This window comes from Thermococcus alcaliphilus (assembly GCF_024054535.1).
GTDB classification, from domain to species: Archaea; Methanobacteriota_B; Thermococci; order Thermococcales; family Thermococcaceae; genus Thermococcus_A; species Thermococcus_A alcaliphilus.
The window spans coordinates 111,811-166,190 of record NZ_JAMXLV010000023.1; the positions used below are offsets into that span (position 1 = coordinate 111,811).

General features: G+C 44.0%; 62 protein-coding genes, 1 tRNA gene and 1 pseudogene (2 of these 64 only partly in view). 40 read left to right on the plus strand and 24 right to left on the minus strand.

Going from position 1 to position 54,380, the window contains the following annotated elements:
• Positions 1-1,676 carry the 3' portion of a translation initiation factor IF-2 gene (infB, locus tag NF859_RS09240; RefSeq protein ID WP_252743980.1) on the plus strand. The gene continues 118 nt to the left of window position 1, outside the view, so the window shows 1,676 of its 1,794 coding nt (coding positions 119-1,794); its start codon lies off the left edge, out of view; the stop codon is at positions 1,674-1,676.
• A gap of 30 nt (positions 1,677-1,706) precedes the next feature.
• Complete coding sequence (locus tag NF859_RS09245) at positions 1,707-2,318, plus strand: DUF7411 family protein (protein WP_252743981.1); 612 nt, start codon at positions 1,707-1,709, stop codon at positions 2,316-2,318.
• Here NF859_RS09245 and NF859_RS09250 read toward each other — a convergent pair.
• Positions 2,309-4,030, minus strand: coding sequence for a glutamate--tRNA ligase (locus tag NF859_RS09250; RefSeq protein ID WP_252744049.1), 1,722 nt, complete (start codon positions 4,028-4,030; stop codon positions 2,309-2,311). The two genes, NF859_RS09245 and NF859_RS09250, sit on opposite strands and share 10 nt — an antisense overlap.
• A gap of 99 nt (positions 4,031-4,129) precedes the next feature.
• Here NF859_RS09250 and ndk point away from each other — a divergent pair, with 99 nt between their 5' ends.
• From ndk to NF859_RS09265, 3 genes are read left to right on the plus strand one after another with little or no spacing between them, the layout of a single operon-like run.
• Positions 4,130-4,651: a nucleoside-diphosphate kinase gene (gene ndk / locus NF859_RS09255; RefSeq protein ID WP_087036613.1), complete on the plus strand. Its 522-nt coding sequence runs from the start codon at positions 4,130-4,132 to the stop codon at positions 4,649-4,651.
• A gap of 54 nt (positions 4,652-4,705) precedes the next feature.
• Entirely contained in the window at positions 4,706-5,965 is a 1,260-nt protein-coding gene (locus NF859_RS09260) for a C69 family dipeptidase (RefSeq protein WP_252743982.1), read from the plus strand.
• Between the two features lie 40 nt (positions 5,966-6,005).
• Positions 6,006-6,473, plus strand: a complete 468-nt coding sequence (locus NF859_RS09265) for a COG2426 family protein (protein ID WP_252744050.1) — start codon at positions 6,006-6,008, stop codon at positions 6,471-6,473.
• Between the two features lie 24 nt (positions 6,474-6,497).
• Here NF859_RS09265 and NF859_RS09270 read toward each other — a convergent pair whose 3' ends face one another.
• Entirely contained in the window at positions 6,498-7,823 is a 1,326-nt protein-coding gene (locus NF859_RS09270; protein WP_252743983.1) for a TldD/PmbA family protein, read from the minus strand.
• 5 nt (positions 7,824-7,828) lie between these two features.
• Positions 7,829-9,247, minus strand: a complete 1,419-nt coding sequence (locus tag NF859_RS09275; protein WP_252743984.1) for a TldD/PmbA family protein — start codon at positions 9,245-9,247, stop codon at positions 7,829-7,831.
• Positions 9,248-9,372: 125 nt separating this feature from the next.
• Between NF859_RS09275 and NF859_RS09280 the strand changes: the two genes are divergently transcribed.
• Together NF859_RS09280 and cuyB are read left to right on the plus strand one after the other, a co-directional pair.
• Complete coding sequence (locus NF859_RS09280; RefSeq protein WP_252743985.1) at positions 9,373-9,888, plus strand: cob(I)yrinic acid a,c-diamide adenosyltransferase; 516 nt, start codon at positions 9,373-9,375, stop codon at positions 9,886-9,888.
• 5 nt (positions 9,889-9,893) lie between these two features.
• Positions 9,894-10,580 carry a cysteate racemase gene (gene cuyB, locus NF859_RS09285; protein ID WP_252743986.1) on the plus strand — a complete coding sequence of 229 codons (687 nt, stop codon included), beginning with the start codon at positions 9,894-9,896 and terminating at the stop codon, positions 10,578-10,580.
• Here the strand turns inward: cuyB and corA are convergent.
• Both corA and NF859_RS09295 read right to left on the minus strand, forming a co-directional pair.
• A complete protein-coding gene (gene corA, locus NF859_RS09290; RefSeq protein ID WP_252743987.1) occupies positions 10,575-11,561 on the minus strand; it encodes a magnesium/cobalt transporter CorA in 987 nt (328 codons plus the stop codon). The two genes, cuyB and corA, sit on opposite strands and share 6 nt — an antisense overlap.
• Positions 11,562-11,716: 155 nt before the next feature.
• Positions 11,717-12,100: a DUF302 domain-containing protein gene (locus NF859_RS09295; RefSeq protein WP_252743988.1), complete on the minus strand. Its 384-nt coding sequence runs from the start codon at positions 12,098-12,100 to the stop codon at positions 11,717-11,719.
• A 201-nt stretch (positions 12,101-12,301) separates the two neighbouring features.
• Here NF859_RS09295 and NF859_RS10730 point away from each other — a divergent pair.
• Positions 12,302-12,427, plus strand: a pseudogene (locus NF859_RS10730) (type II toxin-antitoxin system CcdA family antitoxin); the annotation flags it as partial.
• Between the two features lie 37 nt (positions 12,428-12,464).
• Here the strand turns inward: NF859_RS10730 and NF859_RS09300 are convergent.
• A tRNA-His gene (locus tag NF859_RS09300) sits at positions 12,465-12,541 on the minus strand.
• A gap of 142 nt (positions 12,542-12,683) precedes the next feature.
• Between NF859_RS09300 and taw3 the strand changes: the two genes are divergently transcribed.
• Positions 12,684-13,310: a tRNA(Phe) 7-((3-amino-3-carboxypropyl)-4-demethylwyosine(37)-N(4))-methyltransferase Taw3 gene (taw3, locus tag NF859_RS09305; RefSeq protein ID WP_252743989.1), complete on the plus strand. Its 627-nt coding sequence runs from the start codon at positions 12,684-12,686 to the stop codon at positions 13,308-13,310.
• Here the strand turns inward: taw3 and NF859_RS09310 are convergent.
• Positions 13,282-14,250 (minus strand): ribose 1,5-bisphosphate isomerase, encoded by a 969-nt coding sequence (locus tag NF859_RS09310; RefSeq protein ID WP_252743990.1) that lies wholly within the window; start codon positions 14,248-14,250, stop codon positions 13,282-13,284. The two genes, taw3 and NF859_RS09310, sit on opposite strands and share 29 nt — an antisense overlap.
• A 260-nt stretch (positions 14,251-14,510) precedes the next feature.
• Here NF859_RS09310 and NF859_RS09315 point away from each other — a divergent pair, with 260 nt between their 5' ends.
• Together NF859_RS09315 and NF859_RS09320 are read left to right on the plus strand one after the other, a co-directional pair.
• Positions 14,511-15,764, plus strand: a complete 1,254-nt coding sequence (locus NF859_RS09315) for an aminotransferase-like domain-containing protein (protein WP_252743991.1) — start codon at positions 14,511-14,513, stop codon at positions 15,762-15,764.
• A gap of 144 nt (positions 15,765-15,908) precedes the next feature.
• Positions 15,909-16,637 (plus strand): helix-turn-helix domain-containing protein, encoded by a 729-nt coding sequence (locus NF859_RS09320; RefSeq protein WP_252743992.1) that lies wholly within the window; start codon positions 15,909-15,911, stop codon positions 16,635-16,637.
• Here NF859_RS09320 and NF859_RS09325 read toward each other — a convergent pair.
• Both NF859_RS09325 and NF859_RS09330 read right to left on the minus strand, forming a co-directional pair.
• Positions 16,634-17,422: a 4-phosphopantoate--beta-alanine ligase gene (locus NF859_RS09325; RefSeq protein ID WP_252744051.1), complete on the minus strand. Its 789-nt coding sequence runs from the start codon at positions 17,420-17,422 to the stop codon at positions 16,634-16,636. The genes NF859_RS09320 and NF859_RS09325 overlap by 4 nt on opposite strands.
• A gap of 114 nt (positions 17,423-17,536) precedes the next feature.
• A complete protein-coding gene (locus NF859_RS09330) occupies positions 17,537-17,995 on the minus strand; it encodes a hypothetical protein (RefSeq protein ID WP_252743993.1) in 459 nt (152 codons plus the stop codon).
• Positions 17,996-18,175: 180 nt separating this feature from the next.
• Between NF859_RS09330 and NF859_RS09335 the strand changes: the two genes are divergently transcribed.
• From NF859_RS09335 to NF859_RS09380, 10 genes are read left to right on the plus strand one after another with little or no spacing between them, the layout of a single operon-like run.
• Positions 18,176-18,502 (plus strand): transcription factor S, encoded by a 327-nt coding sequence (locus NF859_RS09335; protein ID WP_004069058.1) that lies wholly within the window; start codon positions 18,176-18,178, stop codon positions 18,500-18,502.
• 11 nt (positions 18,503-18,513) lie between these two features.
• On the plus strand, positions 18,514-18,684 hold the full coding sequence (locus tag NF859_RS09340) for a hypothetical protein (protein ID WP_252743994.1): 171 nt from the start codon (positions 18,514-18,516) through the stop codon (positions 18,682-18,684).
• A gap of 2 nt (positions 18,685-18,686) precedes the next feature.
• Positions 18,687-19,436 (plus strand): DNA polymerase sliding clamp, encoded by a 750-nt coding sequence (locus NF859_RS09345; protein WP_252743995.1) that lies wholly within the window; start codon positions 18,687-18,689, stop codon positions 19,434-19,436.
• Positions 19,437-19,466: 30 nt separating this feature from the next.
• Entirely contained in the window at positions 19,467-20,027 is a 561-nt protein-coding gene (locus tag NF859_RS09350) for a DNA replication complex subunit Gins51 (RefSeq protein ID WP_004069065.1), read from the plus strand.
• Positions 20,028-20,036: 9 nt separating this feature from the next.
• The gene (locus NF859_RS09355) at positions 20,037-21,935 is read left to right on the plus strand and encodes a molybdopterin-dependent oxidoreductase (RefSeq protein ID WP_252743996.1); all 1,899 of its coding nucleotides are present in this window, start codon (positions 20,037-20,039) and stop codon (positions 21,933-21,935) included.
• A 59-nt stretch (positions 21,936-21,994) separates the two neighbouring features.
• The gene (locus tag NF859_RS09360) at positions 21,995-22,315 is read left to right on the plus strand and encodes an iron-sulfur cluster assembly protein (protein ID WP_004069070.1); all 321 of its coding nucleotides are present in this window, start codon (positions 21,995-21,997) and stop codon (positions 22,313-22,315) included.
• A gap of 5 nt (positions 22,316-22,320) precedes the next feature.
• Positions 22,321-22,680 (plus strand): iron-sulfur cluster assembly protein, encoded by a 360-nt coding sequence (locus NF859_RS09365; protein ID WP_087035665.1) that lies wholly within the window; start codon positions 22,321-22,323, stop codon positions 22,678-22,680.
• Positions 22,670-23,506, plus strand: a complete 837-nt coding sequence (locus tag NF859_RS09370) for an aldo/keto reductase (protein ID WP_252743997.1) — start codon at positions 22,670-22,672, stop codon at positions 23,504-23,506. Before NF859_RS09365 ends, NF859_RS09370 begins: the two co-directional genes overlap by 11 nt.
• 33 nt (positions 23,507-23,539) lie before the next feature.
• Positions 23,540-23,779, plus strand: coding sequence for a LysO family transporter (locus NF859_RS09375; protein ID WP_252743998.1), 240 nt, complete (start codon positions 23,540-23,542; stop codon positions 23,777-23,779).
• Positions 23,776-24,363, plus strand: a complete 588-nt coding sequence (locus NF859_RS09380) for a LysO family transporter (RefSeq protein ID WP_252743999.1) — start codon at positions 23,776-23,778, stop codon at positions 24,361-24,363. The genes NF859_RS09375 and NF859_RS09380 overlap by 4 nt, the downstream gene beginning before the upstream one ends.
• On the opposite strand, the gene NF859_RS09385 is transcribed toward NF859_RS09380, so the two are convergent.
• Positions 24,351-24,917 carry a hypothetical protein gene (locus NF859_RS09385; RefSeq protein WP_252744000.1) on the minus strand — a complete coding sequence of 189 codons (567 nt, stop codon included), beginning with the start codon at positions 24,915-24,917 and terminating at the stop codon, positions 24,351-24,353. The genes NF859_RS09380 and NF859_RS09385 overlap by 13 nt on opposite strands.
• A 164-nt stretch (positions 24,918-25,081) precedes the next feature.
• On the opposite strand from NF859_RS09385, the gene NF859_RS09390 reads away from it, so the two are divergent.
• From NF859_RS09390 to NF859_RS09415, 6 genes are all read left to right on the plus strand, one after another.
• On the plus strand, positions 25,082-25,360 hold the full coding sequence (locus NF859_RS09390) for a 50S ribosomal protein L44e (protein ID WP_004069081.1): 279 nt from the start codon (positions 25,082-25,084) through the stop codon (positions 25,358-25,360).
• Positions 25,361-25,377: 17 nt separating this feature from the next.
• Entirely contained in the window at positions 25,378-25,569 is a 192-nt protein-coding gene (locus tag NF859_RS09395) for a 30S ribosomal protein S27e (RefSeq protein WP_171814846.1), read from the plus strand.
• 80 nt (positions 25,570-25,649) lie between these two features.
• Complete coding sequence (locus tag NF859_RS09400) at positions 25,650-26,477, plus strand: translation initiation factor IF-2 subunit alpha (protein ID WP_252744001.1); 828 nt, start codon at positions 25,650-25,652, stop codon at positions 26,475-26,477.
• Complete coding sequence (locus NF859_RS09405) at positions 26,474-26,653, plus strand: RNA-protein complex protein Nop10 (protein WP_004069087.1); 180 nt, start codon at positions 26,474-26,476, stop codon at positions 26,651-26,653. The genes NF859_RS09400 and NF859_RS09405 overlap by 4 nt, the downstream gene beginning before the upstream one ends.
• Positions 26,650-27,435 (plus strand): proteasome assembly chaperone family protein, encoded by a 786-nt coding sequence (locus NF859_RS09410; protein WP_252744002.1) that lies wholly within the window; start codon positions 26,650-26,652, stop codon positions 27,433-27,435. Before NF859_RS09405 ends, NF859_RS09410 begins: the two co-directional genes overlap by 4 nt.
• A gap of 27 nt (positions 27,436-27,462) precedes the next feature.
• A complete protein-coding gene (locus tag NF859_RS09415) occupies positions 27,463-28,728 on the plus strand; it encodes a TIGR00375 family protein (protein ID WP_252744003.1) in 1,266 nt (421 codons plus the stop codon).
• Here NF859_RS09415 and galT read toward each other — a convergent pair.
• Positions 28,725-29,705 carry a galactose-1-phosphate uridylyltransferase gene (gene galT / locus NF859_RS09420; RefSeq protein ID WP_252744052.1) on the minus strand — a complete coding sequence of 327 codons (981 nt, stop codon included), beginning with the start codon at positions 29,703-29,705 and terminating at the stop codon, positions 28,725-28,727. The genes NF859_RS09415 and galT overlap by 4 nt on opposite strands.
• A 54-nt stretch (positions 29,706-29,759) precedes the next feature.
• On the opposite strand from galT, the gene NF859_RS09425 reads away from it, so the two are divergent.
• Entirely contained in the window at positions 29,760-31,022 is a 1,263-nt protein-coding gene (locus NF859_RS09425) for a glycoside hydrolase family 1 protein (protein ID WP_252744004.1), read from the plus strand.
• Here the strand turns inward: NF859_RS09425 and NF859_RS09430 are convergent.
• Genes NF859_RS09430 through NF859_RS09440 form a run of 3 tightly spaced genes read right to left on the minus strand, consistent with a single transcriptional unit; the run spans position 31,017 to position 34,485 of the window.
• The gene (locus NF859_RS09430; RefSeq protein ID WP_252744005.1) at positions 31,017-32,348 is read right to left on the minus strand and encodes an MFS transporter; all 1,332 of its coding nucleotides are present in this window, start codon (positions 32,346-32,348) and stop codon (positions 31,017-31,019) included. The two genes, NF859_RS09425 and NF859_RS09430, sit on opposite strands and share 6 nt — an antisense overlap.
• Positions 32,335-33,429 (minus strand): glycoside hydrolase family 57 protein, encoded by a 1,095-nt coding sequence (locus NF859_RS09435; protein WP_252744006.1) that lies wholly within the window; start codon positions 33,427-33,429, stop codon positions 32,335-32,337. Before NF859_RS09435 ends, NF859_RS09430 begins: the two co-directional genes overlap by 14 nt.
• The gene (locus NF859_RS09440; RefSeq protein WP_252744007.1) at positions 33,430-34,485 is read right to left on the minus strand and encodes a galactokinase; all 1,056 of its coding nucleotides are present in this window, start codon (positions 34,483-34,485) and stop codon (positions 33,430-33,432) included.
• A gap of 84 nt (positions 34,486-34,569) precedes the next feature.
• On the opposite strand from NF859_RS09440, the gene NF859_RS09445 reads away from it, so the two are divergent.
• A complete protein-coding gene (locus NF859_RS09445; protein WP_252744008.1) occupies positions 34,570-35,505 on the plus strand; it encodes a thiamine-phosphate kinase in 936 nt (311 codons plus the stop codon).
• Between the two features lie 155 nt (positions 35,506-35,660).
• On the opposite strand, the gene NF859_RS10755 is transcribed toward NF859_RS09445, so the two are convergent.
• Positions 35,661-35,873, minus strand: coding sequence for an SDR family NAD(P)-dependent oxidoreductase (locus NF859_RS10755; protein ID WP_435372002.1), 213 nt, complete (start codon positions 35,871-35,873; stop codon positions 35,661-35,663).
• 17 nt (positions 35,874-35,890) lie between these two features.
• The gene (locus NF859_RS10760; RefSeq protein ID WP_435372003.1) at positions 35,891-36,202 is read right to left on the minus strand and encodes an SDR family oxidoreductase; all 312 of its coding nucleotides are present in this window, start codon (positions 36,200-36,202) and stop codon (positions 35,891-35,893) included.
• 99 nt (positions 36,203-36,301) lie between these two features.
• Between NF859_RS10760 and NF859_RS09455 the strand changes: the two genes are divergently transcribed.
• Positions 36,302-36,967: a helix-turn-helix domain-containing protein gene (locus tag NF859_RS09455; protein ID WP_252744009.1), complete on the plus strand. Its 666-nt coding sequence runs from the start codon at positions 36,302-36,304 to the stop codon at positions 36,965-36,967.
• Between the two features lie 84 nt (positions 36,968-37,051).
• Here the strand turns inward: NF859_RS09455 and NF859_RS09460 are convergent, their stop codons facing one another.
• Both NF859_RS09460 and NF859_RS09465 read right to left on the minus strand, forming a co-directional pair.
• The gene (locus NF859_RS09460; RefSeq protein ID WP_252744010.1) at positions 37,052-38,371 is read right to left on the minus strand and encodes a potassium channel family protein; all 1,320 of its coding nucleotides are present in this window, start codon (positions 38,369-38,371) and stop codon (positions 37,052-37,054) included.
• A 7-nt stretch (positions 38,372-38,378) separates the two neighbouring features.
• On the minus strand, positions 38,379-39,950 hold the full coding sequence (locus NF859_RS09465; RefSeq protein ID WP_252744011.1) for an ion channel: 1,572 nt from the start codon (positions 39,948-39,950) through the stop codon (positions 38,379-38,381).
• A 101-nt stretch (positions 39,951-40,051) separates the two neighbouring features.
• Between NF859_RS09465 and NF859_RS09470 the strand changes: the two genes are divergently transcribed.
• The 7 genes from NF859_RS09470 to NF859_RS09500 all read left to right on the plus strand — a co-directional run bounded on the left by NF859_RS09470 (position 40,052) and on the right by NF859_RS09500 (position 47,196).
• Positions 40,052-40,903, plus strand: a complete 852-nt coding sequence (locus tag NF859_RS09470; RefSeq protein WP_252744012.1) for an ABC transporter ATP-binding protein — start codon at positions 40,052-40,054, stop codon at positions 40,901-40,903.
• Positions 40,900-41,601 carry an ABC transporter permease gene (locus tag NF859_RS09475; RefSeq protein ID WP_252744013.1) on the plus strand — a complete coding sequence of 234 codons (702 nt, stop codon included), beginning with the start codon at positions 40,900-40,902 and terminating at the stop codon, positions 41,599-41,601. The genes NF859_RS09470 and NF859_RS09475 overlap by 4 nt, the downstream gene beginning before the upstream one ends.
• Positions 41,598-42,302 (plus strand): Rv2686c family ABC transporter permease subunit, encoded by a 705-nt coding sequence (locus NF859_RS09480; protein WP_252744014.1) that lies wholly within the window; start codon positions 41,598-41,600, stop codon positions 42,300-42,302. The genes NF859_RS09475 and NF859_RS09480 overlap by 4 nt, the downstream gene beginning before the upstream one ends.
• Positions 42,303-42,430: 128 nt before the next feature.
• Positions 42,431-43,477 (plus strand): AmmeMemoRadiSam system radical SAM enzyme, encoded by a 1,047-nt coding sequence (gene amrS / locus NF859_RS09485; protein ID WP_252744015.1) that lies wholly within the window; start codon positions 42,431-42,433, stop codon positions 43,475-43,477.
• A 1-nt stretch (position 43,478) separates the two neighbouring features.
• Entirely contained in the window at positions 43,479-44,303 is an 825-nt protein-coding gene (locus NF859_RS09490) for a hypothetical protein (protein ID WP_252744016.1), read from the plus strand.
• Between the two features lie 285 nt (positions 44,304-44,588).
• Entirely contained in the window at positions 44,589-46,463 is a 1,875-nt protein-coding gene (locus NF859_RS09495; RefSeq protein WP_252744017.1) for an S-layer protein, read from the plus strand.
• Positions 46,464-46,509: 46 nt separating this feature from the next.
• The gene (locus NF859_RS09500) at positions 46,510-47,196 is read left to right on the plus strand and encodes a hypothetical protein (RefSeq protein ID WP_252744018.1); all 687 of its coding nucleotides are present in this window, start codon (positions 46,510-46,512) and stop codon (positions 47,194-47,196) included.
• On the opposite strand, the gene NF859_RS09505 is transcribed toward NF859_RS09500, so the two are convergent.
• Positions 47,193-48,938 (minus strand): radical SAM protein, encoded by a 1,746-nt coding sequence (locus NF859_RS09505; RefSeq protein WP_252744019.1) that lies wholly within the window; start codon positions 48,936-48,938, stop codon positions 47,193-47,195. The genes NF859_RS09500 and NF859_RS09505 overlap by 4 nt on opposite strands.
• An 83-nt stretch (positions 48,939-49,021) precedes the next feature.
• Between NF859_RS09505 and NF859_RS09510 the strand changes: the two genes are divergently transcribed.
• On the plus strand, positions 49,022-49,549 hold the full coding sequence (locus tag NF859_RS09510; RefSeq protein WP_252744020.1) for a ferritin-like domain-containing protein: 528 nt from the start codon (positions 49,022-49,024) through the stop codon (positions 49,547-49,549).
• Here the strand turns inward: NF859_RS09510 and rsmA are convergent.
• The 5 genes from rsmA to NF859_RS09535 all read right to left on the minus strand — a co-directional run bounded on the left by rsmA (position 49,541) and on the right by NF859_RS09535 (position 53,022).
• Entirely contained in the window at positions 49,541-50,359 is an 819-nt protein-coding gene (gene rsmA, locus NF859_RS09515; RefSeq protein WP_252744021.1) for a 16S rRNA (adenine(1518)-N(6)/adenine(1519)-N(6))-dimethyltransferase RsmA, read from the minus strand. The genes NF859_RS09510 and rsmA overlap by 9 nt on opposite strands.
• 2 nt (positions 50,360-50,361) lie before the next feature.
• Positions 50,362-50,988, minus strand: coding sequence for a DUF655 domain-containing protein (locus NF859_RS09520; RefSeq protein WP_004069136.1), 627 nt, complete (start codon positions 50,986-50,988; stop codon positions 50,362-50,364).
• Positions 50,989-51,064: 76 nt separating this feature from the next.
• Positions 51,065-51,427 (minus strand): RNA polymerase Rpb4 family protein, encoded by a 363-nt coding sequence (locus NF859_RS09525; RefSeq protein ID WP_252744022.1) that lies wholly within the window; start codon positions 51,425-51,427, stop codon positions 51,065-51,067.
• 5 nt (positions 51,428-51,432) lie between these two features.
• Positions 51,433-51,726: a 50S ribosomal protein L21e gene (locus tag NF859_RS09530; RefSeq protein WP_004069139.1), complete on the minus strand. Its 294-nt coding sequence runs from the start codon at positions 51,724-51,726 to the stop codon at positions 51,433-51,435.
• A gap of 123 nt (positions 51,727-51,849) precedes the next feature.
• Positions 51,850-53,022 carry a tRNA pseudouridine(54/55) synthase Pus10 gene (locus NF859_RS09535; RefSeq protein ID WP_252744023.1) on the minus strand — a complete coding sequence of 391 codons (1,173 nt, stop codon included), beginning with the start codon at positions 53,020-53,022 and terminating at the stop codon, positions 51,850-51,852.
• 45 nt (positions 53,023-53,067) lie between these two features.
• On the opposite strand from NF859_RS09535, the gene NF859_RS09540 reads away from it, so the two are divergent.
• Positions 53,068-53,361, plus strand: a complete 294-nt coding sequence (locus tag NF859_RS09540) for a transcriptional regulator (RefSeq protein ID WP_252744024.1) — start codon at positions 53,068-53,070, stop codon at positions 53,359-53,361.
• Positions 53,362-53,445: 84 nt separating this feature from the next.
• On the plus strand, positions 53,446-54,380 hold the 5' portion of the coding sequence (gene gatD / locus NF859_RS09545; protein WP_252744025.1) for a Glu-tRNA(Gln) amidotransferase subunit GatD. It continues 385 nt past the right edge of the window; only the first 935 of its 1,320 coding nucleotides appear in the window; its start codon is at positions 53,446-53,448; the stop codon falls past the right edge of the window.

Genomic DNA, 54,380 nt, shown 5'->3' on the forward strand with positions numbered 1-54,380 from the left:
CTCAGCACATTGGTGCGACCGAGGTTCCTATTGAAGTGGTTAAACAACTCGCTGGACCCCTTTTAAGTTTGTGGAAAGGCGAAATTAAACTTCCGGGATTGCTCTTTATAGACACTCCCGGCCACGAGGCTTTTACGAGCTTGAGAGCCAGAGGAGGCAGTTTAGCCGATTTGGCAATCCTTGTAGTTGATATAAACGAGGGCTTCCAGCCCCAGACTATTGAGAGCATAGAGATCTTGAGAAAATACAGAACTCCCTTTGTTGTCGCTGCAAATAAAATTGACCGTATTAAAGGATGGAAAATCGTTGAAAACGAGCCTTTCTTGGTAAACATCAAAAAACAGGATCAAAGGGCAGTTCAGGAGCTTGAGACAAAGCTTTGGGAACTAATAGGAAAATTTTATGAGCTTGGCTTCCAGGCCAATAGGTTCGATCGTGTTCAGGACTTCAGAAGGGAACTCGCCATAATTCCCGTTTCAGCCAAATATGGAATAGGCCTTCCAGAATTGCTTGTTCTTATAGCGGGTTTGGCTCAGAAATATCTCGAAGAGAAGCTGAAGATAGAGGTTGAAGGTCCCGCGAGAGGAACTATTTTGGAAGTTAGGGAGGAAGTAGGCTTTGGGACAACAATAGACGTGATAATTTATGATGGAACCCTCAGAAAAGACGATATAATAGTTGTGGGTGGCAAGGATAAGGCAATAGTCACAAAAATAAGGGCTCTCCTTAAGCCGAAGCCTCTTGACGAGATAAGAGATCCAAGATATCGCTTTGATCAGGTTGAGGAAGTTTCTGCAGCAGCTGGAATTAAGATAGCCGCCCCAAACTTAGAGGAAGCTCTCGCAGGTTCCCCGGTTATAGCGGCAAGAACTGAAGAGGAGATAAAGAGAGCAAAAAGAGAAATCCTTGAGCAGATAAAGAGCATAATTATAAGCACGGACAAAGTTGGCGTTATTGTAAAAGCCGACACAATAGGAAGTCTCGAAGCGCTAAGCAAAGAACTGCAGGAAAAGAATATTCCAATAAGAAAGGCAGACGTTGGAAACATAAGCAAAACGGATGTTATGGAGGCATTGAGCGTAAAGGAGGAGGAATCTCTCTACGGTGTTGTCATAGGTTTTAATGTGAAGGTCAATGAAGACGCAGAGGAAGTTGCAAAGGCCAAGAAGATCCCGATATTTGTCGGCAACGTTATCTATAAAATCATAGAAGACTACGAGGCATGGGTGAAGGCTGAGGAAGAAAAGAAGAAAAAAGAACTTTTAGCTCAAACAAAGTTCCCAGGAGTAATTAAGATATTCCCAGATGAACGCTACATCTTCAGGAGAAGCCACCCAGCAATAGTTGGAATAGAGGTTATTGAAGGTAGGATAAAGCCGGGATACCCACTGATGAAGCAAAATGGAGAGCGGGTTGGGGTTATAAAATCAATAAAATCCAAAGAAGACTTCCTGCAGGAAGCAAAGAAGGGAGATCAGGTTGCTATAGCCATTGAGGGTGCAATAGTCGGAAGGCACATCCATCCTGGGGAGATACTTTACGTCGATATAAGCAGGGATGATGCAATAAGACTCGTGAAGGAGCTCAGGGATATGTTGGATGAGACCGACATAAGGGCACTAAAGGAAACAGCAAAAGTGAAGGCCCAAAAGGATCCATTTTGGAGTGCCCTATGATTTTAACTTTTTTAACCGCTGGTGAACCCTATGGAGGTTTATCACCTCTACAGCGGAGGGAAAGATTCTTCGCTTGCGGCTTATATTTTGAGAAAGATTGGATACGAGGTAAAACTTATTACTATTAACTTTGGAGTCCTCGACAGCTGGAAATATGCTAAGGAAACAGCTGAGGCTCTTGGCTTTCCCCATGAGGTAATCTTCCTTGACAGGGAAATTCTTGTGGAAGCGGCTGAGATGTGCATAAGGGACTCTCATCCTAGCAATGCAATTCAGTTTATTCACGAAAAAGCTCTAGAAGAAGTTGCAAAGCTTAGGCATGTGGAGAGAATAAGCGACGGAACAAGAAGAGATGATAGAGTGCCCTTCCTTGATCAGAGAAAAACGAGAAGTCTTGAAGATAGATTTAACGTTCAGTACATAAGACCTCTTCTCGGTTTGGGTTATAGGACGATACGGGAACTTACGGAGAAGCTTTTCGTCGTGGAGCTTAAAGAGAGCGAAAAGCTCGAGAAATCCGACTATGAAGTAGAGCTGAGATATCTTTTAAGGGAAAAAGGGGTAGATCCTCTCACAATTTTTCCGAAAAAGCATCTGCAGTCGAGGGTATTGGGGTGGAAAAAAGAAAAGGGTCACTTGTGAGCAAATATCGCTATCACTTTGTCTCCCTCAACTTTGTCCACCCTTACGAAACCAAAGCGTTCAAACTGCACGATATCGTCGACCTTTAAGTCCGCATCCCTCTCAAGTAGCCCCTTCCTCACGATAAGTTCATCTCCTTCTGGGACGAGAACTTCACACGGCTTGCCCTCGGGAACCCAGTGGATCATCCTCCACCTGTGCTCCCTAGCTTTCTCATATTCAACGCTGTCGAACTCCGCTATGATTTTTTCTTCGCTAACTTCGACTATTCTGACGTTGAATAAATCCTTGAGCCTAATGTATTCGTTGCTCTTCAAGAGCTCAAGGTCGTCCTTTGAGACATAGATAGGCTTTCCGGGGGTGAACTTGAGTTTCCTAACCCCTCTCTCTGGATAATCTGGATGGAGTGGTATCTCCGCTGTAAACTCTTCTTCATAACCTCTAATTTCCATTGGAATTGGATCAGCAACGAAGAAGTATCTGTTCGCTATTGGTTCGATTATCCTTCTGTTTATTGCAGCTAGGTTGTCCCAGCTTATTGTGGTGTCGCTCTTCTTGAGCCCGACCTCGATTATAAGCTCCCTAATAGCCTCCGGCTGAATGCCTCTCCTCCTCAACGCCCTAATTGTCCCAAGTCTTGGGTCGTCCCATCCGAGATACTTACCCTCTTCAATACCTTTTCTTGTCTTGGACTTGCTTAGAATTACCCCTTCGATGGAGAGCCTTCCATGATGAACTGTTTCCGGATATTCCCATCCAAAGTATTCGTAGATGTATCTTTGCCTTGTCTCGTTTTCGGCGTGTTCTTGCCCTCTGAAGATGTGTGTAACACCAAGCTCATGATCGTCTATAGCGGAGGCAAAGTTGTAGAGAGGCCATACGCGATACTTGTTTCCGGTTCTTGGGTGATTGGGGTTATCAATTATCCTAAGGGCAGGCCAGTCCCTAACTGCAGGGTTTGGGTGATTTAGGTCGGTTTTAATTCTAACGACAGCTTCACCCTCTTTGTACTCTCCGCTGAGCATCTTTTTCCACTCTCTTAGCTGAACTTCTGGAGGAAGGTCTCTGTGGGGACAGGCTTTTCCTTCGTCTCTGAGCCTTCTGAAGTGTTCTGGGTCACAGGTGCAGACGTAAGCTTTCCCCATCTCAAGAAGCTTCTCTGCATAGGAATAATAAATCTCCAACCTGTCGCTTGCGTGGTGAATCTCATCTATTTGAAAGCCAAGCCACTTCAAATCTTCAATAATCCATTCATAGAATATGGGCTCAGGTCTCTTGACCTTTGGATCGGTGTCATCAAACCTTAGAATAAACTTTCCATCATAAAGCCTTGCATATTCGTGGCTTAAGATAGCTGCCCTCGCGTTTCCAAGGTGAAAAGCCCCATCCGGGTTTGGTGCAAACCTCGTGACCACTTTTCCCTTTTCTGCCTTTGGCAGTGGTGGGAGGCCTTTCTTCTCTTCTTTTTTCTCCTTCTTCTCCTCAAAGAACTCTGGATAAATCTCTCTAAGTTTTACTTCTTGCTCCTCCTTGCTCATGGCGTTGACTTCCTGAACAACATCATTGACAAGGGGAATTATCTCCCTCGCCCTTGGCCTCAGCTCTGGGTTCTCGCCAAGTATTTTCCCTATGACAGCCTTTGGATTTGCTTTTCCATCGTGTTGAATCGCATTGATGAGCGCATATTTGAGTATTGTTTCCCTTAACTCCATTTTCTTCACCAGAGAAAAAAAGGCAGAGATGAGTTATAAACCTTGTGCGGGATTGAAAACAATTTTAAATCTTCAAACTTATTCTTCTCGGTGTTGCCGATGAACAAGACGGAAAGGACTCTTGTGATTATAAAGCCCGATGCCGTTGTTAGGGGCCTTATAGGTGAAATTATAAGCAGATTCGAGAAGAGAGGCCTTAAAATAATCGGGATGAAGATGATCCACATTGATAGAGAATTAGCGGAGAAGCACTATGAGGAACACAAGGGGAAGCCCTTCTTTGAGCCTCTGATAGACTATATTACCAAAGCGCCAAGTGTAGTAATGGTTCTCGAAGGCAGGTATGCCATAAGCGTCGTTAGGAAAATGTGCGGTGCAACTGACCCCAAGGATGCAGAGCCGGGAACCATAAGGGGCGACTACGGTCTTGATGTTGGAGATGCGATTTACAACGTTATTCACGCCTCAGACAGCGAGGAAACCGCAAAAAGGGAAATAGCACTCTACTTCAAAGAGGACGAGCTCTTTGAGTACTGCAAGGCTGCTGAGTGGTTCTACCACTCCCACTGGGACAAGGAGAAAGGGGAGTACTTAGACTCCACAGATTGCTTGAAGCTTTGATGCTTTTCCAAATTGTTAAAAACCTCTACCTCTAATCTTTTTTAGGTGCTGTGGATGTGCGATATTCTCGTTGCAACTCCCAAAGCTACTAAAGAAAAGGTTATGCTTTTTGCGAAAAACAGCGATAGAGATCCAAACGAGGCTCAGGTTCTCGAGGTCATCCCAAGGCAAAAACATGAGGAAGAGGCTGTTAAGCTGACCTATGTTGAATTTCCTCAAGTTAAAGAGAGCTATGCAGTAATTCTCTCACGTCCTTGGTGGATCTGGGGCGCGGAGATGGGAGTTAACGAATTTGGTTTAGCTATAGGTAATACTGCAGTTTTCACCAAGGAGAAGATTCCAGATAAAGGCATCTTGGGAATGGACATGATAAGGCTCGCCCTTGAAAGAACAAAAACCTCTAAAGAGGCTCTTCATTTCATAATTGATATAATCGAGAGCTATGGGCAGGGAGGAAATGGTAGCTACGAGCACAAAATGCTTTACAGCAACTCATTCATAATTGCGGATCCAAAAGAGACGTGGGTCTTGGAGAGTGCTGGCAAACACTGGGTTGCAAAGAGAATTGAGGATGTATACTCTATTTCAAATGCTCTCACGATAGAGGATGACTGGGACTTAGCTTCAGAGAGCGTCGAGAGGCTTGCCAAGAAATCAAACTTCAGCTTTGCCAAGCATTTCTCTGACAGATTCTACACTCATTTTGCCCATGGAAGGGAGAGGAGAGCCTTCACATATCGGAAACTCAAAGAAAGAGAAGGCGAAATAACTCTCGAGTACATGATGGAAATCCTGAGGTCTCACAGCTTCGAGCCGTATTCCCCAGAAAAAGGCTCCATGAGGGATATATGCATGCACTATGGCGGTTTAACAAGGCCCTCTCAAACCGCCTCATCCCAAATCTCGGAGCTTGGCAAGGATATACACTGGTTTACCGGGACTTCGCTTCCATGTTTGAGCATTTTCAAGCCGATATCTTTTGAAGGTGGGATTCCGGAGTCAGAGATGCCCACGAACCGCTATAATCCCAAAAACTACTGGTGGAGGATTGAAAAGTTACACAGGTTGTTCCAGACCAACTATCAAAATTATATTAGAGAATTCTCAAAGGAAAGGGATGAGCTGCAGATAGAGATAATAAGAAGAACGAGGGAACTTAAAGAGAACGAAAGCCTTGCAGAACTTACAAAATGGGCCTTTGAAAGAGAAAAAGAGCTTGTGGAAAAATGGGAGAAGCTTATTGTTCCCGGCAAGTTCCCCTTTTTGTATGGGATAAGATGGAGGAAGGTGAACCAAAAGGCTGGCTTGAGATAAGTTTTTTAACTTCTCTCCATTTACGTTTTTGGTGTTAAAAGTGAACGGTCTGCTTGAGGTGTTTTTACTCTCACTCCTTCCAACCTTTGAGGGGAGGTATGCCATAGTTTATGGTATTGGTAGGGGTTACTCTCTCTCCGGCACTTTAATCATGGCATCGCTTGGAGTGCTGCTTCTCTCCTTAACTTTGCCACTCCTTCTGCCTCTGATAGACTGGGTAATGCTTAAACTTGAAGATACCCCTCTAGGGAAGTTTGCGGAGCTCTATTTGAAATATGTCGAGAGAGCTAGAAAGAAAGCTCACCCCTATGTTGAGAAGTGGGGGTTCTTAGGCCTCATTGTTTTTGTTGCTATACCCCTTCCAGGAACTGGCGTATGGACGGGAAGCTTAGCGGCTTACATATTTGGAATGGAAAAAAGAAAAACAATCCCTGCGCTGATAATTGGAGGGCTTTTGAGCATTTTGATAACTCTCATACCAAGCTTAGGTCTGGTAAAAATAATTTAAATAAAGAAATTTGCCAAATAAGAATCACTTCGTAGCCTTTGTTATTCCCACATCTTTTACGAGAACGTAGGGAGTAAACACAGGAGTAGCTACTTCCCACCAGTGGATGTGGTAGAGGTCTTTTCCCAATGCTGCAATGCTCTCAAGTATGTGTTGGAAGTTGTCGCTTACCCTTATGTTTCTTATGGGCTTTACTATTTCGCCGTTCTCAATTAAAAACGCCCCGTCCCTTGGAATTGTTGAGAAATCCCCAGTAACATAGTTTTGGAACCTTGTGTACCATACGTTGGTTATGTAGATTCCACGCTTAACCTCGCTGAAGAGCTCCTCCTTTGAATAATCACCGGGCTCTACATAGACGTTCCAAGCTTCAGGCATCAATAAACCTGCGTTTGCTGTGGTTTCCCTCTTATATTTCCTTGCAAAGCTTGTGTTGAGAAGGTAAGTGTTCAGAGTTCCGTTCTCAATGATTGTGGTTTCCCTTGTAGGAACACCCTCATCGTCAAATTTCCTTGTGCCATAGGCGTTTGGCATGTTTCCAACGTCCTTGATTGTTACGATATCGTTTGCAACCTTCTGTCCGAGTTTGCCAACCAAGAAGCTGAACCCAGCCTCTACGGCAAAAGCTGAAGCCATGAAGCTCATGTAGCTCATTAGGTTGGCGAATGCTAGCGGGTCGAATATTACATCAAAAGTCCCAGCTTCGCCTTGAACCGGATTGACGGCCATCTTTGCAATTTCCCCAGCTTTTCTTCCCGCGCTTTCTGGGTCAAACTTTTTGAGAACCCTTACCGAATTAGTCCCATGCCCGCTCTCTTCATCGCCTATAAATGCCCTTATGCTTATCTCTATTCCCGTTCCCTCGTCAAAAGCCTCGACGCCGTTGCTCGTTGTTAGGTAGAGCTTATTGTGATCTGTGTAAAGGACACCTGCGGTTCTCTTTGCCCCCTCCTCAAGGGCAGCGTTTATTGCAGCCTCAACATATTCGTTTGGCTCATCAAGCCCAACTATTGCCTTATCAAAGGTCTCTGGAATGTCTTTGTACTCAAAAGGCCCCTCGGCTATTCCGTAGTAGTCCTCTTTGGGAGCGAGGTTTTTAACGCTCTTCATCAACATCTGAAGGGTTTTTTCTATCGTCTTCTCATCCAGAGCTGTTAAAGTTGTTGAGGCCAATCTCTTCTGGTACTCAACGAAAAGGTTTACCTTTTGCGTATGCCAGTTCTTTGCAACCGTTATTTCGTTGTTGGCAAACCTCACTTGTCTTCTGTTTTGCTCGTAAGCCAATACAACAACATCGCCAAAGCCGAGCTCTTTCGCCTTTTTCAGGATTAGTTCGTTAATCTCGAACATCTTTTTCACCTCCTCAGCACGACATCCCTAAGTCTCGCATGGGCTCCTCCCATCCATACCGGGACTCCCTGTCCTGGTTCACCTTTTCCACATGTGCCCGGATAAAATTCCACTTCCTTTCCAACGGCATCGACGCTGCTCCACAGTCCTTTGGTGGTTATCTCAAGAATTGGTCTCCTTACGGGGTGCTTTATCTCGCCGTTCTCGATTAGGTAAGCCTCTCTACCAATGTACCTCTGCTGGTATCTCCTATCGTCTATGTTCCACTCGTTGAAGCTCACCATGTAGACGCCGAGTTTAACGTCCTCAATAAGCTCCTCGAAGGAATAATCACCTGGAGCCAAGTAAGTGTTTGCCATTCTCACTATCGGCTCGCGGTTGTAGTTAATTGCCCTCGCAGCTGCGTTTGATTTCATTCCAAGATAAGCGGCGTATTCCCTGTTCATGAGAAACTCGTTTATTATACCTTCCCTAATAAGGTACCTTGGTCTTGCTTTGACACCTTCGTCATCGTATAAGTAGAAACCCCAGCTGTTTGGAATCGTTGGGTCCTCTATAACAGTTACGGCTTCACTTCCAATTCTCTCTCCAAGCATTTCCGGCTTCACAAAGCTCTCTCCAGCTTGGGCTGCCTCTCTTCCCATTATTCTGTCGAGCTCATAGGGGTGCCCAACGCTTTCGTGAACTGCTATACCAGCAACTTCTGGGCTTATGACAACATCGACTTTTCCTTCCGGTGGCTTTTGTCCTTCCTTTATTAGCTTTTGAAGGGCTTTGACGTCTTTAACAGCCCACTCCCATGGTTTATCCTTCTCAATAAGCTCAAGCCCACCGGAAAATGCCCTCTGGATGAAGGGAGCCTGCTCCATCTGCCCCTCTTCAAAAACAACAAGGTTGTATGTTACGGAAACCCTTGGGATAAGGCTCTCAACAAGTGCTCCCTCGTTGTTCATGAAAATCTTGTGCCACATGAAGTCCCCATACCTCAAAAAGCGCATTGGTACGTTTACGCCAGTCTCTTTTACCCTCTCCTCGATGAGCTTAAGGTACTCCATCTTTTCTTCAGCACTAACGTCTCTGAAGTCCTTCTTCATTTTCACTTCGTAGAAAACCTGGTGGAAGTCTTCCTCACTGAACTGTATGGGCTTATTTCTTAGTTTTGCCGCAGCTTTTGCGAGCTTTACAGCTTTTTTAACAGCCTCTTCCACGCTTTCCTTTGTTAAGACGTTTGTAGAAGCAAATCCCATCCCGCCGTTCACAAGAACTCTAATACCTATACCTCTATCGGCTAATATTCCAAGCCCTTCTGGGTTGCCGTTTTTCATGACTATCTCCGTTCCATTCTTTTCCTCAAACCTTGCTTCTGCATAACTTGCACCCAGCTCCTGGGCTTTTTCAACGGCAAATTCAACAAGCTCATGCATGTACATCACCTCTAGTTAATGCATATAAAAGTGCTCCCTTGAAGTATAAAATCGTTTCGATGTGCATTGAAGCGAATTGAGAAAAACTGATAAACATTGAACTACAATCTTACTCGGGTGATAGTATGTCAATTACGACCAAAACCGGAGATAAAGGAACAACGGGAATTTTCACTGGAGAGAGAATAGCTAAGTTCTCTCCGATAATAGAGGCCAACGGCACCATCGATGAGCTGAGCTCCTTTTTAGGGGAGGCAAAGCACTATCTCGATGAAGAATTGAAGGAAACTCTCGAGAAGATCCAGGTTGAGCTCTATTCGCTCATGGCTGAGATTGCAAGCAAAGGAGAGTACAAAAAAGTTGGAGAAGAGGAAATAAAGCATTTGGAGGAGCTCATTGAAAAGTTTGAGAGCGAAGTAAAGCTCGAAGGATTCGTTGTTCCTGGTTCAACAATAGCAAGTGCAAAGCTTGACATCTGCAGAACAGTTGCTAGAAGAGCCGAGAGGAGAGTTTCCAAGGTGGTTTTGGAATATGGGATTGGCAAAGATGTTTTGAAGTATCTCAACCGCCTGAGTGATCTGCTCTTTATAATGGCTCGTTATGTTGAGCTTAAAGAGGGAAAGATCAAGTACGTAAAGTGATTGATATGGAGAAGGTCATAGGGATTTTAGGCGGGATGGGCCCTCTTGCCACTGTGGATCTCTTTAAGAGAATAGTACTCAAAACTCCCGCAAAGAAGGATCAAGACCATCCAAGAATAATTATCTACAACAACCCTAAGATTCCCGATCGAACTGATTATATTCTCGGAAAAGGCGAAAATCCACTTCCAGAACTCATTGACAGCGCAAAAAAACTTGAGAAGTGGGGGGCAGATTTTATAATCATGCCCTGCAATACCGCTCATTACTTTGCGGATGAGATTCAAAAGGCCATCAAGATACCGCTGATAAACATGATAGAGGAGACCGCATCTTATGTAGAAGCCTTGGGCGTGAAAAGGGTAGGCATCCTTGCAACGACGGGCACGATAGTGAGTGGAATTTATCAAAAAGCCCTCGAAAAGAGAGGAATTGAAGCGCTCATTCCCTCTGGAGGGGATCAGGAAAAAGTCATGAAAGCTATCTATGAAGGAGTAAAGGCCGGGGATATAGAACTCGGAAGAAAACTGCTTCTCGAGGTCGCAAAAAAACTTGAAAAGGATGTTGAAGCTATAATAGCTGGATGTACGGAAGTAAGTGTAGCTTTAAAGCCGGAAGATCTAAGCGTTCCCCTCGTAGATCCCATGGATATACTGGCTGAAAAGGCCGTGAAACTTGCCCTTGGTTTATAACCATCCTTTCTTTTTGAAATAATAGAGCATTCCGAGGGCTATTATGAGCATAGCCAGAAGTGTGGCCGGATAGCCATAGTACCAGTTGAGCTCGGGCATGTTGTAGGGGGAGACATGTGTATTGAAGTTCATTCCATATATACCTGTTATGAATGTTAGGGGTATGAAGATCGTAGATACTACTGTGAGAATCCTTATGATGTCGTTTGTTTTCATGGAGAGGGTGGAGTAGTAGATATCGATCAAACCATTGGCCATTTCTCGGTGGTTTTCAATAATATCGAGGATTTCCATAACGTGTTCATGGAGTTCTTCCAGGTATTTCTGCGTTTCTTCACCGAAGAATTCTTTTCCCTCCAACCTTAGCCGTCTAAAGATCTCCAACAGAGGAAATATTGTTCTCCTCACAAACAGTATCCTTCTCCTAATTCCGTGTATCTTTCGAAGCACTTCTTTGTCTCCGTCTTTTAGGACTTTGGTTTCTATGACCTCCATTTGCGAGCTGATGTTTTCTAGAATTGGAACGTAGTTTTCAACTATTGCATCGAGAAGTGCAAAGAGTAGGTAATCCGCGCCTTTTTTTCTAAAAATTCCTTCTCCGTGCCTTATGCTTTCCCTAATTGTGTTAAACACATCGCCAGGCCGTTCCTGCATTGTTATGACGAAGTTATCTTTTAGAAAAACCGCGGTTCTCTCTTTTTTCAGGCCCCCCTTCAGCTCGTAGACCTGATGAAGTAAAACAAAAATATGGTCTTTTAGAATGGAAACCCTTGCCCGGGTCTTTGCTCTAAGAATTGACTTAATAGCAACTTCATGAAAGTTGAAGATTTCTTTAAGCTCTTGGAGATAAGCAATTCCGTCTATGTTTACCCAAACTACCTTGTAATCTTTGTATTTGAGGACATCTTTGACCGTTTTGACCCTCTTTTCCTCAAATTTGTCTTCTGAATATGCAAAGACTGTTATCTTTGCCTCATCCATTATGAACACCACGACGAAAGCCACTAATTTGGATTTCGCTATAATGGTAATTATAGTTTTCTCTCTTCAGAATCATTGGGTAAGCATTTAGTTTAGCCCAAGTAAGCTCTAAAAACCTGGCATAAAAATTTTCAAAGAAAAAGAGAATTTGACCTTTACATTCCGGTAGTTGTCCTGAATCCAATCTCCTTAAGAGTTTCAATAACCTTCTTGAAGGGCTCCTCCATGACCTCTTCGTCCCAGTACTCTTCTGGAACTCCTAGAACGGCATGAACTTTTCCATCATTCTCGTAGAGAAGCAAGTGACAGGGGGCAACGACGCCGATGTTTTTGTTCCTCCGGTAGAGGTCGTAGAACACTTTTGGATTGCAGAGGCCGAGAGTCTTGTACTTTGGCATTTCAATACCAAGCTTGTTCCTGACGACTTCGGTGAAGTTCTGCTCCCAAACAATTCCAAAACCGGCTTTTGGCATGGCTTCCTTGACTTTTGCCTCAGCTTCCTCAAAGTTACCCTCAAACACGAACCTCTCCTCGATCATTTTACTAACACCCCTTGGTTTTAGCACATTTGTTATTCAAACTGAGGGACAATAAAAAACAGCAATTGCGAACTTTATAACTTTTTTGGGTAAGCCTTGTACTTTTATCCCAATTAATGCGTGAAAAATTCTTCAAAATAATAACATTTAGGTGCAAATAATTATGTCAATGTCGGGTTTGAGGCTACTACACTCGCAAAGATGGGTATTTACACGGGTGATGTACAGAAGCGTTCAAGGAAGCGGAATGTGACGGTGACAGTTCGGGCTGATTTGGTGGAGTTTGCAAAGAAGGAAGGCATTAACATGTCGAGGTTGCTGGAAGAAGTTTTAAAAGCGTTTTATTCTGGGAGAAGGGTGATTCTGGGGCCGGGGCCGGGATTTGAACCCGGGCTAGGGGATCCACAGTCCCCTGTGCTAACCAGGCTACACCACCCCGGCCATGTCCACTTTAGCTATCTGGGATATCTTTATAAACTTTTCGCCAAAATATGCTCAAAAAGTGCTAAGAATGGATTAATGACCAATTAGCCGTCTTAGAAAAAGTTTACTGGGGAGAATTGTCTTCAGAGGTGAGCTGGAGATGAGAGCAAAAAGAGAAGCCTTGAAGACACTCTTCACCGCAATAAAAGAGGGTAGGGTTGATAGTGACATAGTAGATTTACTCATGCTCATTAACTCAATAAAAGGAGTTTACACAACGAGCTCATGTTCTGGGAGGGTGGGAATAATCGAAGAGCCCAAAATAGGGGCTAAACCTTTATCAAGATGGCTCATTAAGAAACACGCCCTAATAACATTTGAAGAGGCAAAAAATAGCTTAAAAGCTGCACAAAAAGGAGTAATATTCCTTAAAGCCCAGCCTCCAATTTTTCACATAGTCGGAGAAAATGTAGAAATCGGGAAAAAGCTTCACGAAATCGGTCTTTCTTCGGGCTTTAAGTACACCACCTTCAAAGCTCTAAACAAAGAACGAGTATTAGTAGAGATAAATGGTACTGAATACTTAACCGTTCCACTTGGCAGGGATGGGAGAATATTAATAAGCGACGAATACCTTGAGTTTTCAATTAATCTGGCAAATGAGATGCTTAAGCGGAGCAAATCAAGGCTACCACGACTTGAGAAGAACTTCAAAAAACTGAAAGAGGAGCTTGGGGAAGACGAGCTTTTCTACGAGCTCAATCCTCCCATGGCTCGGTATATTTGAGTGCCCATCCGAATTCTTCTTTTAGTATGTCTATTGCCGCATATGGAGGGATAACAGACTTTTCGGTAATTATAACGTCTATGTACTCTGGTGGTGTGACATCAAAGGCAGGGTTCTTAACAACGATGTTTTTAGGCCATGTGTCAAGCTCTTCTTTCGGAACAACCTCATAAGGATCTCTCTCCTCTATTTCAACTAGCTGTCCCAAGAGTGTCTCTGGATGGAACTTATATGTTTCTGCTGCTATCATAACCCATACCCTATGTTCTTTTGCCGTTAAAGCTACCAGAGCAGTTCCTACTTTGTTGATAACGGCACCGTTAGCTGTTATTGAATCTGCACCCATGACCACCTTGTCGGTCATTTTCATGTAATGCCTCGCTGCCCCATCAACGACGTAGATAACCGGGATTCCCGCTTCAGCAAGCTCTTTAGCGGTAATTTTTCCTTGATATCTTGGCCTTGTTTCAGTGACAATGACCTTGATATCCTTCCCTTCTTCCCATGCTTTTTTCATAACCCCAACAGCAGCCTTCGAGTGGCAGTGGGTCATTATAATGTCTCCATCTTCAATTCTCTTTGCACCAAACTCGGCTATTCTTTTAACGGCGTTTTCTGAGTTGTGTATGAACTCCTTTGCTGAATTGATCACTATGAACTTGAGCTCCTCTAAATCTGCACCGCTATTGTATGCCACCTTTGCACGATATGTGACGTATCTGAGGGCATTTGGAAGAGAAACGGCGGTGGGTCTTGTGTGGTATAAAATTCTCGCTGCTTCTTTAATTTCCTCCCAGAGTTCATCTGCAGTCTTTGCTTTGCTGTTTTCAGCTTGTAATTGTAGAGCATATGCAGCGGATCTTGCTATTTTTCCTGCTCCCCTTATTTCCATCGTCTTTATCTTCTCCGCTATCTCTAAAACCTCTTTTATTACGGGCATTTCAATCCCCCCATTATAATCTTAATTCCCCAGATGGGTTTATATAGCTCACTCCTATCGTTTCAATTTCTGTTCGTTGATGTTTTTATATGTTCCTTGATGTACATAAACTTATTGTATTCCGAATCTTTACAAACATAAAGGGTATTTCCGACCAACGCCGAAAGCTTTATATTTAATTGCCACAAAACTATCAATGCATAAAATAGGATACGTGTTCACTTTAGTACATTAAATAAATTGTACGGAGGAAGATTAAGATGGAGCTTGAGAAAAGGCTTAAGGAGAAATTGGAGGCACCAACTTTGGATTATGAAAAATACTTCTCGGAAAAGGCTCTTGGGATGAAGGCTTCAGAAATTAGGGAGCTTTTAAAGCTCGTTGAGACTTCGGATGTGATCTCACTTGCTGGCGGTCTTCCAGCGCCTGAAACCTTCCCGGTGGAGATAATTGGGGAAATCACTAAGGAGGTTCTTGAAAAGCACGCAGCTCAGGCACTTCAATATGGAACCACTAAAGGTTTTACTCCTTTGAGGCTTGCATTGGCCGAATGGATGAGAAAGAGATACGATATCCCTATCTCCAAAGTAGATATTATGACCACAAGTGGCTCACAGCAAGCTCTTGACCTAATCGGTAGGGTCTTCATAAATCCGGGAGATATTATTGTAGTTGAAGCCCCAACTTACCTTGCTGCCCTTCAAGCTTTCAAGTACTATGAGCCCGAATTTGTTCAGATACCTCTTGACGACGAGGGAATGAACGTTGACCTTCTTGAGGAGAAATTACAGGAGCTGGAAAAAGAAGGGAAGAAAGTGAAGATAGTCTACACAATTCCAACTTTCCAAAACCCAGCGGGCGTAACAATGAATGAAAAGAGAAGAAAAAGGCTCCTTGAGCTTGCAAGTCAATACGACTTTATAATAGTTGAAGACAACCCCTATGGGGAGCTCCGCTACTCTGGTGAGCCGGTAAAGCCCATTAAGGCATGGGACGAAGAGGGTAGGGTTATATATCTCGGAACGTTCTCCAAGATACTTGCCCCAGGATTTAGAATTGGATGGATAGCTGCAGAGCCCCATTTCATAAGAAAACTCGAGATAGCCAAGCAGAGCGTTGATCTCTGTACAAACACCTTCAGCCAAGTTATAGCGTGGAAGTACGTAGAGGGAGGATATTTAGATAAGCACATACCGAAGATAATTGAATTCTACAAACCAAGGAGAGATGCAATGCTAAAAGCCTTGGAAGAGTTCATGCCTGAAGGCGTTAAGTGGACAAAGCCGGAAGGCGGAATGTTCGTTTGGGCAACTCTTCCCGAGGGAATTGACACAAAACTTATGCTTGAGAAGGCCGTTGCAAAAGGCGTCGCGTATGTTCCGGGAGAGGCTTTCTTTGCCCACAGGGATGTTAAGAACACAATGAGGCTTAACTTCACCTATGTTCCAGAGGAGAAGATTAGAGAAGGTATAAAAAGGCTTGCCGAGACAATAAAGGAGGAAATGAAGAAATAGCAAAGGTTATTAATGAAAAGTTCCAATTACCTCTGCCCGGGGAGCACCGCCGAAGGCGGAGTCGATGAACTCGGGCGGGTTATTACCCCCTTTCTATAGGCAATTGCCGAAAAACTTATAACAACTTAATGTGAGGAATTAATTATGTTGGAGAAAGAGAAGGAAGCTCTGGCAAAAAGAATTGCTGGGGAAATAACCCTATCTTCAGATCCCGGAAAGACCATGAGAAAGTGGAGAGAAATATTTGGCATAAGTCAGACTGAACTTGCCGAGTTTCTTGGCGTATCTTCTTCGGTGATCAGCGATTATGAAGGTGGTAGAAGAAAAAGCCCTGGTGCTTCCACGATTAGGAAATTCGTTGAGGCTCTCCTCGAAATAGATGAGAAGAGAGGAGGGAATGTCATAAGGGCTTTTAGCAGGACTATAGGTAGTGATCTCCCCACAAATGCTATTCTCGACATAAGGGAGTTTGCCTTTCCCGTTACAGTTGCCGATATAGTTACTGCGGTAAAGGGAGAGATTGCTGCAAATGAAGATCTTCTTGGAAGGAAAATTTATGGTTATACCGTTATAGACAGCATACAGGCCATTTTGGAAATGAGCAGTGACGAATTTTTGAAGCTCTACGGGTGGACCACTGAAAGAGCGTTAGTCTTCACCAAAGTGACCACGGGAAGGAGTCCAATGATCGCCATAAGAGTTCAAGGATTAAAACCAGCGGTAGTTGTCCTCCATGGAGTCAAAAAGCTTGATGAACTCGCTGTAAAAATAGCGGAGAGGGAGAGAGTTCCTCTGGTTATATCAAAAGCTAAAGACGAAAACGAGCTAATTGTAAACCTAAGAGCTCTAGTAGAAAAAGCTGAAAAAATTTAAAGATTTTCTCTCCTCCAAACACCTTCTTCGGCTAGTTTCTCTAGTCTAGACTTCATATGAATTAAAACCTCACTGAGTACCTTTCCGTTGTCGTATTCCGCCACTATCTTTTCGAGTTCTTTCCTATGGAGTTCTTTCATTTCCTTGGCCAGCTCGATCATTCTTGGGTATGCCCTTACTATGTTGTCAACTATAGTGATGTCCGCCATTCTTGCGCTCCGTGAGAGAGGATTCAAATCAACTGTTATAACGAACTTGCCCATCTTTACGAGTGCTTCCGTTCTGTCTCCATCCTCCAATGGTACAACGACAACGTCTGCCTTCCATATGCCGTTCTCATCAACTTTGCCTCTTTCGCTTTCTAGGTTTGGGATTCTTTTGGTTGGGTTTATGCCGAGAAGCTCAATTTCCGGGTCGTATCTTCTGAGCTCTTCCGCTATTGCCCTAACCCTTTCCTCTGTCCGGTAGAAGAGGTTTATCTCAAGTTTTGCATTGAGAGCCTTTGCAAGCTCTATTGTTTCCTTTGGAACCAGCGCTGCCACGTTTCCATTTACTGAAAGTACCGGATGCTCAGCTAGGAGGAGTTTTGCAATTGCGGCTTTCATGGCTTTTTCTGCCGGTTCGATGGTAGTTTCTCCGATAAGGTAATCAAAAGCTTCTCCCCTTCCATGGGCAATTAACCCTGCTGTAGCTAAAATGCCCTTTTCAAGAGCTTCCTCCAGTTTATGCCTGTAATAAAGGCTCCAGTACCTAGGATGAGACTTTGGGACAAAAAATTTTGCCATTTTTATCACCGAAGGGATATAAGAGAAAGAAAATAAAAGTCTTTTCTTATCTCTTCAGACGCCTCTAGAGGAGTGAAGCCATAGTGAAGATCACAATTACTAAAAACCTTTAGGTTACCACTGTCTTCTTCTGTCCCCCAAGAAGACTTTCATAAAACCTGAGAATTCCTCGCCCCTAAAGTCCTCGTAGAGCTTTTGAGTTTCTTCCTCGCTTAGCCACTCCATATCATCGGGAATGCCTTCAAAGAAATCGTAGTAAATCTCATTACCTTTCCTCGCCACATTTATGGTGTAAATTTTCTTCTTAAGTTCTTGGGCGATTTTTATCTCCCTGCTAACGAGAGAAGTGAATTTACCAACTATCCCAATAGCAACAAATATCTCTGCATCTTTTATCATGTGGTGTGTGGGCTTTAGCCCATAATCTGAAGGAAGTATAAAGTTGTTCGAATTAAGCCTCTCCTCAATAACCCTCAGCAGCGTCCTTTCGGTTTGGGTATGGTAAATAATCGTAGGCTCGCTCACATATATCAAGGCACCATATTTCCTCTTCTTCTTGAAAAATTTGAACATTTTCTACACCTCAGGTGGGGATAAAACGTCGTCACCATTCGGCTGGGATGACACTCATCATCGGTTGTTCTTATTTTTGAGTTTTAGCGTGATCTTAAAAACTCTTCCCTTTGTGCCCCCAACATAGCAAAACTTTTTATTTCGATCTAGGCAATTTTGTCTTAGATTGGGGGTGAGAGAATGAAATTCTGTCCAAAATGTGGGAGCATAATGCTGCCAGATAAGAAGAAGGGAGTCTTTGTGTGCAGGAAATGTGGATATGAGGAACCTCTTGATCCAGAGACGGCAAACAGATACAAAATAACCCAAAAGGTCAAGCACGAGAGAGAAGACATCCCCGTTATTGAGCAGGACATAGCTACACTTCCAAAAGTAAAGATAACCTGTCCAAAGTGTGGCAACGATGAAGCCTACTGGTGGGAAATGCAGACAAGGGCTGGAGATGAGCCTTCAACGATCTTCTACCGCTGTACAAAGTGCGGCTACACATGGAGAAGCTATGAATAGCGGTGAAATTCATGGAGAAACTTGAAATAGAAGTGCTTAAACGTCTTGTAGAAAAAGCTTTAAAGGAGTTAGACGAAGCATATAGAAGGATACCCGATGTGAACAATGGAAAAACTTATTTATGGAGAGGTAAAGAAAGAATAAGGTTGATGGCTAAAATTCTCAACGATATGGAGGGATAAAGATGCCGTTCGAGATAGTTTTTGATGGGGCAAAGGATTTTGCAAGCTTGATTGACACAGCAAGTAATTTAATCGATGAGGCAGCCTTCAAAGTTACAGAGGAAGGCATATCAATGAGGGCCATGGATCCAAGCAGAGTTGTTTTGATTGACCTCAACCTCCCCGCCGGGATCTTCAGCAAATACGACGTCGAAGGAGAAGAAACTATCGGCGTTAACATGGATCACTTCAAGAAAATCCTCAAGAGAGGAAAGAGCAAAGACATCCTTGTCCTTAAGAAGGGAGAAGAGAACTTCCTTGAGGTAACCCTTGAGGGAACTGCAAAGAGAACCTTTAGGCTGCCGCTCATTGAAGTTGAGGAGCTTGAGCTTGAACTCCCCGAATTACCCTTCACTGTAAAAGCAGTCGTTCTCGGTGAGGTTCTTAAGGAGGCAGTTAAAGATGCCTCCCTTGTTAGTGACTCCATAAAGTTTATTGCCAAAGAGAATGAGTTCATTATGAGGGCCGAGGGAGAGACTCAAGAAGTTGAGATAAGACTCACACTTGAAGACGAAGGCTTACTCGACCTTGAAGTTGAAGAAGAAACTAGGAGCGCCTATGGTGTCAGCTACCTCGCGGATATGGTGAAAGGAATCGGAAAAGCTGACGAAGTCGTTCTCAGATTCGGAAACGAAATGCCCCTCCAGATGGACTATCCAATTAGGGACGAAGGAAGGCTTACGTTCTTGCTTGCTCCGAGAGTTGAGGAGTGACCTCCTCATACTATTTTTTAGGTGGTTAAATTGGATCTCGCAAAGCTCAGGGAACTTCTGGAGATGGAGTTATCTTCAAATGAATTAACTTCCTTAGATGAGGAGTTTTACAAAGAGTTCGACAGCCTTGTAAAGGCATTAAAGCTTAGGGCAGAGTCTTCCAAGGAGAGGGGAGAAGAAATCGAGGAAAGATTGTATCTTGCAGAGATGAACGTCGCAGAAAAGCTCATCAAGGAGATACTTCGCATAAGGCTTCATAAAATAGTGGACATGGTCTTTGAAGGAAGACCACATAACCTTGTTGGTGAAGAAAGGAAGATCTTCTCCATTCTTCTGGCGTTTGTAAACAGGGAGCATATCCCCATGGAAGACATTGAAATAGTTGAAGAAGAAGTCGAAGAAAAAATTCCGGAAAGTGGAAAACAGATTTGGGAGGCTTACCTTATTCTCGAAGATATTCCAAAGGTCATGGACGAACGCTTGAGGGAATATGGGCCCTTTAAGGCAGGAGATCTAGTTACTCTTCCGAGAACCCTTGGACATGTTCTAGTTCAGAGAGAAGCGGCTAGAAGGGTGAGCATTTCCCATTAGGTGTTTCCAATGTTCAGCGTTTGTATGAGGGACTGCTACGACACCTGTGCAATTATAAGCGAGCTTAGAGATGGAAAGCTTTTTGTTAAGGGGAATCCGGATCATCCAATAACGAGGGGCTTTTTGTGTCCGAAGGGCGCTCTCCTGCCAAAGTGGTTCCACAGCGAAGAGCGGTTAAAAAAGCCGCTAATGAGGGAAACACTGAAGGATAAATTCAGAGAGGTAGAATGGGAGGAAGCAATCAAAGCTGTTGCAGACAAGTTGAAAGAAACAATAGAAAACTATGGAAGCGAAAGTGTTCTTGTTTATAACTATGCCGGCGATAGAGGGGTTGTTAATTATGCCTTCCCGTTGAGGCTTTTCCATTATCTCAACACTGCAATGCTCGATTATGGAATATGCGATAGAGCCGGTCAAGAGGCTTTAAAAGACATCTATGGGACTGCTGTGGGGATGGATCCAGAAGATCTCAAGAACCAAAAGCTTATCGTGTACTGGGGGATAAATGCATTTTGGACGAATCTCCATGGATTCATGCTTGCGAAAAAGTACAACCTCGAAAAATGGGTTGTTGATGTCGTTAAAACAGAGACTGCAAAAAGGAGCGAAAAGTTTTTCCAGATAAGGCCCAACACAGATGCTCTGTTTGCCTTGGGAATTGCAAAAGTAATCGTTGAAAACGAACTCTACGATAAGGACTTTGTAAGAGAAAACGTTTACGGGTTTGAAGAGTTTACGGAATACCTTAAAAAGATAAACTTAGACTTTGTAAGCGAGGAAACCGGAATTGGAAGGAAGAGAATAGAGGAGTTTGCCTTCGAGTATTCCGAGAAGAGAGGAGTTATCCACATCGGATATGGTTTTCAGCGCTCCCTCAATGGCGGGGAGGCCGTGAGGGCTGTTTCTATTCTCCCAGCTCTTGTGGGACATAAGTTTGGCTTTATCTACGATATGAAAACAATCAATAAAAGCTATGCAGAGGGAGCTTTTCTAAGAACAAAACCGGTCAAGAGAATACCCCAGATGAAGCTTGCCGAATACATAGAGAATGGTGAGATTAAGTTCCTCCACATATACAATGCTAATCCTCTGGCTTCACTTCCGAATCAGAACAGATTAAGAAGTGCCATAATAGAGAACGATGTGTTTGTCGTGACTCATGACATCTTTTTAACTGATACAGGCCTTTATTCTCATGTGGTTTTACCTGCGAATACGTTCTTTGAGAGGTTTGACATTGCCGATTCCTATTATCACCGCTATGTTGCATTAAACGAGCCTGTGACGAGGCTCTATGGGAAGAGCAACAGTGAAGTAACTAGAATGCTCGCTAAAGCCATGGGTATAGAGAATCCCTACCTTTATGAAAGCGATGAAGAGGTTGTGAGAAAGGTCTTGGAGATGAACGGTTTAAGCTTGGAGGAGCTCAAAAAGAAAGGCTTTGTAAAAGTTGAAGCAAAGGAGAGAAAATACGACACCCCAAGTGGGAAGATAGAGTTCTACTCTCAGAGGGCTCTTAAGCGTGGTCTTTCACCTTTCCCCAAGTATAAACCGCTGAAAGGAAAAGGGCTCCAGCTTTTGAGTCCAACGTGGAAGCTGACAATCACAAGCCAGTATCACAACACCTACAATATAATTGACCCTCACCTCTACATTAACCCCAAGGATGCTAAGGTGAGAGGCATCAAGGAGAACGATGAAGTGGAGGTTTTCAACGAATACGGAAAAATAAAAACGGTGGCGAAGATTAGCGAAGACGTTCCCGAAGGAGTCGTGATTCTCTACAAGGCATTCTGGGTTCGGCTGCTCGGCTGGAATGTGAACTTCCTTACAAGCGATGAGACCGTTGAGAAATATGGAAACGCCTCAGCTTTTCATTCGACCTGGGTAGAGGTGAAAAAGGTTTAACCAAATTTGTCCAAAAATGTTTTTATGTATTCTCTCCAATTTTTAAGTGGTGAGGAAAAATGAAAGTTTATAGAAAGGATAGGGAGTATCCCCAAGAATACAAAGAAGTTCTCGAGGAGTTAAGCACTGTTATTGATCCAATAAGCACGATGAATATACTGGATGCTGGTCTTCTGGCGGGGCTTGACGTTAGTGATAACACCCTCAAGATATGGCTAGCTGTGGAGAGCAACGCCTACTACAACATGATTGGGGGCGCTGCAATAGCTCATTCAAAGATAATTGGTGATATAATGGAACGCTTTGCCCTTGTGAAGTTTCCAAGGGTTTACATATATGACATGAAAAACAATCTTCTTGCAAAATTTGAGAAGAAGTGAGGAAGATGGGATTTCTAGATTTCCTTAAAGAAAAACCTAGAGGGACCCTAAAGGAGCTTCCTCCTGAGGTTAAAGATGTTGTGGAGGAGCTTAGAAAAGTTAGAGACCCTGAAACGGAACTTAATATAGTGGATGAAGGTTTAGTGTATGGCCTAACTGTGGAGAATGAAAAGGTTATGGTATGGCTTCTCTTAGCTAGAACCACTCCCGAGTGTCACTTTTGTCAGGCGATTGCCATGAACGTACAGAAGAGGATTATTAGAGACATCATTGAAGTATTAAGGGAAAAAGGTTTTAGGAGCGTTAAAGTGTATAATGAAATTGGACTTTTACTTGAGGAATGGAGGGATAAAAATGAGGGTTAAGGCGTTTAATGATCTAAAAAGAATTGGAGATGACAAGGTTACAGCCATTGGAATGGGTACATGGGGGGTAGGAGGCTGGGAGAGCCCGGACTACTCAAGGGATAAAGAGCACATAGAGGCTCTTAGATACGGGCTTGAACTCGGGATGAACCTCATAGACACAGCGGAATTTTATGCCTCTGGCCACAGCGAAGAGCTCGTTGGGAAAGCCATAGAGGGCTTTGAAAGGGAAGATATTTTCATAGTGAGCAAAATCTGGCCCACCCATTTTGGATACGAGAGTGCCAAAAAAGCAGCAAGGGCAAGTGCAAAGAGACTGGGCACTTACATAGACCTCTATCTCCTTCACTGGCCTACTGAAGACTTTAGGAAAATAGAAGAAACTCTTCATGCCCTTGAAGAACTCGTCGATGAAGGTCTCATCAGATACATTGGCGTTAGCAACTTCGACCTTGAACTTCTCAAGAGGAGTCAGGAGGTTATGAGGAAATACGAAATTGTGGTAAATCAAGTAAAATACTCTCTAAAAGACCGAAGACCAGAAGAGAGCGGCTTACTGGAATACATGAAGAGAGAGGGCATTACGTTGATGGCATATACCCCATTGGAAAAGGGAACCCTAGCCAGAAACGAGTGTTTGGCAGAGATAGGGAAAAAATACAACAAAACCGCCGCTCAAGTTGCATTAAACTGGCTCATATGGAAGGAAAACGTTGTCGCAATTCCAAAAGCGACAAACAAGGAACACATTAAGGAGAACTTCGGTGCAATGGGATGGAGACTGAGCAAAGAGGATTACGAAAAAGCCCTCGAATGTGTCCGGTAGTTTTATTAATATTTATGTACCTTAAGTTAAGACATGAACATCTTCATCCCCCTTGTACTGGGCGTCTTTGTAGGTTATCTGCTTAGGAGTAGAATAAAGTTTAGCATGGACAGACCGATGAGTATTGCTTTGCTGTTTTTGATATTTTTCATGGGTGTTGAAGCGGGCAGAGTGGAAATAGATGCTCTCCAGCTTCTCATTTCTTCCCTTGTGTTTGCCTCTTTTACAATACTTGGAAGTCTTTTCATAGCGCTGCTGGGGGTGAGGGAGTGAGTTTTCTCTATCTGGTAATCTCATCCCTCCTCCTTGGCATGCTCGTTGGAAGATACACGAGCTTAGAGTTTGGCAACCTCTACGAGCTCATGCTCTATCTCCTCATCTTCATTATAGGCATCGACATTGGAAAGAGCAAGGGATTAAGAGAAGAGCTTAAACGACTTGGCAAAATGGCTCTTTTACTTCCTGCATCAACTGTTTTGGGATCATTGATCGGCGGTTTAGCTGCTTCTCTCCTTTTGAAGGTTCCTCTCAAATGGGGATTAGCTATTTCTGCCGGTTTTGGATGGTACTCTCTCACAGGTCCTCTCTTGGCAACTTATTCTCCGATATATGGGGTAATTGGATTTCTGGCAAACTTAACAAGGGAAATTCTAACGATTATTTTCTATCCCCTGGCAATAAAGAAGATTTCAAAAGAGAAAGCGATAGTCATGGGGGGTGCAACGACCATGGATACAACCCTTCCACTGATGGCAAAATTTGGGGGAACGGAAATAACCCTTCTTGCTTTTGTACATGGGTTTATTTTAACGGCAATAGCTCCCTTCTTGATTCCTCTAATCCTTCAACTTTTGTAGTGCTCTAGGAGCTTTTCAAGCATCTTTTTATGCTGTTCTTTGTTGTTTTTGATGTCCTTTGCGATTCCCTTTAGCACTGGGTGCTTGGCTTTCTCCGAAAGTTTCTCATAGTTCATTATGAGGGCTTCCTTGTTCTTTATGTATTCCCTTAACTTCTCCTTAATCTCTTCCATGAGCTCCGCTGGTACTACAGGTTCGCCTGGGAATTCTCCGAAATACTCCTCTAAAATTTCATCTGTGGGGATTTTAGTGCCAATAGCGTTTACTTCCCTTGGAAGAATTATTGTTGGCACTCCCGGAAAGAGGACAGCTGTTCCCAGTTCTACTTCTTCCTCTGGGGTGTACTCTCTCACAAGCTCTTCAACTTCCTGATAAGCCTTTTCCAGAGCTTCGGAGATGTGCTTGTGCAGTGTTTCGTCTATGGTCAGCTTTAGAAGAAAGTTTCGTAAGTCTGCATATTCTGGATCTTTGAGCTTTTTAAGGAGTTTTTTGTAGCTCTCGAGTTCTTTTTCCTCCAGCCCTTTAATCTCATGAAGGAGCTCTTCCAGCGTCATTGCCCCTCACCCCCGATTTTTAGTAACATTTTGTATTTAAAAATTTTTCTGAGCTTCCAAAAACGTTTTAAAGGGTTCTATGTTAGGGGTTCTCGGACTGTCATGGGTTCATGCTCGGGGGTGTCCGTAAAGGAACCTACCGGGCGTGTTAGGGAGGTGGAAAGATGAAATACCCAAAGCAGATAAGGACATACTGCCCGTTTTGTAAGAAGCACACAGTTCACAAGGTAGAAAGAGTGAAGAAGAGACCTAGGAGTGAGCTTAGTGCGGGTCAGAGAAGATTCAGGAGAATCCTTAAGGGTTACAAAGGTTTCCCAAGGCCAAACCCAAGTGGAAGGGAAAAGCCAGTGAAGAAGCTTGACCTTAGGTTTAGGTGCACAGAGTGCGGAAAGGCACACACAAGAGGCGAAGGATTTAGAGTAAAGAAGTTTGAACTTGTGTGAGGTGAGAGAAGATGGCAATGCCCAAGAACCTCATTCCAATGCCAAGATCAAGATTCCTCAGAGTTAAGTGCATTGACTGTGGAAACGAGCAAATAGTTTTCAGCCACCCAGCCACAAAAGTACGCTGTTTAGTTTGCGGTTCAACTCTCGTCGAACCAGCTGGTGGAAAGGGGATCATAAAGGCAAAGATTCTCGAAGTTCTTGAATGATCTCTCTTATTTTTCTCCAAAACCTTAAAAAACCTCATACAACTACCTTTATTAGGTAAAATTTTTGGGAGATGGTGAAAATGCCGAGGAGAGCTAGAGAATTTCCTGAGGAAGGAGAGTTTGTTGTGGCTACCGTTAAGAGCATCCACCACTATGGTGCGTTCTTGACACTTGACGAGTATCCCGGAAAGGAAGGTTTCATGCACATAAGCGAAGTTGCTCCGACTTTTGTGAGAAACATTAGGGATTACCTTAAAGAAGGCCAGAAGATTGTGGCAAAGGTTATACGCGTTGATCCAAGTAAGGGTCATATAGATTTAAGCCTCAAAAGGGTCAAGCAACAGGAGAGGAAGGCAAAGCTTCAGGAGTTCAAGAGGGCTCAAAAAGCAGAGAACCTCTTAAAGATGGCGGCTGAAAAACTCGGCAAGGACTTTGAGACAGCTTGGAGAGAGGTTTGGGTACCACTTGAGGAGGAGTATGGAGAGGTTTATGCGGCATTTGAAGACGCCGCTCAAAATGGCATTGAAGTTCTTAAAGGTCTTATTCCAGATGAATGGTTACCGGTTCTTGAGGAGATAATAAAGAACTACGTTGAAATTCCAACCGTCACAATAGATGCGGAGTTTGAAATAAGTGTCCCGACTCCTAACGGCATTGAAATCATAAAAGAAGCCCTTATAAGAGCCAGAGATAGGGCGAATGAAGAGCAGGGAATAGAGGTTAAGTTCAGCTATCTCGGTGCACCGAGGTACAGGATAGACATTACAGCCCCGGACTACTATAAAGCCGAAGAAGTGCTAGAAAAGATAGCCTCGGAGATACTTCAGGTCATAAAACAAGCCGGTGGGGAAGCCTCTCTCATAAGGAAGGAAAAGAAGATAAGGAAGATAAAGAGGAGAGAGGCATGAGGTTTAGAATTAAAAAATGTCCAAAATGCGGTAGATACACACTAAAAGATATTTGCCCGGTTTGTGGAGAAAAAACTAAATCGGCTCATCCTCCTAAGTTTTCCCCGGAGGATCCGTACGGGGAGTATAGGAGGAGACTTAAGAGGGAACTACTTGGTATTGGGGTGAAAAAATGAAGGAAACGATGATAGTTGTTTATGAAAAGCCCGACATATACGACCCGGTCTTTATTGAAGGTCTCCCGGGAATTGGTTTAGTTGGTAAGCTGGCTGCAGAACATTTAATTCAAGAACTTAAGGCAAAGAAATTCGCTGAGCTTTACTCTCCTCACTTCATGCACCAAGTCATAGTGAAAAAAGATTCGACAGTAGATTTGATGAGAAATGAGTTCTATTACTGGAAGAGTCCCGATGATGAGCATAGGGATTTGATAATAATCACCGGAGACACTCAAGTACCTCCAACCGACAGCTACGGCCACTTTGAAGTTGTTGGAAAGATGCTTGACTTTGTGGAGCAGTTCGGAACAAGGGAGATAATTACCATGGGAGGTTACCAGGTTCCAGAGCTTGAAAGGGAGCCAAGGGTTTTAGCCTCTTTCACCGATTTGGAAACAAAGGAGAAATACAAACACCTACCTGTTGTGTTCAGGGAAGACGAAGGAGGGGCAATAGTCGGAGCAGCAGGTTTGCTCTTGGGCATAGGAAAGCTCAGAGGAATGAGAGGAGCATGCTTCCTTGGAGAAAGCCTTGGTTACATAGTGGATGCGAAAGCTGCCAAAGCAGTTCTAAGCGTCGTTGCACAGGTTCTCAATTTAGAGATAGACATGAGCGCTCTCGATGAGAGGGCAAAAGAAACCGAAGAGATCCTTAGAAAGGTTCAAGAAATGCAGAGGGCGATGTTTGAGCAGCAGCTTCCACAACCAGGCCATGAGGAAGAAGATAGAGGCTACCTTTGATTTTTCCTTTTCTTTTGAGGTGCTTTTATGATAGTTGATGCTGATCTGCACATCCACTCCCGCTATTCCAAGGCGGTCTCAAAGTTGATGACCTTCCTTATTTTAGCAGAAAACGCAAAGCTCAAAGGTCTTGGAATTGTAGGCACTGGAGATATTCTAAATCCTCAATGGGAGAAGGAGCTTTTAAAAGCTGCTCAAAAAGTTGATGAGGGAAGTTATGAAATAAAAGGTGTGAGATTTCTCCTTACGGCTGAGGTTGAAGATAACAGAAGAGTTCATCACCTCCTGATTTTTCCCTCTATTGACGCGGTAAGAGAGATGCGTGAAAGGCTCAACCCCTACTCGAAGGATATTAAAACCGAAGGAAGGCCGCACGTAAATTTAAGCGCCGCTGAAATAGCGGATTTAGCAAATGAGCTTGACGTTTTGATAGGCCCGGGACATGCCTTTACCCCATGGACAGCTCTCTACAAGGAGTACAACAGCCTTAAAGAGGCATATGGCGACGCTAAGGTTCACTTCCTTGAGCTAGGGCTTTCTGCCGATTCCTACATGGCCGACAGGATAAAGGCTCATCACAAGCTCACCTATTTAAGCAACTCCGACGCTCATTCTCCAATGCCCCATAGACTTGGGAGGGAATTCAACCGCTTTGAGATTGAAGATGCGACGTTTGATGAAGTTAGAAAGGCTATCTTAAAGCGGGGAGGGAGGAAGATAATCCTCAACGCCGGACTTGATCCAAGGTTGGGCAAGTACCATCTAACAGCCTGCTCAAAGTGCTACACCAAATACAGGCTTGAGGATGCGAAGAGATTAAACTGGAGATGTGAGCTTTGCGGGGGAGTTATAAAGAAGGGAGTTCACGATAGAATTCTTGAGCTTGCCGATACAAATGAAAAGCCAAAGGACAGACCTCCTTACCTCCATTTGGCTCCCCTTGCGGAGATAATAGCCATGGTTCTCAACAAAGGTGTTGAAACCAAAGCTGTCAAAAGTGTATGGGAAAGGCTGCTTAGGGAGTTCGGCAGTGAAATTGCCGTTTTGGTTGATGTTCCGATAAAAAGCATAGCCGAGCTGATTGGGGAAGAGATAGCCAAGGCAATTTGGGCGTTCAGAAATGAAAAGCTTATCGTAATTCCTGGTGGAGGGGGCAAATACGGAGAAATTAAGCTCCCGGAAGAGATAAAGAAAGCTAAGCTTGAAGAAATTGAGAGCGTAGAAATAAAGCAGGAAGAAATCTACTACAAACCGAAACAGAGCTCGATTTTGAGCTTCTTGAAGAAAACTTAAAGACATCTACCCTCCGCATTTAATCTTTTAATGACTCTTCTGCAGGCCTCTTTAAGCTTTTCCGCATTCTCCTCTGGGATACCATCATAAGTGAACTCCCATGTGCCCAATTCAATACCTGCAGTGTATTTGATCTTTCTGTTGTCCCTTAGGATTGGGTAGAACTCGATGTGCAGGTGGTAGAAGGAGTATTTCCCTTTAAACGGTGCCTGGAAGACCATCATCGCGTAGGGCATGTCTCTCTCTAAGACTTCATTTAGGCTTCCAGTAGCAACTTGAAGCACATCGGCTAAATTTCTCGTCTCTTTGCTGTTAAGCTGGGTTAAATACTGAACGTGCCTCTTTGGATACACATGGATTTCAAAAGGCCAGCTGGCAAAGAAGGGCATGAACGCAATGAAGCTTTCGTTTTCATAGATAGCTCTTTCTTCATTGGCTTCCTCCTTAAGTATTCTACAAAATAGACATTCTCCAAAGCGGTGGTAGTAGTTCCTTGAGTTTTCGATTTTTAATCTCGCCTTGAGCGGGATAAAGGGAAGCGCGTAGAGCTGACCGTGAGGGTGAGTTAAGCTAACTCCTATCTCTTCGCCTTTGTTGCGAAAGATTGCGAGATAAGCCACTCTGGAGTTTTCCATGAGCTTGGCAGTTACCTCCCTCCATAGCTCTACGACTTTTGTCATCTGCTTCTTCGGAAGCTCGTCGAGATCCCTCAGTTCGTGTTCAGGGGTTTCTACTATAACACTGCACTGTCCTATTGCCCTCGCCTTTATGTAAAACTCCTCCTGCTCCGGCTTTGGAGCATCAAAAGACAGCATGGGGAATCTATTTGGTAAAAGAAGAACCTCCCAGCCGTAACCAGTCTCCTCAGTGCCGGGACAGAAAGGACAAAAGTCTCTAGGCCTCCAAGGCCGGTTCCTCCTAACGGCGGAAACCATGATCCACTGCCCGGTTAAAGGATTATATCTGAGCTCGCGCATAACCATCACAATAGATTTAAGTTTTCAAGCCAAATAAATAATTTGGTGAATGCTATGATTGTCTTTCCGGAGTTCTTCCTCTTTGGAACCGCCACATCTTCTCATCAGATCGAGGGAGATAATAAATGGAACGACTGGTGGTATTATGAGGAGATAGGTAAGCTCCCCTACAAATCCGGTAAAGCCTGCAATCACTGGGAGCTTTACAGGGAAGATATAGAGCTAATGGCACAGCTCGGCTACAATGCCTACCGCTTTTCGATAGAGTGGAGCCGTCTCTTCCCGGAAGAGGGCAAATTCAATGAAGAAGCCTTCAACCGCTACCGTGAAATAATTGAAATCCTCCTTGAGAAGGGGATTACTCCAAACGTTACACTGCACCACTTCACATCACCGCTGTGGTTCATGCGGAAGGGAGGCTTTTTGAAGGAAGAAAACCTCAAGTACTGGGAGCAGTACGTTGATAAAGCCGCGGAGCTCCTCAAGGGAGTCAAGCTTGTAGCTACATTCAACGAGCCGATGGTCTATGTTATGATGGGCTACCTCACAGCCTACTGGCCGCCCTTCATCAAGAGTCCCTTTAAAGCCTTTAAAGTTGCCGCAAACCTCCTTAAGGCCCATGCAATGGCATATGATATCCTCCATGGTAACTTTGATGTGGGGATAGTTAAAAACATCCCCATAATGCTCCCTGCAAGCAACAGAGAGAAAGACGTAGAAGCTGCCCAAAAGGCGGATAACCTCTTTAACTGGAACTTCCTTGATGCAATATGGAGCGGAAAATATAAAGGAGCTTTTGGAACTTACAAAACTCCAGAAAGCGATGCAGACTTCATAGGGATAAACTACTACACAGCCAGCGAGGTAAGGCATAGCTGGAATCCGCTAAAGTTTTTCTTCGATGCCAAGCTTGCAGACTTAAGCGAGAGAAAAACAGATATGGGTTGGAGTGTCTATCCAAAGGGCATATACGAAGCTATAGCAAAGGTTTCACACTACGGAAAGCCAATGTACATCACGGAAAACGGGATAGCTACCTTAGACGATGAGTGGAGGATAGAGTTTATCATCCAGCACCTCCAGTACGTTCACAAAGCCTTAAACGATGGCTTTGACTTGAGAGGCTACTTCTATTGGTCTTTTATGGATAACTTCGAGTGGGCTGAGGGTTTTAGACCACGCTTTGGGCTGGTCGAGGTGGACTACACGACCTTCAAGAGGAGACCGAGAAAGAGTGCTTACATATATGGAGAAATTGCAAGGGAAAAGAAAATAAAAGACGAACTGCTGGCAAAGTATGGGCTTCCGGAGCTATGACGTCCCCTTTACAAGTTCCTTTGCCCTCTTCTTTAGTATTTCCTTCACTGCATCTCTGTCCTCAGGATAGCTTTTTCTTATCCAGAGCCATACTAACGCACAGGGTATCCAAAATAGTGCTCCGATTAGAAGTGTATACTCATACGCTAGTGCATCTGAGTAGCCCATGCTTCTAAGAGTTTCTATTAAAAATCCACCAAACAAAGGTCCAGTTGCTTTCCCAACATTGTCCAAGATATTAAAAAGGCCAAACACAGTGCCCCTGTCTTCTGGAAGATTGACTTGAGACACTATTGCCCTAACGTTTGGTCCTGCATAGGAAACAAACTGAATAAAGGCGAGGGAGTAGAGGGTTAAACCTATCCAGTGAATTGAAGTTAATTTGCTCGGAAGGGGGTAAAGGATAAGACCTATAGCGGCTATCATTCCAATGAAAATTGCCAAACCGGTAATTACAGCCCTTCCACCCCTCTGCCTTGCCTCAAAGTAATCTCCGACAAATCCGCCTAACAGACTTCCTATGACGCTTGAGATGCCAACTATGAGGAGGACAAACGTAGCGGTGCTTTTCTCCATGCCCCTCGTTACAATGAAGAAAGAGATAAGCCAGTACATTATGACTCCCCACGGTACTGTCCCTATTATGCCCTGAAGGAAAATTAGGATGTTTGTCTTGGTCTTGAGGGACTTTTTGAGTGCTTCCTTATTCAACCGGTAAGTGTATTCATAGCCCTTCTCTAGCACTTCTCTGAGCTCCTTTTCTCCCTCACCTCTTTTGGGTTCCTCTGCTACGAAGTAGAAGAGCGGCGCGAGGATAAAGTTTGGAACCGCGGCGATTATAAATGGAGTCCTCCAGCTCACTATTAAACCTGCTATTATCATTCCGAAGAGCGTCCCAAAACCAAAGGCAGTCTCTATATAGGAGTATCCTCTTCCCCTCTTTTCCTCCTCAAACATGTCCGCTATTAGAGAGTAGCCTATGGGAATTATCGAGCCTATACCTATTCCCGTAAGAAAGCGCATTGCCAAGAGTTGCCAGTAGCTGGTAACGTAAGCCGTTAGGAAGCATGGGATTTCTCCAAGGAGAACCCCTACCACGAGAAGCTTCTTTCTGCTTTTTATATCGGAGAGCATGCCCCATAAGATAGTGATCAATGCACTCGTTGCAACAAAAATAGTCGAAACAAGGCCCATTTGAGTTTCACTTATACCAAATTCTGCCATTATCTGCTGATAGTTTGGAGGAAGAAGGTTCTGATCAGCCATCAAAAAAGCTGCCATCAATACAAGCAGTGCAATCGAAACTCTTCTTCTAAGGTTCCCCATTTTCACCCCTCCAATCGTTATATATCGCCCGGAAGGCATCCAGCCTCCTCTCAGGGAGGGGCTCCCATCCCCTTGCATCGCTGTTCTCGGCTAAAAAGGCGAGTTCGCCCCTCATATTGTAGGACAGCATATTAAGTCTTGCGTTCCCTTCGTCCTCTCTCCATATCCTCAAGCTCTTATCTGGTGCCCAACTCGAAGTCCGTAAGTAGAGCTCCCTTCCACTGTGCTTCAGCTCTGAGGGAAGGCACAGTTCCGAGTTGAGCTCGTCTATAACCTCTAATAATCCCTCAACACTCATTCTGTAGCCTGCAATGTCCCTATAGCCAATGAACTCTATATCGGTGCCGTATAGAAGAATGTTGTCCTTGTCCTCTATCCAGCTCGCCACTTTCTTAGGATTCATAAGAGGAAGCCTTCCGATGCCGAGCATTACAGCCGTGTTCACGGCCACCCAAACGGGTACGGCTTCGATGTCTTTGACTGCCTTTAGCGTTACCTTACCTTCAAAAACGAGCTTTATCGCCTTCCTAAGCTCCCTGAGACCAAGGAGATAGCTGATGTACCTAAAGCGCTTTTCCCTTTGGGCCTTTATAAGGTGTGGATAGAGCGGTTTAATTGGCTTTATCGCCGAGTTGAGATGAGCTGAGAAAAGCATCGCCTCCCCGTCGGCGAATAGATACTCATAACCGTTGTCCTTCAGTATGGCAGGGATTATCGGGTCATAGGCGAGCTCTGGCAGCCAGAATCCCTTTGGAGAAACCTCGAAGAGCTCTTCCTTAACTTCCCTATCTCTCTGAACTTGTGCTTCTACTCTGCTAAGCGGCAGGAGGGGGAGTATTGCGTGCGTGTAGCTCGTTCCGATTATCTCTATCAGGTCACTCGCGATGCCCCCTTTAACGAGGTCTATAATATCCTTCGGGAGGAACTTTAAGGTATAGCCCGTTATGTTGAGCCCAAAAGGAATTTCTTCTTTAATCAGTGTCTCGATGACTGGGATGTATGCCTTCTCTATGACCTTTGGGATTTCGCTCTTTGGGATTTCGGCATACTGGAGGTTGCCGTGAAAGACGAGCGCTCTCAACTATCTCACCCCATCAGATGGCTCTACGATGAAGTACTCAGCCTTCCACGGAAATTTCTTCCCATACTCCTCAAGGACTGCTTTTCCAACCTCCTCCGCCTTTTCCTTGTCAACAAGGGCTATTGCCGAGCCTCCAAAGCCTGCTCCTGTTAACCTTGCCCCATAAGCTCCAAGTCTCCTGGCTTTTCTTACGAAGAAGTCCAGCTCCTCTGAGCTCACTCCGTAGTTTCTTGCAATGTCCCAGTGGGCTCTGGTTAATATTTCCCCAACCTTTTCAATATTCCCGTTTTTTAGGGCATCCCTCACTTCGAGGACACGCCGATTTTCCCTAACGATGTAGCCAAAGAACTTCCGGTAAAGAGAGGGGAGCTTAATAAGTTCACTCTCATTAACGTCTTTTGAAGTTCTTTTTCCAAGAAAACGAAGTGATTCCTCTGCGATTTTCCTCCTTTCTGCGTAGGCTGAGGATGCAAGCTCCCTTTTAACCCCTGTATAGAACACCAGCACCGAAACGTCGCTGGGGAACGGTATGTACTCGTAGCTTAGTGTGTCCGTATCCAAAAATATTGTGTGTCCTTTCTTTCCAAAAGCTATTGCAAACTGGTCAAGAATTCCACAGGGCACACCTACAAATTCGTTTTCCGCTTTTTTGGCAAGCAATGCCATTTCGAGACGAGAAAGGTTGAGAGAATATGCCTTGTCTAGGAAAGCCATAACTGCGAGTTCAAGGCTTGCTGAAGAACTTAATCCGGCTCCAAGTGGTAAGTTGCCCAGTATTTTCCCATGAATTCCACCTACATTGTACCCCTCTTTCTTCAGCACCCAATAAACTCCTTTTACGTAGTCTATCCATGTGTTCTCCTTGTAAAGCTGATCCAGGCTGAAGAATTTCTCCTCTCTAAAGTGTTCTGAATAAAGAGTCACCACTTCCGCTTTTTCTCCCTCCAAAATCGTGTAGAGGTTTATTGCCATCGGCATTACGTAGCCAAGAGTATAGTCGGTGTGCTCGCCTATTAAGTTCACCCTGCCAGGGGATTCGACCCTTATCATAACCATCTTAAAAATTTGAGTCCTCAGGATATAAATCTCTTTCTCCCAAGACTTTTTAACCTGCATGTCTCACTATCAAAGGGGATCACAGTGGAGCGTGAGATAATAAAGCTGTTCATGAAATACTTCAAGAACCAGGGAGATTTGCCTTTAGGAGATGACACTGGAGCGCTAAAGCTCGGCGATGAGTGGCTCATAGCAACAAACGACATGCTGGTGAAAAGCACAGACGTTCCGGGAATAATGACGCCTGAGCAAGTTGGCTTTAAGGTCTTCACTATGAACGTGAGCGACGTTGCCGCCATGGGGGGTAAACCGATAGGGTTCCTCTTCTCCCTTGGAGTGCCCAGAGATATTGATATGGGGTATCTTGAAGGCATTGCAAAGGGAATCGCTGAGGCTTCTGACTTCTACAGCACGCCCATAATAAGTGCCGATACTAACGAAGCATGCGATCTCATAATAGATGGGATAGCCCTTGGAAAGACCAAAAGGTTGCTCACGAGAAGCGGAGCAAAGGAGGGAGATTTGGTCTGCGTTACCGGCGACATTGGAAGGGCTCTAGCGGGGCTTAAAGTCTACTTCGACAACCTTGAAGTTAGTCCAAAAACAAGGAAAGCTCTCTATGAGAAGCTCCTTGAGCCCAAGGCGAGGTTCAGAGAGGGGCAAATACTTTCGAGGTATGCAAACGCCGCAATAGACATAAGCGACGGCATGAGCAAGGAGCTCCACCTGATAGCGGAGATGAGCAAAGTGAAGATAACCATCTATGCCGAAAAGCTCCCAATAAGGAAGGAAGTTTTTGAAGTTGCAGAGCTCTTGGGAGTTGATCCTATCAACCTTGCACTGGCAAGTGGAGAGGAGTTTGAGCTTATCTTTACTATCCCCGAGGAACACCTCGAAAAGCTCGACTTTGAATTTTCCATCATTGGGAAGGTTGAAAAGGGAGAGGGCGTTTACCTGCAAAGAGATGGAAAACTTGAGAGGATGCCCCTTTTGGGATGGGAGCACTTGGCAAAGCCTTAAAATTCAAACCTGTAGGTTAGAGCTGGCCATCTCGGCAGGTATTTCGCAACCTTAATGTATCCCGGCACGAAAACTTCTTCTCTTCCATTTTCTATTGCCTTTATTATGGCATCGGCAACCTGCTCCGGTGAGATAGCCCCCTTCGGAGTTTTGTCCTAGAAAGGCGTGGCAACCTGCTTTGGATATACCCTTATGACCTTTATTCCATTTTCCCGGAGCTCTTCGCTAAGTGTAAGTGATAAGTAGTGAAGGGCAGCCTTTGCGGCACCATAAGCAGACATTTCTGGAGTTCTAACAAAGGCAACTCCACTCAACACCATTACAACCTTCGAACCGCTTTGCATAAGGGGTAGCAGTTCTCTAGTCATTAAAACCGGGCTTATTGTTAAAACAGCTTTTGAAGTTCTTCTTCACCGTGCTCCAGAAGGGGCTTTTTTATCGCAAACCCGGCGTTGTTGATGAGGAGGTCAACCTTACCCACCCCCAGCCTCTCAAGGGCTTTCTTGACCTCTCTTTCTGCGCCATCCTGAGCTAAATCTTGGACTACATATTCAAAAGAATCGCCGAATCTAGCTTTAAGCTCCTCCAGTGCTTCTCTGCTTCTCGCTATCCCCACAACTTGGTAGCCCTTTTTGATTAACCTCTCGACCAAAAGACGGCCGATGCCTCTTGATGCTCCCGTAACTACAGCCAGCATCCTGTTCACCGTCTAATCTTTTTTGGCTAACCCTTAGATATAAGTCTAACTAAAACGGCTTTGGCAAAATTAATAACTTTTGCTTTTCAACTATCTTTGATGCCTATGAAGAGGATAAAGTTCAAATTTCCCAATTCTTCGGAGCAGTTCTCAGACTTTAAATGGTTTATAGGGGCAATAGAGTGGGCATATGGAGACACGTACTTCATGATCGGTGACGAAATCATAAAGCTCGTGGAAATAAAGTTCAAAGAAGAAGCCAATCCCCAAGATATCGTAAATCGAGTGAAGGAGCTTCCCTATGTTGAGGACATCAAGTTGATACCTCTAAAAAACGGTCATTACTACATGTACACACGTGCAAAGCTTCCAAAACACCCGAACTCAGAAGAAGCTTTTGACGTACTTGAGCTCCAGAAAAGAGGCTTCGTAATATTCGAGAAAGGTACGATGACACCAGAGGAAAGTTTTCTCTACGTTGTCTGTGAGGAGAACTTCATCCCAGAAATTATATCGATTCTCAAGAAAACCTACAATGCGGAGGTTGCTAGCATAGAAGATTACACCCCACAAAAGAGTATATTTCCAAAGCTCACAGAAAAACAACTAAAAACTCTGTTAGTAGCTTACAAGAGCGGCTACTTCGATAATCCAAGGAGGATAACCCTCCGAGAACTGGCGCAAATACTCGGCCTGAGCCCCTCAACCGTGAAGGAGCACTTAAGGAAAGCGGAGAGGAAAATCCTTGAGGAGCTTATAGGCTAATTATCTGCCCTCACCGTTCCAACATCTATCGAGATAATAAGGGTCGGTGAGAAGCTGAGGTGATTTCTTAATTCCAGAGATTGTTCATGAGGAATTTAAATACTTTCTCCCTAATGTTGTTATGAGGAGAGCCCACATGAAAGTGCCAAATATGGCTTCTAAGGATGCAAGAAACGTTCCTAACCCTTCAGGATGAAAATCTCCGTATCCTAGAGTTGTTGCTGTGACAATACTGAAGTATATAGCTTGCCAATACGACTTAATTCCTGGTACAGTACCTGTTAACAGGTACAATATAGGAAATATTATTAAAACCAAAGAAAACCAAATAGATAACAGTCTTTTCCAACTGGTTCCGTATTTTATTGGTACATCTAGGAATATCCACTCGAGAATACCCCCAAACTTGACTAATAAAAACCTGAAAAGCTTCTTAAATGATTTTTTATTGGTGATTTTCCAGTCTTCCTTTGCTAGTTCAACTTTCCATTTTCTCCTCGCAACCATCTCCCGATAGAAATGGTATTCTAAATTATCTAAATCCTCTGGCCGTGAACTTTCTTTAAAAAGTCTTTTTGCTAAGTTAAACATTTCGACAGCAAAACGATTTGAATGGATGTTTGTATAATTCAAATACAACCTCCCCCCTATCTTGATGGGTGGAATCAATTTGCCTGTTTTAATAGCTGAAAACTTAAGGTTAATGTCATTGCTTACAGATAAATTTTTACCCAAAACGAGTTCGGTGATCATCGAAGAATTAAACCATATATCTGTAACGTTGGATTCTGAAAGGACTATTGTTAATGATTTTAACCCGTTTAGCCATAGAGTGCTTCCCTCACAGAGGATTATATATAACTTTCCCACATAGCAATTTGAATCCAAAAGTGTTTGAAGTTCTTCAATTTTAAAGAGGTTCGGATCAACTATGGATACATTAGAATCCTCAACCAAATCGTTTGTTTTCTTGGAGAGTATTCCATAAACAGTTGAGGGGATAGAGTAGATACCATGGAACTGTGAATTCGTGATATACAGTTCTTGAATGTTTGCATTGTAAATAAGAAGGTCCTTGAACTTCAAAGGTTTATCTTCTCTGCCCCTAATAATCACCTCTAGCACATTAGCATTGCTAAGAATTATATTGTCCTCTATTTCCTTAATCCCAAATTCTTCCAAAACTTCCCACGTTAAGGGGAAGGTGTATAGATATGCACCTTCAAAGTTAAAATCTCCAGCTTGAAGTTTTCTTGCGACAGCGCTGAGTTTCAATTCCTCCAATTTTTCTCTCCAAACAAGTTTTTCTCCTTCCTCAAAGCTGATGTGGAGAGCGCAATATCTTGAGCCTTCCAATGGTGCTTCTTGACATTTACTTCCATCTGAATAAATGTAGTCGCACATAAAAACCTCACCTCATCCATTTTCTTGCTATGACCGCAACAATGAGTGCCATGAAGACAGCACCGGTAAAGGCCTCGAGGGCGCTTAGTGCTTTAAGCCAGCCCGTTGGATGCATGTCGCCGTAGCCAAGTGTTGTAAATGTGACGAGGGAGTAGTAGAGGGCGTTGGCAAAGCGAACAAGATAATTAGATGTTTGAGGGAACCCCTCAATGAAGTTGCTCCAGATGGTGTAAGGAATAGCATTCCCGATAATCACAAGCAATGAAATTCCTAACAAGCGAATCCAGTTTGTCCCGTATTCTGAGGGTAAGTCTCCGAGAAGCCATTCAAAGAAATTATAGGCATAAGCTCTGAGCTTTTCAAACTTCGTTTGCGCATTTTTGAGACGGGCTTTTCGTTTAGCCCGCATTTCGAGGACAAACATTTTGTCTGCGTTTTCTCTATCACCAAGTCGCTCGTATATAATGCGTTGCATTTTGGCAATTTCTGCGAGTGGTTGAGGATGGCAAAAACGTTTAATACACATCTTAAATGAGTTATTTACGGTTATGTCTTTCCAACATTCTTTATCTACGCAGTTTTCATCCAACAAAGAGTTTATATCTGAAGAGTTAGGTTCAATAAACATCGCTCTATCCGTAATTACAGCTCCATCGAAAGATATGTAGGTGAGGACTCGAACTCTCGTAAAGTACAACTCATTAAATTTTGCACCTTTAAAATTAGCCTCGTTAAATTTAGTCCACCCTTCGTAGATAGTTAAAAGCTCCCCAGGATACACTATTGTCTCATCAGTAAAGTATGCTTTTTTGAATTGTGCTCTCGCAAAGTTTGCTTTGTTGAACTTGCTTTCCATGAAGTGAGCTATGTTAAATTTTGAATCTTCAAAAATAGCTTCTTCAAAGACTGCCCAATTGAAGTCTGCAATATTGAACTGTGCCCACATAAAATCAGCATATTTAAATTCCGCATTCTCAAAAATTCCTCGATTAAACTGTGCACCCATGAATCTAGCAACACTAAATTTTGCTCTTTCAAATAGTGCTTCCTTTTCGAATTTTGAGTATCGAAAGCTTATAAAGTTCTCAATTGGAATCATGCTTTGCAGGTCTTTATAGATCATGTCAACCTCTAGAGTTTTAAAAGAGTCAATTTCCACATCAGGAACCTGATCGCTTCCAAAACTTTGAAAAAGCTCTATATCCTTCAACTCAAGACTACTTTGAATATATGCTTGTTCGAAATTTGAATAGCTAAACCATACATTTTCCTTAAATACTGCCCACTCAAAAGAAAAAATTTCATCTAATGTATTCCCCTCTGGATCAGAATATTTAATTAGTTCGTTTGGAATCCGCGGAAACACGAACCCTCTAGCATCAACCAGTTCCTCAAAAACTAACCTCTTTACCTTTTGTCCATGAACTTCAATCTCTTCGACTCTTGGCTTAAATCTCTCCAAAAACTTCCTGTAGAACTCTCTCGCCTCTTCCTCACTCTTGTTCGGCTTATGAAAAATACAGTACTTCTGGTTAGCAGTATCTGGGTCACAGTTACCAAAGTGCGCCATCTTGCACATGAATGTATCTTTATGTGAACTTTCCTAAAAACTTTCCGCACCCGCACATGTGCGGGGTTAACTATAACTACTTCAAAGCCCTATTTTAAATCGGTGAAAACATGCCTGTAATTGAGGTTAAGAATGTTAGAAAGTACTACGGTGATGTTAGAGGTGTGGAAAACTTAAGCTTCGAGGTCGAGGAGGGCGAAATCTACGGGTTTTTGGGGCCAAACGGGGCCGGAAAAACCACAACCGTCAAAATTCTCGTCAAAATAATAAAGGACTATACTGGAGAAGTTAAGGTTTTTGACAAAGACCTTAGGAAGTGGGGCAAGGACTACTACAACAAAATCGGCGTTTCCTTCGAGTTTCCAGCGGTTTACTCCCGCCTGACTGCCCTCGAAAACCTCGAGTTCTTCGCGAGCTTTTACAAAAAGCACCTTGACCCGATGGAAGTTCTCAAGATGGTGGGGCTTGACAAAGAGGCAGACCAGCTAGTCGCTGGCTTTTCTAAGGGCATGAAGAAAAAACTTGATTTGGCAAGGGCTTTGCTCCCTGATCCCGATATCCTTTTCCTTGATGAACCCCTAGAGGGCCTCGACCCAGCAAGTGCCAGAAAGTTCAAAGACCTCTTCCTTGAGATGAAGGAGAGCGGAAAGACTATTTTCCTCACCACTCACAACATGTACGTGGCCGATGAGCTTTGCGACAGAGTTGCTTTCATTGTCGATGGCTCCGTTAGGCTCGTGGACAACCCGGGCGAGCTCAAGGTGAAGATGGGTAAGAGGCTCGTGAAAGTCGAGTACGTGGCGAGCAACGAGGTGAGAACGGCGGAGTTCCCGCTCGAGGGCATCGGCCGGAACGAGGAGTTTCTAAACATCCTGAGGAACTACGAGATAAGGAGGATCAACACGGAGGAGCCTACCTTAGAAGAGATCTTCCTCAAGGTGACGGGGAGGCGGCTCGTATGATGGGGAACCTGCTGAAGACGAACCTCATCGTCGGGGTTAGGAGCTATGTCTACCCGATATATGTGCTCATAGGTCTCGCCTATGGACTAATGCTCATGGCGTTTCCAGAGCAGTACCTTCCCACAATGGTGCCTATCTTTCTCATATTCGAGCCGGGGCTCGTTGGATTTATGTTCGTTGGCACTGAGATATTCGCGGAGAAGAAGGATGGCGCAATAAGCGCCCTCGCAGTGACGCCAATAGAGTGGAGAAGTTACATATTTGCTAAAACATTTCTGATGAGCGTTCTCTCAATAATTGGGGCAGTGCTAATAATGGCTATTGGCACACGCTCCCTTGAAGGGCTTCCTTACGTTATCGTGGGAGTCTTTCTGTGCTCGATAGTTTACACCCTCCTCGGTATAGGGATAGCGGCAAAGTACCACGATCTTGATGATTACTTCGTGCCGATAATGGCTGTTCTAGTGGTCTCGCTACTTCCCTTTGCCCACTATCACGGTTACCTCACAAACGAAATATGGAAAGTCCTCTACATTGTTCCCAGCTACCCAGCACTTTATTTCTTTAAAGCTCCTTTTGTAGAGGTCTCAAGGGATACCTTGGCGCTTTCAGGGGTAGCTTTGCTCCTCTGGTCTGGTATAGCGTATTATGTAGCTAAAATAAGGTTCTACAAGTATGCTGTGGAGGGATTGAGATGAGTTTTGTGAAGAAGTTTGGAGCTATTTATAAGACCGACCTCAAGCTTTTAAGGAGGGACCCAATGCTCTTGTACAGCGTGGTTATGACTCTCGTGATCCTCCTCATCATCCGCTACTTCAAAGACCGCATCGGGCCTTACTATCCTCTTTTAGCCCTCCTGGGCCTGATATTCATACCCATGATATTCGGCATGATACCTGGCTTTATGATGGCTGACGAAAAGGAAGACAAAACTATTCAAGCTCTCCAAGTCATCCCTATCTCAAGCGAGGCCTTTTTGGCATATAGGCTAACTTGGGCTTCAATAGTAGTGGCTGTATTTACTTTCGTTGCCCCCTATATACTCGACATAGAAATACCCCAAAAGGGCATTCTAGCTCTAATGACGCTCTTCCTTTTTGAGGTGTGGATCTACGGGCTGCTCATCACGGTGTTCTCGGAGTCCAGGATGCAGGCGTTAACTGTGGGCAAGGTCCTCGGCTGGCTGCTCTTCCTGCCCCCGGCGATAAAGCTCATCGTGGTGTGGCGGAACCTCTCAACGGACTGGAGCAGGTTTACGGCGTTCCTCCCAACTTACTGGCTCTATAAGGTCTTTGAAGGAATCCCACTTAACGACTACAGCAATTTCCCAATAGCTCTTGCGGTGCATTTGGCGTGGCTGATACCTCTGGTAGTGCTGTTCAGAAAGAGAGTATTGTAGGTCTTACCAAAAGTCCAATAAGCTGCTCTATTCTCTCTTTTATTCCAGGTGTTTTTTCGAGTTATCTGAGCCGTTTTTTGAACCAAAAGCTTAAACTATAGTGGGTGCTATTTTAGAATGGTGGTTTTATGAGGGAGGCTATGTATTGGGAGCCCTTAGAGGGCAACAGGGTGAGATGTTACTTATGCCCTCTAAACTGTCTCATAGATGAAGGGCAGAGGGGTTCCTGCAGGGTTAGGAAGAACATTGGCGGTAAGCTTTACACCCTTAATTATGGGAAGGTATCTTCTATGGCTGCCGATCCGATTGAAAAGAAGCCGCTCTTTCACTTTTATCCGGGCTCCTGTGCATTCTCTATAGGCACAGTTGGGTGTAACATGCACTGCATCCACTGCCAAAACTGGGAGATAAGCCAAGCTGATGAGACTTTTCCCTACTTGGAGGATGCCACTTCGGAGGCTATAGTGAGGCTAGCCAAACATTATGGATGCGAGAGCATAGCTTACACATACAACGAGCCGACGATATGGTATGAATTCGTTCTCGAAACTTCAAAGCTCGCCAAAAGAGAAGGCCTCAAGAACATTCTCGTGACGAACGGCTACATAAACGAGGAACCCTTTAGGGAGTTAGCCCCTTATATAGATGCCATGAACATTGACATAAAGGCCTTTCGGGATGAGTTTTACAGAAAGATCTCGAAGGTGCCAAGTTTAGAGCCGAGCAAGAGAACTGCGGTTATAGCCAAGAAGGAGTTTGGGATTCACGTTGAGCTTACATACCTCATAATACCAACGCTAAATGACAGTGAAGAAGAGATAAGAGCTTTTGCGAGATGGGTGGTTGAAGAGCTAGGTGATGATACACCAGTACACTTCTCACGCTTTTTCCCCCATTATAAGCTCCTCACATTGCCTCCAACGCCAGTTGAGACCATTGAAAAGGCTTACCGCATAGCTAAGGAGGAAGGGTTGAAGTTTGTATATACCGGAAACATCCCAGGCCATGATGGAGAAAACACATACTGCCCAAAGTGTGGAAAACCTTTAATAGTTAGGTGGGGCTTTACGATAGAGGAGTACCACATAAAGGATGGAAAATGTGAATACTGTGGTGAACCAATACCGATAATTGGCGAATATAAGAAAAGACATTACAGAGGAATGTGGTGGTAATATGGCAACAATGAGGGTTAGATTTTATATAGAGGCACTCTCAAACCACAAGAAAGCTTTGGAAAGGGCTGTCGAAGAGATCGTAAAGTCCCTAAAGAATGAAACCAATGTAAAGGTTGAGAACATAAGAGCCGAGGATATCCTTGAAAACCCTGAAGAGGAGATGCTCAAATACTCAAGCATGGTTGAGGCAGAACTGGAGGGCCCTTTTGAAGAAATAGTGAAAGCCACCATGAAATATGCCCCCGCAATAGTTGAAGTTGTATCCCCTGCCAAAATTGAAATAGATGCCAAAGACCTTATGAAAATCCTTGGGGAAGTTTCTTTATTCATGGGCAAGCTCATGGAGAAGTTTGGAGGTCTCGTTGCATACCCCTCTCTCGATGAGATTCCAAAGCCAAAAGTGGGCTACAGTAGGGAAGAGATTGAAGAGATGATAATCGACGGCAAAGAGATTCTCTACCGATTCGTTATAGAAACGTATGGGAAAAACAAGGAAGTCGTGGAGGAGACCATGCTGAAGGCCTTTGCATATGAGGGCTGTAAGATAAACAAAATCCTTGTAAAAGTGCAGGAGGAGGGGGAGGAGAGAATATACGCCCTTGTTGCGAGTGAGCTGGTATCACCTTTTGAGGTTCTCTTCCAGCTTACGGCAAAATATGCACCGGTTGCAATATCGATAATCGAGCCAGAGATAGTTGACATCTCTGCAACGGAGCTTCAAAATGCTCTCACAGACCTTGGAGGTTTTGTCCACGAACTTATCCACAGGCCGCTTAAGAAAAAGCTCATAGAAAAGGACACCTTCAAGTTCAAGCTCTCTTGAACCTTTAATTTATCGTAGGGAAAAAGTTTATAAGCAGATGCCGTTATTGGTGGCAGGGAGTTTACTCTCCCCTTCAACTTTTGTCGAGATATTATCGGCAAAAGGCGAATTTTGTATAGGCATTAGGTAAACGCCATTTTTAGCCATTGGGGGAAAAAGACGGCTTTTCTAATCGTTAGAAAGGGTCTGAAAGCGAAAAGTATATAAACCCTAAGCTACATATAGCTACTGAAGAATACCATAGTTGGGGGTTTAGCCCCCACAAGGTATCGGAGGTGTGAAGACATGAAGGTAAGAAAGATCGCGGCCCTTGCTGTTGGTGCCGCAATGGTTGGAGCAACCCTTGGGTATGCAAGCGCCCAATCAGAGCTTCCAGGAAAGGAGTTCTTTGTTAAGGATGGAATGCCAAACGTTAAAATCGTAGTCGGAAGCAACGCTGCTGCTATGGATGTTGTGAGCGCAGCAGACATAGCTGTTGCACTCGGTACACTCCTCTACACCGAGAAGGAAGTCCAGGCAGAGGCAACCGCAGTCGTTGTCAAGGAAGACACAGCTTACGACCCAGATGACATTCCAGTGTTTAAAGACAAATATAATGAAGAGACTCACGAATATGAAGATTTAGCTAGTGACGCAAACTATGGATGGTGGAATGGAAGTGCCTGGGACTGTGACTTGGATGAGGTAGTGTACTCCTGGACTACAGATTCCAATGGACTATGGGACTATGGCGACGTTGAGACACCAACTTTGACATGGACCGAAGTCAATGCATCAGTAGGTGGGGATTCAGACCTCAACCCACTGGACTTCACAGTATATGATGCAATAATGTGGAAGTTTGGCACACCACTAACAGAAGAAGAAACGATAGATGGAAAAGACGTAACATTCACAGTAGATGAAGAGGCAGTGGGGTACACAGTTAAAATTGACGAGATTAGATTTGACAAAGATGAATGGGACGAACACTTGGAGGACTATGCGGACCTTTCAAGTAAAGAATTACTCCCACCAAAAGACATTGATCTTGTTATCCCAGCATGGGCAGTTACTTATACTGTTGATTTCAAGGTTGGCTACTGGACTTGGCCAAGGCACAAATATTCAGGAATGCCCTACACGCTTTATGGCGTTGATGACATGGGACTTGATGAAGTATGGGTGGATGCAGCATACCCAGGAGACACCATTGAGCTCTTTGGCAAGGAGCTCAAGCTGGTAGATGTTAACGCCAGTGGAACAGTCCTAGGACCTGACTACGTAGTTGTCGTTGGTGAAGCCTACGCGCCAGAATACATGAAGCAAGGAGAAACGTACACCTTTGGAGACTACAAGGTCACAGTCCTCGACATTGACGTTTACGACGACAAGGCATTACTCCAAGTTGAAGGTCCAGAAGGCTCAGAGCTTGTAATTGTTGATGCTGACGAGAACCCCACAGAGATCCTCTTCAATGGAGGAATAATGGTAACACTTTACGACACCTTTGTCGGTATTGAAGGCAACCTCATTGCACAGGTAGAAGTTTCAACAAACCTTGAGGGTTATGAAGAGACAGTCGAAGACTTCTTCGACGGATGGGACTTAGAATTCGTGCTGACTCCAGAAGGAGACGGTATAGACAAAATCATACTTACAAACAACAAAGATCTTAAGGGTTCAGAAATCAACCTCTTCAACCAGTTCAAGGTTTACTATGACTATACTCCATACGGTCCAGATGAGAAAGACAGCACTACATACTACGGAGCAGAGGCCTGGGTAAGAATCGACCCAATCGAACCAGAATGGGAATTCACAGAATATGAAATCGGCGACGAGATTGATGATGGCATCATTGACAGCGTCAAGACAGAGCCAGTCAAGACCGTCGAGATCAACAAGATCACAGAACCAATCACAGTCCTTGACACCGAAGTTGACGTCAACGCAGTTGACAGCAACCTCATCCTCGTCGGTGGACCAGTTGCAAACGCAATCACCAAGTACCTCGTTGACCAAGGACTAAGCACAGTTGACTGGGAGAACAGCGACGGTGACATCGAGTACATCGAAGATGCATTCGGAACATTCGACGTCCTTATCGTTGCCGGTAAGGACAGGTACGCCACAAGAGACGCAGCCAAGGAGCTCATGGAGTACTTGGCTGGCCTCTGAAGCCTTTTCCTTCTTTTTTAATTAACTTTTCTTGGGGGTTTTGAAATTGGATAAAAAGACACTGGCAGTTGTGTTATCCATTGTTTTCATTGCGGCTTCTGTCGGAGTTGTCTTCTATGGGTATTTGAATTGGGAAAAAGCAATCACTCCAAAAGGAGACCCTCTGGATAAGGTTTTGGTTAAAATCCCCTATGGTGGAAGGCAGTACGGAGTTCTTCTCGAAAGTTACATAAGTGGTGACCCCCTTTTGGATTTGAACATTACTTTGAGAAGCAATGTTTATGATGATCTCACTATACTTGTTGGAGATCCAATCTTTAGAAACTGTGACGTTTCCCAATACGGGCAGATGTGTGTTTTGAGGAGCAAAACTGCCTCCGAGCTTTCGGTAACTGTATCACCAATATTCACGGCTGCGAGATATTGGTACTACATCCACAATGGCTATAATGAAACAGAGGCCCTTGCAAGGGCTCAGGCGGATAAGGATAAAATTCACACCACAACTCTGGCATTTGCCCAAAAGGTCAAGCTCGGGCTTGGATTAATGGGGAACAAAAAACACCTCGTGATAATACTAAAAGGCCCTGTAGAGGGCGCAAAGACAAACAGGATCTATGTCCCGAGGGAGGGAGTGCTGGTAATTGAGGCTACAAGTGAACAAAGCCTCTTTGTTGAAGTCTTGGCACTGAAAACAATAATCGCATCACAGGCGACGGGAGAGAGCAGTTAAATTTCTATAGCTCTTTTGTACATTTCTCTCTTCTCTGCTTCTATAACCTCCAAAAACTCCTCCTTGCTTTTGAACGGTCTTTTTGCGAGGATCTTTGCAACTTTTTTCTTTCCAATTCCAGGCAGATAGCTTAAAACCTTTGAGCTCTCCCTGTTCACGTTTACAGGCACAGGGATTCCAGTTATGCTCCTAAAGCCGTGATCAACAATTAAAACATCGTAAAACCTGTTCAGCTCAATTTTCTTTGGGATTCCGACTATTAGGGGGTAGCTCCCTATCTGCCTGCCGTATGTTAGGCCGTTATCAAACACCTCCGCCCTAACATCCCTCAAAATCGTCCCCACCGGCACGAGCCTTTTAAGCATAGGATAGTCTATTTCGTGCCTTATCTTGTACTTGTAGTGCTTTATGAGGGCTTTGTGCTTCTCGGTCTTTACCTTATCCCTCATATGCCACAAAGGCGTCCCTGGAAAGACAACGACCTGCCTTATGTTTATCCTCCTCACCAACAGCCCATCGTCGAGGATTTTCTTTAAGAACTCATAGGTAAGCTCGTAAGTCTTCTTGGTTTCTCCAGGAAGGCCGAAGAGTATGTTTATTCCTGGTAAAAGCCAGGGCATTCCGTTGTAACCTCTTTTGGCACCGACTTCATTCAAAATCCTAACCGCTTCGTAGGTTTCCTCCGCTGTGGAGTTCAGGTTATTGAGCCTTGCAACCTTTGGGTCGGCCGTTTCAAGCCCAAAGGCAACGACGTTTCCAGGTGTGCCGTATTTTATAAGCGTCTTCGCAATTTTAATGCTTTCCTCAGGATAATTTGCTATAACCGCTGGATTGGCATTGTCTACATGCAAAGTCTTCACATCTGGGGCAACTACTCTAATTCCCTTAAAAAGCATCTCAAGGGCTTCTGGGTTTGGAATCGGAACCCTGCCGTTCGGCTTAGCCATGTATGAAAAGATACAGCTCTGCCTTCCTACCCTAAAGTGCCTTACTCCTAGGTTATAGAGCACTTCAACTTCCTTAACGATGTCTTCAATAGGTCGGTCTTCTATTGATTTGTATCTCACGGGTTCAGTGCAGAAGGAACACCCTCCTATGCCCGCAGCTTTGGGACATCCTCTCTGGGTTTCGATTTCCACTATAACAAAATCCGGGTAATCGGGAAATTGCTTCACAACTTCGGCACCTAAGAGTGCGTAGTCCCTTAATTCCAAATAGTCCCTAAAGCGAAATGGATTTGCGTCCTTAGGGTTTGTGAAGAAGTCATAAAGAAAAGCCTCCAGGTCGCTGTAAACGATGTGGTCAAAAATTGCATGGGCAAGGGTTAGTTCCCTTGAGCTTATCTTTGTCCCACCTTCATGGGCTGAGCCCATAAAAGCCGGCCCGCCGAGGATTTTAATGCCCTTGAAGGGTTTTATAAACTTTGCAACCTCTTCCACTTGAGAAGGAACCGCAGAAAGGTATTTCCCTGGAGTATGCAGCCCACCGATGTATATGATCACATCAGCTTTCTCAAGAATTTCTTTTGTTTTATACACGTTGGGAGTTTTGTTTTTGGTTTTTATTCCTTGCTCGCCTTCAAAAGTAAAGCGGAGGTCATCTATCGTGAGGTAAAAAATTCTCGCATCTTTTCTGGCTTTTTTTATTGCACCGTAGGCGTATCTTGGGTAGATCCCCAAATATGGAGGCACTCCAAGTCCCGCTGGTTCGTCGGTGTAGCCATCAACTATCGCAACTATCATGTGTGGGGATTTTGGTTAGAGGTTTAAAAATCCAACGAAAGTATTTAAGTCAGTTTAACATAGTTCATACTGCGGTGTCCTTAATGGAGTCGAAGTATTCCAACCGGGTCATCGAAAAGCTGAACCAAATTGCAGAGACGTTGCCAAACTTGACTCCAAAAGAGGTAATCTCCTATTGGATAAGTGCAGAACTAGAAGAGGCTGAGATGCTCTATAGGCTTTCGGAAAGCTTCAGGGATATTGCACAAAACAATGAAATTGCCAATGTGTTTTTGGAACTTGCTAGGGAGAGTGCAGAACATGCTGAAGCCCTCCTTGATGCATATAAAAAAGCTTTTCATAATGAGGAGATTTTACATGTCAGCTTGCCCTCACTTGAAGTTGTTCTTCAAGAAGAACTACTCAGCAGATTTCTAAAAGATGGGAACTACATGGAGCTTTTAAAGGCATTGAGGGAAGTTGAGATGATTGCACACAAAACATACCTGTATCTTTCCGAGTACGTTGAGGATGAGAAGCTTAGGGATATTTTCAAATGGCTAGCCGAAGAGGAGCTTAGACATTACGAAATGCTCAATAATCTTTATCAGACCCAGGTTCCCTCAAAGTAGTCCATTTTGTCTTAGGTATTCTTCGATATCTTTTATCTCCTCTATGGACAGCTGAAATACTCTTTTTTGAGAGTGGGGAATGTGTTCAATGATGGGCTTAAGTTTCTTGAACTCATCTTTTGTGAGGCCTAGCATATGGTAAGAGTCTTTTAGTGCCTTGCTTGCCAGCTTTCTCCTGTGCTGGAAGAGGGCCTTCACGAGGTTCTCGTTTAGATTGACTTGTTCATCTTTGGGTTTGGGCGTCATTACTATTACTGCGGAATCAACTTTCGGTTTTGGGTAGAATGCTCCTCTGCCAATTTTTTCAACAAGCTCAGCCTCAGCCTTAGCCTGCACCATTACAGAGAGGCGGGAGTAGTTCTTATCTCCTGGCTTTGCCACCATTCGTTGGGCAAATTCAAGCTGATAAATAAGCACGGCTTTCTTGAAGTCATACTTCAGAAGTTTAAAGGTTATGGGAGAAGATATCTGGTAGGGAAGGTTGGAAACTATCTTATCAAATTCGGGAAAGTCTATTTTGAGGGCATCTCCGTGTATGAGCTCCACATTATCCCATCTGTACTCTCCCCTCAGGATTTCGATTATCCGTGAATCCTTTTCTATGGCGTAAACCTTCTTTGCCCTCTTTGCCAGCTCGTCTGTTAGCCCCCCTAAACCGGGTCCTATTTCAAGAACGGTCTCGCTTTCCTTTATTTCTGCCCTTTCCACTTCTCTCTGAATAACATCTTCCACTATGAGAAAATTTTGGCCAAGATCGGAATTCGGCTTTAGGTGGTATTTAGAAATTAAAGAAAAGACCTTGGAGTACATATCTACTCCCTGAATATTCTCCTTGAGCCTACAAAAAGCCTGTAGCGGTCTTTGTTCTCAAGCTCGTCCAGGATTCTTCTCGCTATCATTTTCACGGGATCTGGAAGTCCCTTTACCCTATGCTTTAAATCCTCAAAGCTCTTGAATGGTTCTCTTTCCCTCTCTTCCAAGATGTCCCACATGTGCTTTTTCCCTATTCCGGGAAGCAGTTCTAAGCTGTGAAGTCTGTTCGTAATTGGCGGAGCAAGGTTGAAAAACTTCACAAAACGCTCTTCATTGTTCTTTACGATTTCCTCAAGGACGTACGGAAGTTCAGCCTTCGCAGTTGGAGTCAGGTCATCGTAATTAAGCTTTCTGGTTATCATTAATACCTTGTCCCTCTGTCCCTTTCCAACAAAGACCCTTTCATAGAGCATAAGGTCTGTCTTGGGGATTACTTCGAGCAGGGTAAAAGCCTTCTCCCCAATAACCTGTGCTATAGGCTTGTTTTCCCTAAGGTTTCGATGCTCAAGATCGAGATAACCGGTGGGAAGATAATCTAACACATATGCGTATTCTTCATACTCCACATGACGCTTTTTTTTATCGGTGCTTTGGGCATAGGAATGTCTTCTACGATAATAATCCATGGTCTCTCCCCCCAAGAATATACAGCTTAGGGCTTTTAATACTTTTCGAGAAATTTTGAAAAAGAAGAAGAGAGTGCTACTCCCTATATTCTTCAAGTATTTCGAGTATCTTTTCTGCTTCCTCTTTGGTGGGCATGTGTTCTTCCTTGGCAAAGATGACTCTTATGTCAAAGTAGTCTTCGGGCATTATGTCAACAATTTTTGTCGCTATTCTCCCATCAAGCCATTCAAAGAGACCTGTTAGCCTTTCTCTAAGCTCTTTTGCCTTTTCTGCTGGTAGTTTTGAGAACCTCTCGGCATGCTCAATGCTGACCCTTGCCTCATAGAATATTGGCTCTTCTGGGTTTTCTTCAGCCCCTTCCTCTTTTCTCTTGAGTAGTAATTCCCTTGCCTCTGGAATTGAGATGTATTCCTCCTTAAGCTTCTTGCGCCCTATCATAGCTCTCACTTCTGGGGTCTTAAATGGACTGGGTGAATAAAGAATGTCTTAACTTTACCGCCATCGGTGAGCTGGACTATGTATGCATCTCCCCTTTTTCCAACTACTGTACCGGTTCTTCCATGGAACCTTGGATCGGGCATTCCTTTGTGGTAGCTTGGCTCAATCACTATGTGGACTTTCTGTCCGACTTCAAACTCTTGGAGGAACCTTGTTAATGGAGGAAGACCTCTCCTCCTTGGTGATTTGCTAAGCTTACCTCTGGTTTTCCTTCTAACAGTATGGGCTTTTTGAACCATATCAATCACCTCTTAGAGCTTATTTAGGAGTTTCAACAACTTATACGTTTAGGAACAAGCTTTTATCAACTATGGGTCTTTCCCAATACCATAAGCTCATGTGCTCAACCATTTATAAAGTTTTCACTGCTCATCTAGGATGTTCAGCACATCAAGTTTTTCGCACCAAGCCTTCTTTCCTAATATCTCGCTCACCGAAGGGGTTGTCCTCCCATTGTCTCCCGAAATTAGTTCTTTTATGTAGAGCCCTCCGTCGGTTATCAGGCGGAGTTTAAAATGCCTTTCATCTAAAAGCTCACCTTCAGCCTCATGGACTTTTCTCACTCTCACTAAATCAGCCCTTCTCCCTAAAACCCTTCTAGGGGTTCTTTGATGAATGGTTGCTCCTTCGAGTGCCTTAACGACCTTTTCAACCTCTTCCCTGCTGATGCCCTCCTCAACATAAACAAGGGCCTCGTATTCTTTTTTGTGGTTTGACGTGAGAACCTTTTCGGCTTCTTCCTTGGTTATAAACCTAAGCCCTAAGACCTCAACTTTCCCGCTCTTGTTGATTTCCTCTGCAATTTTCTCTAAGTCAATATGCCTTTTTATTGGTCTCTTAACCTCAACAACAAAAGGTCGCCCATTCCCAAGCATTCTCACATCTACATCCTCTCTTCCAGCTCCGTGGAATATGCATTTTCCTTTTGTCGCTTTTGAAAAAGGTTTGCAGATTATTGACGCAACACTTTCTTTGAATCCCCTTAATGGCGTTTGAGGGATCCCCCTAACTAGCTTCCTGTAGCGACCGTAGATGTAGAGAGGCTTTATCTGGAGTTCCACCCTCTCGTTGTATGGCTCCACTATAAAAACAACATCTGGGTTGCTCTTGTTTACAGGCTTTTGAAGTATGAGTTCAAGGACCTTTCCAATTTCTCTGTTCAATTCTCTGTTTATTGGTTCAGCATACTTCAACCCAAACTTTTCAATTATCTCCCGTTCTTTCTCTACAATTTCCTTGGGAACCCTTGAGCCAACGAGAAAGCTCTCAAACTCAAGTCCAAGCCTTGAAACCTTATCATAGCAAAGCCTTGCAAGATACTCGGTCTTTTTGAAGATATTTCCGCAAAGCTCACACTCTTGGGGCTCCTGAAAGCTCTCTTCGCCTCTAGCTTCTCTTTCCATATTAATGACTAACCTTATTGATTTCCCTCGGATGTGATTGTCTCCCTTCCCAAGCAGGGCAAAGGCCCTTCCCAAGCAGTGATCACAGAGTTTGTGCTCTTTGAGTATCTCTTCGGCCTTTTCTATTATCATCACTAGCACCCTTAAGCTTTTTAATGCCCTTTCAAACTTTCCCCTATGATGACGAGAAGACAGAAGATAATAAAGCTTTTGGAGGAGAGGGACTACAGTGTAAGTGAACTTGCAATGCTCCTCGAGATGAGAGGCAAAGGGAGCAAAAAGGTAATCCTTGAAGACCTTAAAGCTATTGCAAATATCGTAAAGCGTGAAGGAAAGGCTCTCCTCATTCAGCCAGCCCAGTGCAGGAAGTGTGGCTTCATATTTAAACCGGAGATAAAAATACCGGGTAGATGTCCAAAGTGCAGGTCGGAATGGATCGAAGAGCCGAGGTTTAAAATCGAGACTCGATAGGGGCTATCCCTAGAGTAGGAAAAAGAGACAATGTTTATATTCCTCTCACCTCTATCTAGCTTAAGATTCAAAGGGGGTTTCGCTATGAGGAAAGTCGAGCTTTTCATGAAGGAAAAAGGCATTGAAATTGGCGATTATGTTGAGGTTGTGGAAAAGGAAAACGGCACAAGAGTCACTCACAGGGGCATTGTAATGCCCCCATATGAGCTTTCAAAGGGAGAAACCCTTACAATAAAGCTGGACAACGGGTACAACATCGGGATTTTAATCGACCAGATAGCAGAAGTAAAGATCCTCGAAAAAGCCAAGCCAAGAAAAGAGATTTCATTTAAAGAAGTTTTACCTAAAAAACCTGGGCTTCCAAACGTTACCATAATAGGAACCGGAGGAACCATAGCGAGCAAAATAGATTACAAAACTGGTGCGGTTCATGCGGCATTTACAGCTGAGGAGCTCGCAAAAGCCGTTCCGGAAATTTTTGAAATAGCAAACATAACCCCAAAGCTTCTCTTTAACATAATGAGCGAAGATATGAGGCCTGAATACTGGAAAAAGATGGCTCATGAGGTTGCAAAGGCACTCAACAGTGGGGAGGATGGAGTTATAATAGGACATGGAACAGACACGATGGGGTATTCTGCTGCTGCATTAAGCTTCATGCTGAGGGATTTAGGAAAGCCTGTAATCTTCGTTGGCTCCCAGAGGAGTAGCGATAGACCTTCAAGCGATGCTGCGATGAATTTAATATGCTCCACCAGGATGGCAGTTGAGGACTTTGGTGAGGTTGCCGTTGTGATGCACGGAGAAACCAGCGACACCTACTGTTTGGCACACAGAGGGACAAAGGTTAGAAAAATGCACACCTCAAGGAGAGACGCCTTCAGGAGTATAAACGACGTTCCCATAGCAAAGATATGGTCCGATGGAAGAGTCGAGTACCTAAGGGACGATTACAGAAAAAGAAGGGAGAGCGAAGTATGGGTTGATGACAAGCTTGAAGAAAAAGTTGCCCTAATAAA

Bases quoted from the DNA above. Each gene is read 5' to 3' on its own strand.
- NF859_RS09245 (WP_252743981.1), top strand. From the start codon at position 1,707: ATGGAGGTTTATCACCTCTACAGCGGAGGGAAAGATTCTTCGCTTGCG.
- NF859_RS09250 (WP_252744049.1), bottom strand. From the start codon at position 4,030: ATGGAGTTAAGGGAAACAATACTCAAATATGCGCTCATCAATGCGATT.
- ndk (WP_087036613.1), top strand. From the start codon at position 4,130: ATGAACAAGACGGAAAGGACTCTTGTGATTATAAAGCCCGATGCCGTT.
- NF859_RS09260 (WP_252743982.1), top strand. From the start codon at position 4,706: ATGTGCGATATTCTCGTTGCAACTCCCAAAGCTACTAAAGAAAAGGTT.
- NF859_RS09270 (WP_252743983.1), bottom strand. From the start codon at position 7,823: ATGTTCGAGATTAACGAACTAATCCTGAAAAAGGCGAAAGAGCTCGGC.
- NF859_RS09275 (WP_252743984.1), bottom strand. From the start codon at position 9,247: ATGCATGAGCTTGTTGAATTTGCCGTTGAAAAAGCCCAGGAGCTGGGT.
- NF859_RS09280 (WP_252743985.1), top strand. From the start codon at position 9,373: ATGTCAATTACGACCAAAACCGGAGATAAAGGAACAACGGGAATTTTC.
- cuyB (WP_252743986.1), top strand. From the start codon at position 9,894: ATGGAGAAGGTCATAGGGATTTTAGGCGGGATGGGCCCTCTTGCCACT.
- corA (WP_252743987.1), bottom strand. From the start codon at position 11,561: ATGGATGAGGCAAAGATAACAGTCTTTGCATATTCAGAAGACAAATTT.
- NF859_RS09295 (WP_252743988.1), bottom strand. From the start codon at position 12,100: ATGATCGAGGAGAGGTTCGTGTTTGAGGGTAACTTTGAGGAAGCTGAG.
- taw3 (WP_252743989.1), top strand. From the start codon at position 12,684: ATGAGAGCAAAAAGAGAAGCCTTGAAGACACTCTTCACCGCAATAAAA.
- NF859_RS09310 (WP_252743990.1), bottom strand. From the start codon at position 14,250: ATGCCCGTAATAAAAGAGGTTTTAGAGATAGCGGAGAAGATAAAGACG.
- NF859_RS09315 (WP_252743991.1), top strand. From the start codon at position 14,511: ATGGAGCTTGAGAAAAGGCTTAAGGAGAAATTGGAGGCACCAACTTTG.
- NF859_RS09320 (WP_252743992.1), top strand. From the start codon at position 15,909: ATGTTGGAGAAAGAGAAGGAAGCTCTGGCAAAAAGAATTGCTGGGGAA.
- NF859_RS09325 (WP_252744051.1), bottom strand. From the start codon at position 17,422: ATGGCAAAATTTTTTGTCCCAAAGTCTCATCCTAGGTACTGGAGCCTT.
- NF859_RS09330 (WP_252743993.1), bottom strand. From the start codon at position 17,995: ATGTTCAAATTTTTCAAGAAGAAGAGGAAATATGGTGCCTTGATATAT.
- NF859_RS09335 (WP_004069058.1), top strand. From the start codon at position 18,176: ATGAAATTCTGTCCAAAATGTGGGAGCATAATGCTGCCAGATAAGAAG.
- NF859_RS09340 (WP_252743994.1), top strand. From the start codon at position 18,514: ATGGAGAAACTTGAAATAGAAGTGCTTAAACGTCTTGTAGAAAAAGCT.
- NF859_RS09345 (WP_252743995.1), top strand. From the start codon at position 18,687: ATGCCGTTCGAGATAGTTTTTGATGGGGCAAAGGATTTTGCAAGCTTG.
- NF859_RS09355 (WP_252743996.1), top strand. From the start codon at position 20,037: ATGTTCAGCGTTTGTATGAGGGACTGCTACGACACCTGTGCAATTATA.
- NF859_RS09360 (WP_004069070.1), top strand. From the start codon at position 21,995: ATGAAAGTTTATAGAAAGGATAGGGAGTATCCCCAAGAATACAAAGAA.
- NF859_RS09365 (WP_087035665.1), top strand. From the start codon at position 22,321: ATGGGATTTCTAGATTTCCTTAAAGAAAAACCTAGAGGGACCCTAAAG.
- NF859_RS09370 (WP_252743997.1), top strand. From the start codon at position 22,670: ATGAGGGTTAAGGCGTTTAATGATCTAAAAAGAATTGGAGATGACAAG.
- NF859_RS09375 (WP_252743998.1), top strand. From the start codon at position 23,540: ATGAACATCTTCATCCCCCTTGTACTGGGCGTCTTTGTAGGTTATCTG.
- NF859_RS09385 (WP_252744000.1), bottom strand. From the start codon at position 24,917: ATGACGCTGGAAGAGCTCCTTCATGAGATTAAAGGGCTGGAGGAAAAA.
- NF859_RS09390 (WP_004069081.1), top strand. From the start codon at position 25,082: ATGAAATACCCAAAGCAGATAAGGACATACTGCCCGTTTTGTAAGAAG.
- NF859_RS09395 (WP_171814846.1), top strand. From the start codon at position 25,378: ATGCCCAAGAACCTCATTCCAATGCCAAGATCAAGATTCCTCAGAGTT.
- NF859_RS09400 (WP_252744001.1), top strand. From the start codon at position 25,650: ATGCCGAGGAGAGCTAGAGAATTTCCTGAGGAAGGAGAGTTTGTTGTG.
- NF859_RS09405 (WP_004069087.1), top strand. From the start codon at position 26,474: ATGAGGTTTAGAATTAAAAAATGTCCAAAATGCGGTAGATACACACTA.
- NF859_RS09410 (WP_252744002.1), top strand. From the start codon at position 26,650: ATGAAGGAAACGATGATAGTTGTTTATGAAAAGCCCGACATATACGAC.
- NF859_RS09415 (WP_252744003.1), top strand. From the start codon at position 27,463: ATGATAGTTGATGCTGATCTGCACATCCACTCCCGCTATTCCAAGGCG.
- galT (WP_252744052.1), bottom strand. From the start codon at position 29,705: ATGCGCGAGCTCAGATATAATCCTTTAACCGGGCAGTGGATCATGGTT.
- NF859_RS09425 (WP_252744004.1), top strand. From the start codon at position 29,760: ATGATTGTCTTTCCGGAGTTCTTCCTCTTTGGAACCGCCACATCTTCT.
- NF859_RS09430 (WP_252744005.1), bottom strand. From the start codon at position 32,348: ATGGGGAACCTTAGAAGAAGAGTTTCGATTGCACTGCTTGTATTGATG.
- NF859_RS09440 (WP_252744007.1), bottom strand. From the start codon at position 34,485: ATGGTTATGATAAGGGTCGAATCCCCTGGCAGGGTGAACTTAATAGGC.
- NF859_RS10755 (WP_435372002.1), bottom strand. From the start codon at position 35,873: ATGACTAGAGAACTGCTACCCCTTATGCAAAGCGGTTCGAAGGTTGTA.
- NF859_RS10760 (WP_435372003.1), bottom strand. From the start codon at position 36,202: ATGCTGGCTGTAGTTACGGGAGCATCAAGAGGCATCGGCCGTCTTTTG.
- NF859_RS09455 (WP_252744009.1), top strand. From the start codon at position 36,302: ATGCCTATGAAGAGGATAAAGTTCAAATTTCCCAATTCTTCGGAGCAG.
- NF859_RS09460 (WP_252744010.1), bottom strand. From the start codon at position 38,371: ATGTGCGACTACATTTATTCAGATGGAAGTAAATGTCAAGAAGCACCA.
- NF859_RS09465 (WP_252744011.1), bottom strand. From the start codon at position 39,950: ATGTGCAAGATGGCGCACTTTGGTAACTGTGACCCAGATACTGCTAAC.
- NF859_RS09470 (WP_252744012.1), top strand. From the start codon at position 40,052: ATGCCTGTAATTGAGGTTAAGAATGTTAGAAAGTACTACGGTGATGTT.
- NF859_RS09475 (WP_252744013.1), top strand. From the start codon at position 40,900: ATGATGGGGAACCTGCTGAAGACGAACCTCATCGTCGGGGTTAGGAGC.
- NF859_RS09480 (WP_252744014.1), top strand. From the start codon at position 41,598: ATGAGTTTTGTGAAGAAGTTTGGAGCTATTTATAAGACCGACCTCAAG.
- amrS (WP_252744015.1), top strand. From the start codon at position 42,431: ATGAGGGAGGCTATGTATTGGGAGCCCTTAGAGGGCAACAGGGTGAGA.
- NF859_RS09490 (WP_252744016.1), top strand. From the start codon at position 43,479: ATGGCAACAATGAGGGTTAGATTTTATATAGAGGCACTCTCAAACCAC.
- NF859_RS09495 (WP_252744017.1), top strand. From the start codon at position 44,589: ATGAAGGTAAGAAAGATCGCGGCCCTTGCTGTTGGTGCCGCAATGGTT.
- NF859_RS09505 (WP_252744019.1), bottom strand. From the start codon at position 48,938: ATGATAGTTGCGATAGTTGATGGCTACACCGACGAACCAGCGGGACTT.
- NF859_RS09510 (WP_252744020.1), top strand. From the start codon at position 49,022: ATGGAGTCGAAGTATTCCAACCGGGTCATCGAAAAGCTGAACCAAATT.
- rsmA (WP_252744021.1), bottom strand. From the start codon at position 50,359: ATGTACTCCAAGGTCTTTTCTTTAATTTCTAAATACCACCTAAAGCCG.
- NF859_RS09520 (WP_004069136.1), bottom strand. From the start codon at position 50,988: ATGGATTATTATCGTAGAAGACATTCCTATGCCCAAAGCACCGATAAA.
- NF859_RS09525 (WP_252744022.1), bottom strand. From the start codon at position 51,427: ATGATAGGGCGCAAGAAGCTTAAGGAGGAATACATCTCAATTCCAGAG.
- NF859_RS09530 (WP_004069139.1), bottom strand. From the start codon at position 51,726: ATGGTTCAAAAAGCCCATACTGTTAGAAGGAAAACCAGAGGTAAGCTT.
- NF859_RS09535 (WP_252744023.1), bottom strand. From the start codon at position 53,022: ATGATAATAGAAAAGGCCGAAGAGATACTCAAAGAGCACAAACTCTGT.
- NF859_RS09540 (WP_252744024.1), top strand. From the start codon at position 53,068: ATGATGACGAGAAGACAGAAGATAATAAAGCTTTTGGAGGAGAGGGAC.